We start from the raw sequence: 56406 nt of genomic DNA, 5'->3' as shown, positions 1-56406 counted from the left end.
CGTCCACGACGCGGTGGCCGCCGCCGGCCTCCGCAGCGAGTCCGAGGGGGAGGAACCCGACCGCTACGTGGTCGTCTACCCCGCCTGACCCCGAGAGGCCGCCTCCGGCCCCGACCCGATCACGCGAACGGCCCCGGCGCGGAACACCGCGCCGGGGCCGTCCGCATCCAGTGGAGCATCACTCGCCCGTTCGTCCGTCGATCAGTTCGCGGGCGATGTCGAGGTGGCCGGTGTGGCGTGCGTACTCCTGGAGCAGGTGGAAGAGGATCCGCCCGAGCGAGGGAGCGTCGGCGGGCTTCTGGAAACGGCCGCCGATGCCGGCCGTGTCGGTCATGGCGGCACCCGCCACCAGGTCCCGCGCCTTGTCGACTTCGTCCTGGTAGAAGGCCATGATCTGGGCGGTGGGCCGGTCATCGGGGGTGTCCCATTCGGTGTCGTCGCCCCCGGGTGGGTAGGCCACGACGTCTTCCGCGGCGAAACCCCAGCGCATCCAGCGGCGTTCTACCCAGCCGAGGTGCTGGATCAGGCCGAGCGGTGACCAGCCCAGAGGCTCGACCGGTGTGCGGAGCCGCTCGTCGGAGAGTCCGGAGATCTTCCGCATCAGCGCCTCGCGATACCACTCCAGGTAGCCGACGAGCAGCTCGCGGGTGTCCGAGACGCCGACGCCCGGCCCGTCCAGGAGCGCCGGGACCCGTTCCTGAGGTCTCTGCATCGGCCGAACTTAGCGCTGCGTCCTCAGATCGGGCATCTCGATCGAAGTGGAGGGCCCCGCGCCCTGGCCGGCGCGGGGCCCTCGGAACTCGGTGTGCAACGCCGCCCAAGCACACCGAGTGGGTTGCTATCGCCGCGCCGTCCTGCGCCATCTGCGGCGCTGCGGGATGTGGTCACCGGCGTCCACGACCGACGGGTTGTTCTCCTCGGCGGGGTCCTGTGCGTGAGCGGGATCCTGGGAGAACGCAGGGTCCTGCGCGATGTGTCCGTGCGCCACGCCCTCGTCCGCCGGGTGTTCGATCACACGTTCGACCCGCTCGCCAGGACGGTTGACGGGCGGCGGGTCCTCGATGATGTGCTCTTCCCGGACGATGGTCCCGGGTTCGTCCCCATAGGCCGGGTCCGCGCCGACCACCCTTCCGGCCTGGCGTCGCGGACGCGTGTACCTGAGGGTGAAGCCCATGCTGACCAGCCCCACCAGCATCAGAATCCAGCCGACCAAGTGGATGTCGATGCCGCTGAGGTCGACGCGGAGGGCGAAGGCGAGGATCGCGCCCAGGGCGATGAATGCGAGACTGACTCCGATTCCCATCTGTCGGAGCTCCTTCCGGGGGGCGGTGGGGCGACACTGCAGCCCCTACCCGACGCACCTCGAATATGCGGTGGGGTCATGTGGTTCTCGCCATAGCGCAAGGGTCACCCAACCTCCGCGCCCCTGACTTGTCCACAGGGACGTTTCGCGTGTACGACCCCGCCGGGTTTTGTGGAACGATTCGTCTGGTGGGGATCGCACGTGAGGTTTTCGGTGACGCGCTACCGGTCGCGGAGCGCTATGCGGCGTTCCTTGCGGAGGCCGGGGTCGAGCGCGGCCTCATCGGGCCTCGCGAGGCCGACCGGCTCTGGGAGCGCCATCTGATCAACTGCGCGGTGGTGTCCACGGCGATACCGGAGGACGCCCAGGTCGTCGACATCGGCTCGGGCGCGGGGCTGCCCGGCATCGTCCTCGCGATCGTCCGTCCCGACCTGCGGATCACCCTGCTGGAGCCGCTGCTGCGGCGCACCACGTTCCTGACCGAGTGCGTCGAGATGCTCGACCTGCGGAACGTCGAGGTGCGCCGTGCCCGGGCCGAAGAGGTGGCCAAGGAGTTCTCGGTCGACGTCGCCACGGCGCGGGCGGTCGCGCCCCTCGAACGCCTGGCGAAGTGGGCGCTTCCGCTGCTGCGTCCGGGCGGGGAACTGCTCGCGCTCAAGGGCGAACGGGCCGCGGCCGAGTTGGACGAGGCAGAGCCCGTGCTGAAACGGTTCGGGGTGCGCTCGACAGAACTGCTCCAAGTCGGGCGCGGTATGGTCGATCCGCCGACAACACTCGTCCGTGTGGTCGCCGGCCGAGAAGAGGTTGTCGGGCGACGACAGCGCGCCCCCCGGCGCCCCAAAGGGTCGAGGAAGAGGTCTTCATGAGCACGGGACCAGGACTGGGCCGGCCTGACCGCGCCGACGAAACCCCCGACGAACGGCCGTCCGGCCCGGGCGGTCCCGGCGAGGACGAGGGCGCGCAGGCGCCCGCCGCCGGCGGTGCGCAGTCGGACCCGGGAGCGACGCCGGGCACCGCGCCTTCCGGACACGCGATGTGGGGAAACACGACGTCCGGAACCGCGGAGAACGTCGGCTATGTTCCGACGAACGCCGGCGCCCAGCCGCCGAGTCCGCGCAAGGGACCAGATCAGGGGGAGTCGGAACTCGTGCGAGAGGCGCTCAGGGACGCCAAGGTTTCACATGAAACCACCGTCACCGCGCTCAAGGCCATGGCGGGCCGCAGGGAACGCGAGTGGCCGCGGCCGGACAAATGCCGGGTCATCACCATCGCCAACCAGAAGGGCGGCGTGGGCAAGACCACCAGTTCGGTGAACCTCGCCGCGTCCCTCGCCATGCACGGCGCCCAGGTGCTCGTGGTCGACCTCGACCCCCAGGGCAACGCGTCCACCGCCCTCGGCGTCGATCACCATGCGGAGGTTCCCTCCATCTACGACGTGCTCATCGAGGACATGGCGCTGGCCGACATCGTCGTCGCGGCGCCGGAGATCCCCAACCTGTACTGCGCGCCGGCGACGCTCAACCTCGCCGGCGCCGAGATCGAACTGGTCTCCAAGGTGGCCCGGGAGTCGCGCCTCCGGCGGGCACTGGACGACTACGAGACCGAGAAGTTCGACTATGTGCTGATCGACTGCCCGCCGTCTCTCGGTCTCCTCACGGTCAACGCCCTCGTCGGCGGGGACGAGCTGCTCATCCCGATCCAGTGCGAGTACTACGCGCTGGAGGGCCTCGGGCAGCTCATCCGGACCGTTGATCTCGTCAAGGCGCACCTCAACCAGAGGCTGAAGGTGTCGACGATCCTGCTCACGATGTACGACGCACGGACGCGGCTCGCCGCTCAGGTGGCCGAGGACGTCCGGAACCACTTCGGCGACGTCGTGCTCAACACAGTGATCCCCCGCAGTGTCCGGGTGTCGGAGGCGCCCAGCTATGGGCAGTCCGTCATGACCTACGACCCCGGTTCGAGCGGCGCCCTCGCCTACAGCGAGGCCGCCTCGGAGATGGCCCACGGAGGAGCTGTCCAGTGAGCCAGCAGCGACGCGGTCTGGGCAAGGGGCTCGGCGCCCTCATTCCCACCGCCCCGCCCCCGCCGACGCCCGCCGAACCGGGCAGCGCGGGGGAGCCCGGATTCCCCGGCGACCCCCTCCCGGGTGCTCGCAACGGCACGGCCGCGGAACCGGCTCTCGAACCGGTTGCCGGCGCCCACTTCGCGGAGCTGCCCGTCCGCTCCATCGCGGTCAACCCGCGTCAGCCGCGTGAGCATTTCGACGAGCAGGCCCTGGAGGAGCTCGCCGAGTCGATCGGCATCGTCGGGCTGCTGCAGCCGATCGTCGTCCGCAAGTCCAACTCGGATGAGCACGACTACGAGCTGATCATGGGCGAGCGCCGCTGGCGTGCGTCCCAGATGGCCGGACTGGACGTCATCCCGGCGATCGTCCGCGACACCGGCGACAACGAGCTGCTCCGTGACGCGCTCATGGAGAACCTGCACCGCCAGCAGCTCAACCCGCTGGAGGAGGCGGCCGCGTACCAGCAGCTGCTGGAGGATTTCGGCGCGACGCACGAGCAGCTCGCGGGACGGATCGGCCGGTCGCGTCCGCACATCACCAACACGCTCCGCCTGCTGAACCTGCCGCCCGCCGTCCAGCGCCGGGTGGCCGCTGGAGTGCTGTCCGCCGGTCATGCCCGTGCGCTGCTCTCTCTCGACAGCGTCGAGGCGCAGGAGCACATGGCGCAGCGGATCGTCCAGGAGGGCCTGTCCGTCCGCGCCCTGGAAGAGATGATCGCCCTTCGCGAGGTGGAGGACGAGCCGAAGGGCCCGCGGCAGGGCCGTAGGAAGAAGCCGGTCGCTCCCGGGCTCAAGGAACTCGCCGACCGGCTCTCGGATCGCTATGAGACGAAGGTCCGCGTCGACATGGGCCGGAACAAGGGCAAGATCGTGGTCGAGTTCGCCACGCTGGAGGACCTGGACCGCATCATCAAGTCGATGGCCCCAGAAGACGACGGCGTGGGCGAGCCCTGACGCCCCCTTGCGCCTGATGCGCCCCGGAAGCCGACCGGCTCCGGGGCGCTTCTCGTTGTAGCCGCTCCCCCGATGTTTCTCGTGAAACATCCGCTGTTGGGCTCGGGGCGCAGACCGCGCGGAGGGGCAGATCTCCTCGCGGGACACCGTGCCTTCGACTACGGACGTTGGGCCGCGGCCGCCCAACCACCGTCGGTCGGCCGACAGATCCAGAGGGTTCTCAAAGAGGCTCCGGATGGAGCGCGAGACGGCGTGCCCGCACACAGGTGAACGACGCCTGCCCGTCGCGAACCCAGTCCCCGAACTCGGCGCCGACGAGACGGAGCGGCCGTCGCTGTGCGAGCAGGCCCGCGACCCGCTCCCTGGTGTCGACCGACTCGGCGGCGCGCTCACCGGCGCCGGCGCCGTCCTGCTGACCAGCGCCTACCGGCGGTCGGCCACGTGGGCGTGGGTGCCGCCGGACGGCGTCGCCGCCACAGACGCGCGGGCGTTCGCGCTGCTGGGCCGCAAGCCGCCCACGTCCGCGGTGAAATGGCCCCATACCGGCGCCGTGATCAGCGTGCCCGCGGGCCGGAACGTTCGTAGTTGTGTCGCTCATGTCGGTTCGGGCCCGGAGATCAGCTGGGCCACGACAACTTCGCGAACTCGTTTGGGCGCCGGGGAGCTTCCATCGGTTCGTCCGTGAGACGGCGATCCACCCAGCCTCCCCCTCTACCGACGAACTCATCGTCATCCTCCACAGTGCCGCCGGCACACGACGCCTTGCTTCCGCGGCCCAGGCACCGCTCCTTCTCCTGGACGCCGTTGTGCACGCGCAGGACGTCTTCGTTCCCCTCGGCCCGCGGACTTCCCGGGCCAGAGCATCCGGTATGCGTTGCGGCTGACCGCATCGAGCAGGGCCTGCCAACCCTCGGGTCCGGCGCCAAAGCGCCTTCGCGGGCTCAATGTCGAGGCAACCGAAACAGGCTGGTCGCGTGGTGACGGGCCAGCCGTCAACAGTTCATTGGAGGCCATCGTCCTCAGCATCTCTGGATGAACCTCCGGCGCCCTTCCGTCCCTCCGGGGGAGCTTGGCGGTCTTGGCCACCCGAACCTCGACCCGGACTGGGGCTACAGAACCCGATGCCTGACCGTCCCATGGCTCGCCTGGCCGCGCTCCCGAGAGGACATGTATGTGTGGGCCGCCGCGGGCATGGGTCTCAGGCAGATCCGAGGCTCGCCCAGCCCATTTTCACCCTGGGAGCCAGGCCACTGGATGCTGCCGGACCGCACGTGTCATCGGACAGGACGCCGCACCGAACATCCCTCCAACCCCCCGCGCCAAGCGGGCGAGCCGCCGAACTTCATGCTCTTCGGGAACCCGCTTGCCCTCGCGCCGTGACGGCGATCAGCTTGGCAACCCCCACGTATGTCGGCGTCCCTGGGCACGGTTTCACGTGAAACACAGGACCAAGCTGGATGGCGCCGCGACCCCGGCTCTGCCCGTTCCGGCACCCGTTGTGCGGCGGGCCGTCCTGTGATTCACAGAGCGGGGGTTCCCAGGCTGGGTGGACACCGATCACCTACTCCGACTCCCACCACCAAGGCCTACTCAGCGCAATCGGCTACCAAGTTCGGCACTGGGTGGAAGCGTCCCAACGGCTTCGTTGTAAGAGCCAGTACCGGGCTCACAGCTCACAATCCGGTCCTCAACGGCTCCTAACATCTCCTCGGCGCAGCTCGACGTTCTCAGATCGGCCTCGTTTCACATGAAACAAGGGGCCGGACGTTGGGCCGCGGCCAGCCAACAAACGTCGGTCGGCCGGCAGATCCAGGGGGCTTTGAGAGGCTCCGGATGGAGCGCGAGGAGGCGTGGCGGCACATAGGCGAACGACGCCTGGCCGTCGCGAATCCACTTCCCGGATTCGCCGCCGACGAGACGGAGCGGCGTACCGGGTGCGCGGGGAGGAGCGTTGTGGAGCACGAAGCCGAGCGAATGCCGCCGGATGCGCCGAGACGAAGCCGGTCGTGCTGGGACGGGAGAACGAGTGCATCGTCATGGCGAGCGGTTCGAGTGCCCAACGGGCAGGTGTGGCGATCGCGGTTCCGCTGACTGCCCGTGCAGCACGTCTTCCGAATCCGATGGCCACCGCGATCCGCGGCTTGTGGTCGTCCCGGGACAATGTCGACCGCATCACACCACTCTCGCCCGAACCTTGGCGCCCTTTTCAACTCCCGGCGGGACCGGAGCCCAGGAGGCGCAATCAGTCGATTCCGGTGCACGCCTGCCTTCTCAAGAGCGACCCCGCGAGCCGTTCCTCTTGGCCGGATCCCCTGATCCGCGAGATCGGTCATGACGCCGCCGCACGCGATGGTCGCCGAGACGCTCTCTGTCCGGCGTGACTGGATGCCATGTCCTGATCGAGCGGGTATCGGTGCCTCGCCGCAGCCGGTCCGGTGGTCTGGCACGTGTTGTAGTGAGGGCGACTCGACGGACCTTCCAGTAGGGCCGTGACAGCTGCCCAAGTCTGCGGGAGCGCCGGAGTCCTAACCGCGAACTGTCACTGCTGCGGTTCGTCGGCGAAGAGCAGGGAGTCGAGCCCTCTGCGCACTCCGGCTTGTCCGCCTACGTGACGTACCGCCAGGATGGTCCCGGCCGCATAGGGGGTCGGATCGGAGCCGGCGTCGTGTCGCATGATCAGGCGTTCGCCGGAACCGCCGAACACGATCTCGGTGGAGACCACGAAGCTGGGTAGCCGCACCGAGTGGACACGGCTCCCGGCCACGTCGGCGCCGCGTGCCTCCGCCGGTCCGTGCAACTCGGTCAGAGGCACGCCCGGCTCGGGAGTTCCGACGGTTCCGAGCGTCTCGGCCAGTTCCCGGGCGGTGCCGCTGGGCACATCCGGCTTTGTGGCACTGGCGTAGTCGATGATCTCCCAGTGGCCCAGGTGCTCCGCGGCCATCGTGGCCGCCCGGCGCAGCATCGCCGCCATCACGGAGAAGTTGCCTGCCGCAATCACTCCGACATTGTTGTCGCGGGCCATCCGGTCGAGTTCTGCGTAGTCGTCGGCCGTCAGTCCGCTCGACCCGACAACCACGTTCACGCCGGCTCGCACCGCCGTCCATACGTTGTCCTTGACGATCGCGGCGCTGGTGTAGTCCACCAGCACGTCGACGGCCGCGGCATCCAGCGCCTCGGCGACCGATGCGTACACCATTCCGGTGCTAGCCGAACCGACGGCTTCCGTCAGACTCCTCCCAGCCGCCGTCCTGGACACCCCGGCGGTCAGCGCCAGATCGTCGGCTTCATCGAGCGCCGTAAGGATCGGCCCGGCAGTCCAGCCGGTAACCCCGGCAAAGCACACATTGATCATGCCGTCACTGTAGAAGACACCGACGACGGGCAGCCGCCGCGTAGCCGCTGCCGCTGAGCACTCTCCGAGGGACCTGTCGACGCCTGGCCGTCCTCGCAGTGTCGTCCCCCGTGGCGCTCTTCCCGTGAGACGGATCGTTGTGTTGGGCGGGTGTGGCCAGCGTGGACGCGACATCGGCTTTACGTGTCGAGGCGGTCAGCCGAGCAACGTGTGGCTCGTGCCCCCGTTGTGGTTGCGGATGGCGTCGGTCCGCCCGAGCGCGTCCGCCATGTAGTCGATCGGCCGGAGCTCGACCGTTCCAGGGCGGAGGCCTTCACAGGTTGCTCCAGGGCCTGTCCTGCTGCCAGTGTCGCGACGCGGCCGAGGCCACGCCGGCCCGGGGGCGCGCCGGAAGCGTGGACGCGCCGAGCGATGGGTGGCCTTCAGTGCTGCGCTGGACGAACGGTCGGGCGCCGCGCGGCACGAGCGGTCCTGGGCGTGGCGGCCGGCGCCCTGCTGAGCGCGAGGCCCCGCCCGCGCCCGCAGGCCGCCGCATCACGCCGTCCGGCAGGTCGCGCGCGGCGCGTTCGCGGTCACACGCCGTTCTGTTTCACGTGAAACACGTGATGCAGCCACTGGGTGGCACGCGGGCGCCTCGGATCACTCAGACCACAACCACTGCGACAAATCCAGCGAGATCGCGCCACCCTTGCTGGCGATGAGTTCCAGCTGGGGTGCAAGTCTGTTCTGGTGACCGTCGTGGGACGACGTACGACGCTGCCCGGCACGAGACACCACGGAGGACCCCATGACGAACACGCCGGACGACCCGACCAGCGCGCTGCCCGGCCGCCCGCCAGTGGTCGACATGGCCACCTGGCAGGCCGCCCGTGACGAACTCCTGGTCCGCGAGAAGGCCCACACCCGCGAGGGTGACGCTCTCGCCGCGGCTCGCCGCCGACTGCCGATGGTGGAGCTCGACGGGACGGTAGAGGTCGTCGGACCCGACGGCCCGGTGCCCTTCCTGGACCTGTTCCAGGGCCGTAACGAACTCGTGGTGTACAAGCACATGTGGTACGACGGCGCGCCGCACCAGGGGCAGTGCGAGGGCTGCACCACCACGGCCTGGCACATGAAGGACGCCGTCTACCTCAACGCCCGCGGCGTCTCGTTCGCCATCCTGACCACGGGCCGGTGGGACGAGGTGGCCTCCTACGTCGAGTTCATGGGCTACACCCAGCCTTGGTACTCGGTGCGCGACGTGGACGCGCCGGTCGGAGGCAGCATGGGTTACATCACCTGCTTCCTGCGCGACGGCGACCGCGTGTTCCTCACCTACTCCACGACGGGCCGGGGCAACGAGCCGGTCAATGGGTCCCTCAGCCTGCTCGACATGACGCCCTACGGCCGCCGCGAGGGATGGGAGGACGACCCCGAAGGCTGGCCCGAGGCCCCTCAGGTCGGCTCACCGGTCGGTGGACACGGCTCGCCGATCTGCTGGTACTGGCGCTCGGACGCCGACGGTGTCGCCGCCTGGGGCTCGACCAGCCGCCCCGTGCCGCAGTGGACCCGCCCCGGCGCTACCCCGGTGGACACCCTCGGCCGGCACGGCAACGACCACTGACGCGCCCTCACCGACGGCGTCGGGAATGGGGCTAGGTGCCGGGCAGAACATTCGGACGATGCGAACCGCCCTGCACGCGCCCGGTTGGTGAGCGGTTCGCCCGGAAAGGTGAAGCGCTGCTCCTGGCCGCAGAGGAGCTGTCCAGGCTCGCCAGTCCTGCCAGGTGTTCGAATGCCGGTACTCGTCAGGCCCGGCTGATGGCCGGGCGGTGATCGCCTTCTAGCCGGATTCGCCGATGACCGACGGCGGCGGGCCGGGACACACCGCTGCCACTCGGCCACGCGGCCCAGGGCCGAAGTCCAGGCCCGCCGACGCCGTGGGTCCCGATGACCGGGGACCACCGGGCGGGGCAGGGCCGGCCCGAGAAGCTGGACCGGCGCCCGGCTTTGGGCGCGATCTTCCACATGGTCCGCGGTGGGATCGCCTGACGGGCCCGGTCGGCCGATTTCCCACCGCACCAGAGCCCGTCTACGCCTTGTTCCACCGGTGGACCCTCTGCGCGCCGGCGTGATGCCGGGATCCACACAACCTGCGCGCACGTGCGGGTCTGGCCGACGGCGGCGGCCTGGTACCGACCGCAGCCGTGCTCGGTTCGCCGATGCGTCCCGACCGTCAGGCAGCGGGTATTTCGGCGGCAAGAGCCGCAAGCGGCACGGCGCGGTCGACACCGGTGGACTGCTGGCGGCCGCTGTCGTCACGACCGTTTCCCTTTGCAGGGGCCGCGATCAAGCGTTCCGCTCGCCGCCGCGCTGCGCAAGGCGTTCTCCACGATCACTCTGGGGTGGGCCGATGCCGGGTATACAGGCCCGCTCGCCAACGTCGCGCGCATCCCGGACACGGACCCAAATGGAAGGCACTTCGGGCGTGGCGAGCCGGCGCAGCGCGGCGGGGTAGGGGAATCGCCGCTGGTCCCCTTCCAGTGTGGGCGGTCTCTCCATCGTGGCGATTGACGGTTCGGGCGGTGCGGCCGTACGGGGCGATCTGCCGGATAGTGGTGCGTGCGTGTCATTTCCGGCAACGGTCTCGCGGGTGACGTCCAGAGGGCATCGTCGCCCTTGTCCCGGACGAGCTCAGCTGCTCCGGAAGTGATCGGCAGGAGAGTGATGGCCTGGGCCTTGATGCCGCCGGACTCTTCCTTCAACAGGTCGAAGCCGTCGCGGAAGGACGGGCTCGGACAGCCGAGGAGAGCCTGGACCTGCGTTCCCTCCAAGAGAGGCTCGTCATTGTCGACCACGAAGCCGTAGTGGATGAGTGTGCTCGGCTTGTGGATGATCGTTTGGGCCAAGGAGTCGGCAAAGTGCCGGGCGATGTAGCGTTGTTCCTCCCACAGGGTGCACACCAGTTCGACCGGAGCCAGGGCGGTGACGTCCTGGGAACGCAACCCGTCGGCGGCCACCGTGCTCAGTGGCGGGCTCTCCTTGTGGAATTCGAGCAGACCATAGCCGAGGTCCTGGACATCCTCCCGCCCCACACACTCGCCGAGGTGCCGCCTGAGGTGGCCGTGGTAGGCGTCGTCCGATCATGTGCGTGCCCGTCACCCGGGTCCGGCTGATGTTCGGTCAGGGGGTGGATTGTTCTGGGGGCAGGCTTCGCTGCACGAGTGCGTCGATGATCTTCTCGATGCCGTGGGGCTCCAGCAGCCCCGGGACCGTCAGGTCGTCCACGATGACGCCGAGCATCGCGGTGTAGAGGAGCAGCACGGTGTCCTGGTCGCCGGGTAGGCCGGCGTCCAGGTGCCAGGCGATGTTGGCGTCCAGCATCGCGGTGAAGGTGCGGGTGAGGTCCTCCTGCAGCTCCGGACGGCGGGTGGCCTCCAGGCGCAGTTCGAGCATGGCGAGGTGGCTGCTGCGGTCGGCTCGCATCCTCTCCAGCAGCTGGCGCAGCAGGGCGGCGGTCAGCTCGGTGGTGGGCTCGGCCTTCATGGTCTCGGCCAGCGCGTCCGGGTCCGGCGTGAGGCGCTCGTGGGTGCGGGCCATGATCTGGCGGAGCAACTCGGCCCGGTTTGCGAAGTAGTTGGTGGTGGTGCCGGTGGGGACACCGGCCTGCTTGTCGACCGCGCGCAGGGTGAGTCCACGCGACCCCTCCTCGGCGAGGACCTCGATGGCGGCGTCGAGTAGCGCGGTGCGGCGGGCGGTGTTCTGTCGCATCTCATCTCCTGGCGATCGTCAAGCTTGACACCACTGCATATGCAGTACTATGTTCTAACCACTGCAAACAGAGTACCTCAGATGAAGTCCGGTAGGAGGAATCCGAGATGCGAGTTCAGACCAAGCGCCGGCCCCGCCCGCAGTACCCCCCGATGCCGCGTTCCCTGCCCCGCCCTCGCCCGCTCCCCAAGCCCGGCACCCGTCGCTGACCGACGGCGGCCGGTCAGCGAGTCCCCACCGAAAGAGAGGCCCACATGCGCAAGCTCACCTACTACGTCGGCGTCACTCTCGACGGCTTCATCGCCGGACCCGGCGACGAATTCGACTTCCTCCCCATCGAGCCCGACGTGACCGCGGCCATGAACGCCGAGCAGCCCGAGACCGTCCCCGGAGCCTTCCGGGAGGCTGTCGGGGTGGCGGGGGCGCCCAACAAGCGTTTCGACACGGTGGTGATGGGCCGCGGCACCTACGAGCCGGCGCTGAAGGTCGGCATCACCGATCCGTACCCGCAGCTGAAGACGTACGTCTTCTCGCGCACCCTGCCCGCCACGGACGAGCGCGTGACCGTGGTCGCGCAAGACCCGGCCGCCCATGTCCGCGAGCTCAAGCACCAGGACGGGATGGACATCTGGCTGTGCGGCGGCGGCAGGCTCGCCGCCGTGCTGCGGGACGAGATCGACGAACTGGTCCTCAAGCGCTACCCGCTCATCATCGGCTCGGGCCGCCCGCTCTTCGACGGCCCGTTCCACCCGGACCGCTTCACGCAGGCGCAGACCCGCGTGTTCGAGTCGGGTGCGGTGATATCGAGGTACGTGAAGGCGGCCTAGCGCGCCTTTCGGACGTGCCGGCACGGCCACTGCCCGGCTCGATGGCTGCGACGAGCAGGACCCGACCGGGAATCCCGTTGACCACGGCGATCCCGCACGACGAGCTCGCCCCAGCCGCAGGGCATCTCAATCGAACTGATCAGCCGGCCCTCCTTCGACCCGCCTTGGCCACCCCCGAAGCGAGGCGTCGAGCCAGAAAGGCAGACTTGCTTCGATCGCCACATCAGAAGCAACGGAAGGACTGGCACATATGACCTTCACTCAAGCCGAACTCGACTACCTGGCCACCCAGCAACTCGGGCGGCTGGCCACCGTCTCTCCCGACGGGCAGGTGCAGAACAACCCGACCAACTTCTTCCTCGACGCCGATACCGGCACGATCGTCATCGGCGGGGGCGCGCTGGGCGGGACGAAGAAGTTCCGGAACGTCCAGCAGGGCAGCACGGTCGCGTTCGTCGTGGACGACCTGGCGACGGTCGATCCGTGGGCGCCGCGGGGCATCGAGATCCGGGGCGAGGCAGTGGCGCTCACCGACCAGGAGCCGCCCATACCCGGCATGTCGCGAGAGGTCATCAGGATCACCCCCACCAAGATCGTCTCGTGGAATCTGGACGGGCCGCGAGCGAGCCGCGCGGTATGAGGTAGGGCCGGGTACCCACGATCGACCGTCAAGTTCCGTACCGATCCTCCGTTGAGGTCCACCCCGCCCGGGCCGATGGGCCTCCTGGCCGCGATCATCTGATCGGGCCCGTCGAGACCGCCGTTCAGCGGTCGTCGCCGGAGCAGTGGACGAGGTGGTCCCCAGCCGGCCTTCGAAGGTCAGACGTGGGCCTGGAGCAGGGATTCGCAGACTTCGCCGAGGTCCAGGCCGGCGACGCTGATGGCGCGGGGGAGAAGGCTGGTCTCGGTCATTCCGGGGGCGACGTTGACCTCCAGGAACTGGACTTCGCCGTCCGAGGACACGATGAGGTCGGTCCGGGACAGGTCACGGAGGCCCAGGGCCCGGTGGGCGGTGACGGCGGCGGCGGTGGCCTGGGCGGTCGCCTCCGCGGAGAGACGAGCCGGGGTGACGAACTCGGTGTCACCGGCGTCGTAACGGGCCGTGTAGTCGTAGAGGCCGCCCGGAGCGACGATCTCGACCGCGGGGAGCGCGGTGGGGACGCCGTCGAGCTCGATGACGCTGACCGCCACCTCGGTGCCGGAGACGTAGCGTTCGACGAGCGCGGCATCGCCGTAGGCGAAGCAGCCCACCATGGCGGCGGACAGTTCCGACGGCTCGCGGACGACCGAAGCGCCGAGGGCCGAGCCGCCACGGGTGGGCTTCACGAAGAGCGGAAGGCCAAGGCTCCGGACGATCCTGTCCAGGACGGAGGCGGCGCCGAGGTCGTGGAAGACCTCCTTCGGCAGGGCGACGGAGTCGGGAGTCCGCAGGCCGGCGCGACGGACGACGGACTTGGCGGTCGGCTTGTCCCAAACGACGCGACACGCGTCGGGACGGGCGCCGACATAGGGAACGTCCAGGAGTTCGAGGACGTCGCGGATGGAGCCGTCCTCCCCCGCGGCGCCGTGCAGGACGGGCAGCACGACGTCCGGCGGGTCGTCGGTCAGGGCGTCCAGGAGCGTCGCGTCGGTGTCGCGGAGCTCCACCGGGATGTCGCGGGCGCGTAGGGCGTCCGCGACGCGCCGTCCGGACCGGAGCGACACCTCCCGCTCATAGGAGAGGCCCCCCGCGAGGACGACGACATGCCCGAGTTCCACTGCTGATGCCCCTTGTTTCACGTGAAACGGTCAGACGACGTCCGGGCCCGGCGTCTGGACGCCGGTGGTGGCACCGCCGATGTTTCCGCCGAAGGTGTCGCGGAGGCGGATCTCCTGTTCCACCACCCCGGCGAGCCGGCGGACGCCCTCGCGGATCCGGTGCGGCTCGGGGAAGCAGTAGGAGAGGCGCATGTGCCGGTGACCGGTGCCGTCCGCGTAGAAACCGGTGCCGGGGACGTACGCGACGCGCTCGGCGATCGCGCGCGGCGCCATCGCCTTGGCGTCGAGGCCTTCGGGCAGTGTGAGCCAGACGAAGAAGCCGCCCGCGGGACGCGTCCAGGTGCAGCCGTCCGGCATCAGCTGGTCGAGGGACTCCAGCATCGCGTCGCGGCGGGCCCGGTACAGCTCCCGGAAGTCCTTGATCTGCTCTCGCCACGGCTGCGTGGCGAGGTACTCGCGGACCGCGAGCTGGGAGAAGTTCGACGGGCACAGGATCGCCGACTCGGCGGCCAGCACGAGCTTGGCCCGCACCGCATGCGGTGCCAGCACCCAGCCGACGCGGAGACCGGACGCGATCGTCTTGGAGAACGAGCCGAGGTAGATGACGCGCTCCGCGTCGTCCGCGCGCAGGGCCCGCATGGGCTCGCCGTCGAAGCCGAGCAGCCCGTACGGGTTGTCCTCGACGACCAGCACGTCGTACTCGGCGCAGATTTCGAGGATCTGGGCGCGGCGGGCGGTGGTGAGCGTGACCCCCGCGGGGTTCTGGAACGTCGGGACGGTGTAGAGGAACTTGACCGAGCGTCCCTGAGCGCGGAGCCGGGCCAGCGTCTCGCGGAGCGCGGACGGGATGAGGCCGCCCTCGTCCAGCGGTACGTGAACGACGTCGGCCTGGTAGGCGGCGAACGTGCCGAGTGCACCGACGTAGGAGGGCGCCTCGGCGAGGACCACGTCGCCCGGGTCGACGAAGATCTTGGTGATGAGGTCGAGCGCCTGCTGCGCGCCCACGGTGACGACCACGTCCTCCGCGGACGCCTGGACGCCTTCGAGGGACATGACCTCGCAGATGTGCTCGCGGAGCAGCTCGTCGCCTTGGGCGGAGCCGTACTGGAGGACCTCGGCGCCCTTGCCGGCGACGAGGTCGCCGATCATCTGGCCGACGACGTCGAGGGGCAGCGCCGAGACGTACGGCGCGCCGCCCGCGAGCGAGACGATCTCGGGACGGGCGACCATCGCGAACAGAGCCCGGATCTCCGACGGCACCATGCCGGCGGCACGGGCGGCGTAACGATCGGCATAGGCATCCGTACGCGAGTGCTGTTCCACGAGGCACCTCCGAGGTGGAAATGGCTTCCCTGCAAACTACGCCATGGCCGCCGCGCTGGAACCGTTGGGTGTGGCGAGTCGCGGGGTTGGGGAAACTCCTGTCCGATACGATGCCCGCGGGTCCCGGATGGTTGCCGGGAACTTCCGCCGCCACGGATTCCAGGCCGGCGGGCGAGGATCGCAGCAGGGGGTGCCGACCCGGTGTCGCGTCGTCTCGTCAACATCACGCTGGACAATCTCGATGATCTGCCGCATCGCTGTCGCGGCTGCGTCTTCTGGGAGCTGGACCCGGTGAGCCGGGACCGCGCCCTGGAGAGCGGCGACGCGGGCCTGGAGAAGGAGGCGTGGATCTCCTCGACGCTGCTCGAATGGGGCAGTTGCGGCAAGATCGTGTACGTCGACAACGTCCCGGCCGGGTTCGTGATGTACGCGCCGCCGCTCTATGTGCCCCGTTCCGTGGCGTTCCCGACGAGCCCGGTGAGCGCGGACGCGGTGCTGCTGATGACGGCGCACATACTCCCCGAGTTCGCGGGCGGCGGCCTCGGCCGGATGCTCGTCCAGGGTGTCGCGAAGGACCTGACACGGCGCGCGGTGAAGGCGATCGAGGCGTTCGGCGACCTGAAGGGCGAGGAGGGCGGGTGCATGGTGCCCGCCGACTACCTGCTGTCGGTCGGGTTCAAGACCGTCCGGCCGCACCACCGGTATCCGCGGCTGCGGCTGGAGCTCAAGTCGGCGCTGTCCTGGCGTGAGGACGTCGAGGTGGCCCTCGAACGGCTCCTCGGGTCAATGACCCCCGAGGGTGCGCTGCGGCCCGTCTGAAGCGTCCTGAGGCGTTCTGAACGCCGTGTGGCCCGCACTCCGGGATGGAGTGCGGGCCACACGTTTTCGCGCTCGCCGCGGGAGACTGGAGGCGGGTCTTCGTGCTCCGCAGGGGTGCGGCTCCGTCAGATGAACTCGGCGAGATCCCTCAGCAGGGCGGCCTTCGGCTTGGCGCCCATGATCTGCTTGACGACCTCGCCGCCCTGGTAGACGTTCATTGTCGGGATCTGCATGACGCCGTACTTCTGCGGCACCTGCGGGTTCTCGTCGATGTTCAGCTTCACGATCTCGATCTTGTCGCCGTGCTCCTTGGAGATCTCCTCCAGGATCGGCGCCACCATCCGGCACGGGCCGCACCATTCCGCCCAGAAGTCGACGAGGACGGGCTTGTCGCTGTCCAGGACCTCGGACGCGAAGTCGGCGTCGGTCACGGCTTTCATGCTTCTCCTTGTGTTCTCACGCGGACACCTCCCCGCGGCCGCGGGGCTGCCACCGGGGGCCGTGCGGTGGCCGGAAGGCGGTCATTGCGGGTGGTTCACGCCGTTTCGGCGGCGTCCTGGTCCTGGAGCCAGCGTTCGGCGTCGATGGCCGCGGCGCAGCCGGTGCCGGCGGCGGTGATGGCCTGACGGTAGACGTGGTCGACCACGTCGCCGCAGGCGAACACGCCGGGAATCTTGGTCCTGGTCGTGGGGGCGTCCACCAGCAGGTATCCGTCGGTGTCGGTCTCCAGCTGGCCGGCGAACAGCTCGCTGCGCGGGTCGTGGCCGATCGCGATGAACAGCCCGGTGATCTCCAGCTTCGACTCCGCGCCGGTCTTGGTGTCGCGCACCGTCACGCCGGTCACCCGGTCGTCGCCGTGGATCGCGGTGACCTCGCCGTCCCAGCGGAAGCGGATCTTGTCGTTGGCGAACGCCCGGTCCTGCATGATCTTGGAGGCACGCAGCTCGTCGCGGCGGTGGATCACCGTGACCGAGCGGGCGAACTTGGTCAGGAAGATCGCCTCCTCCATCGCGGTGTCGCCGCCGCCGACCACCGCGATGTCCTGCTCGCGGAAGAAGAACCCGTCACAGGTCGCGCACCACGACACCCCGCGCCCGGACAGCCGCTTCTCGTCCGGCAGGCCCAGCTCGCGGTAGCCCGACCCGGTCGCCACGATCACGGTGCGGGCCAGGTAGGTCTCATCCCCCACCTTGACGACCTTGGGGTCGGCGGTCAGGTCGACCTCGGTGACGTCATCGGTGATCAGCTCGGCACCGAAGCGCTCGGCCTGCTTGCGCAGGTTGTCCATCAGGTCCGGGCCCATGATCCCGTCCGGGAAGCCGGGGAAGTTCTCCACGTCGGTGGTGTTCATCAGCGCACCGCCGGCCGTCACCGAACCCTCGAACACCAGCGGCTTCAGATCGCCGCGGGCCGCGTAGACGGCGGCCGTGTAGCCCGCGGGGCCCGAGCCGATGATGATGACGTTACGGACGTCGCTCACAGTTCTTGCCTCTCCTCGTTGGCCGTCGGTGCCGCACGACCCGGCCTGCCAGTGGCGTCAACCGATCCTAGGCCCCGGGGATTCCCGGCACGCCGCGACGGGCCGTCGGCGCTGCCAGGGGCGCTCTAGGGTGAGGGCATGGCACGGATCTTGCTGCTCCATTCGATGTACGGGCTGCGGCCCGCGGTGCACCAGGCGGCCGAGCGGCTTCGTGCCGCCGGGCACGAGGTGCACGCCCCCGACCTCTACGACGGGCGTGTCGTCGACGAGGCCGAGGCCGGTATCGAGATCAAGGACGAGATCGGGCGGGACGAGCTGCTGCGCCGCGCCGTCGCCGCCGCCGCGCCTCTGATCGGGGACGGCGGGCTCGTCTACGCGGGGTTCTCACTCGGCGGCTCCATCGCCCAGAATCTCGCGTTCGCCGACCAGAAGGCGGGCGGGTTGCTGCTGATGCACGGCACGTCCGACATGGCGGAGGACGCGTCCACCGACATCCCGGTGCAGCTGCACGTCGCCGACCCGGACACCTGGGAGCCCGTCGACTGGCTGAACGCCTGGTACCTGCAGATGCGCAAGGCGGGCGCGGACGTGGAGGTCTTCCGCTACCGGGGTGCGGGCCACCTGTTCACCGACCCGGACCTGCCCGACTACGACGCCGACGCCGCCGAACGTGCCTGGACGATCGCCCTCGACTCCCTCGCGTCCCTTTAGCGGGCGCCGCCGACCCGTCACCGGGCGGGAGACATCGCCTGACCGGCGTCCAGAAGCCGGGGCCGCCGGTCAGGCATCTATGTCAAACGTTCTCTAGCCTCTTCAGGACGTGCTGCTTCTGCGCGGAACAGTCCGGGGCCACCACCCAGATGTTCCGCTTGCCGGACTCACCACTGTCCACGGCGATGACGATCGCCGGCTTCCCTTCGTACTTCGCCTGGTCGACGAGGAGAGGGATCTTGTTGCCGGTGACGCGGTTGACGCATCCCCGGAGGTCCGCGTCGGGTGACGCGGCCTTGGCCCGTAGCTCCTGGTCGTCGGCCAGGACGCGGCCGATCTGGGCGCTCAGCGTCGCGGGCCGGTAGTCGGTGTCGCTGTGCGCGACCGTGAAGGACGCCGCCGGGGCGGCGTTCGGGGCGGCACCGCTTCCCGAGGCGGCGGAACGGGAGTTGTCCTGCGCAGGCGCCGCCGCCTTGCCGTGGTCGCCGCTCGCCCCCTCCAAAGCGATCTTGCCGACGGTCGCTCCGCCGCCGACCACGACCACCGCGGCCGCGGCCGCCGAGAGAATCCGCCAATGCCGCCTTCCGCGCCGCTGTTCCATGCTCGCCACGGTGGCGGTGTGCATCGACTCGGCCGCGATGGCAGTGTCGATGCGTTCCGCCAGTTCGGCGGGCATGGACGGCACGGGTGCCTCCGCCAGGATCCGGGAGACGTCCGCAAGATCGGCGGACAGCTCACGGCATTCGGCGCAGGTATCGAGGTGCGCGTTGACGGAGGCGGCTTGGTCGTCTTCGAGCAATCCTTCGGCCAGGTCGGCCAGGACGTCGTAGTCCAGATGTGCGGGGTTCACTTGGGCATGCCACCTCCTTCCACACCTCCGACGTTTTTGCTCTCCCGGCGGTTCCGGTGGTGGACGAGAAGGGGGGCGAGCCTGGCGCGACCCCGCGCGCACCGGCTCTTGATCGTTCCGGGTGGGACCTCCATCACCTGCGCGGCGTCGTCGACGGAGTAGCCCATCATGTCGACGAGGACGAGGGCGGCCCGCTGCTCGAACGGAAGCTGCTCCAGGGCGGTGTGGACGTCGAGGGAGACGCCGTGCGCGTCGGTCGGGTCCGGCATCTTGGGCGCGACGGCGTCGAACGTCGCGTCGTCGCCCATCGGCGTCGCCGGGCGGACGGACTTGCGCCTGATGCGGTCGAGGCAGGCGTTCACCACGATGCGGTGCAGCCAGGTCGTGACGGCGGCGTCCCCGCGGAAGCGTCCGGCCGCGCGGAACGCCGAAAGGCACGCGTCCTGCAGCGCGTCCGCCGCCTCCTCCGGGTCGCCGAGCGTGCGCAGCGCGACCGCCCACATGCGGTCCCGGTGCCGGTGGACGAGTTCCGCGAAGGCGTGCGGGTCCCCTTCGGCGTGCCGGGCGAGGAGCTCCTTGTCGGGCACTTCGTCGACGCGACGCATGCTCACCGACGTCATGAGCGACCGCTTTCTCGTTCGGTACGCCCGGCCGGCGCCGGGCGCCCGCTCCCGGCTGCTGAGGTAGGCACCACGGATTCCTGGGGGCGAGGGGACAATCTGCTCACAGGCACGATACAGACATGCGCCACTCCACGTCACAGCTCATGTCGGCCCCGCTGAACGGGATCAGCCGGCCGACCCGTAGACGGTGATCTCGCCGAGCCGTCCCTTGAACGGCCCGCCGGGAAGCTGGGTGAACCACACGAGGACGTACTGGGCGGTGGCCTGCGGGTTCGCGGTGATGGTGAGCTCGCCGCCGTTGGGGGCCTGCTCGCCGACGGCCTTCAGGTCGCCTGGGGACCGTGAGTCTCCGACCTTGACCTGCAGCGTCCCGCCGTTCACCGGTGAATGGATCTTGACGTTGGCGATCTTGACGGGTTTGCCCATGTCGAGCAGGACGCCGAGCCCCTTGGAGTAGTTGCCGAAGTCGGCGCCGTGGTAGCTCTGCGTCTCCCAGTTGCCGCCCGCCCGGCCGTCGATCAGTGTGTTGAGGCCCTTGCCGATCGCCGTGTCCTGGTGGTCGGGGCGCGACTGCTGGGCGGGGTCGATGCCCTGCACGTTCAGCTTCGCCACGGACGGCGTGGACGGCGCGCTCGTCTGGCCCTTGTCGGTGGCTCCGCCGCCCTTGGAATCGTCCTTCTTGTCGGGGAACAGCGCCCAGGCGCCGAGGCCGACGATGACGGTGAGCGCCGCGGCCGCGACGCCGAGCAGGGCCCGGTTGGCCGGACGTTTCGGGGCCGCGTGCCCGTGGGCGGCCGCCGTCCGGGTCGATGTGGACGGCGGCGCGGGCGGGGCGGCATGACGCTGGGCGCGCGCCCGCGGCGGCGGGACGTGCGACGCCGCCGGCGGTTCGGGCGCGGGCGGCTGATGCGGCTGCGTGGTCGCCGAGGTCGACGGCGTGGCGGGACGGCGGGGAGCGGCCGGCCGCGGCGGCGCGGGCGAGGTGTGGCCGAGCCCGGCGAACAGCGGCAGCGGGGTGCGCGGGACGCCGCGCAGGGCCTTGGCCAGGTCGGCCGGGGTCGCCAGGGGCTCGGCCTGGCCGATGCCGAGGCAGCGGCACACGATCGCGTCGATGGCGTGCGAGATGCCGGCCTGGACCTGGCGGGGCGCGTGCGGGACGCCGTCGGCCGCCGGCGCGGCGGGCAGCTCGGAGCCGTCCTCGTCGCCGGGCCAGTGCGCGGTGAGCGCCGCGTACAGCATCCGGCCGAGGCCGCGGACGTCGTCCGCGGCGGCGTCCTCGGAGTGCCGGTCGGTGAGCACGGCGTCGGTGGCGACGCCGAGCAGCTTGACGGTGCCGCCGGTCGTCCAGACCAGGTCGCGGGGGGTGAGGCAGAGGTGCGAGAGCCCGGCGGCGTGCGCGGCGGCGATGGCCTCGGACGCCTCGTACAGCAGGGTCGCGGCGCGTCCCGGCTCCAGCGGGGCCTTGCCGAGCATGCCCTCCAGGGTCTCGCCGGCGACCCATTCGCTGACCACGTAGGCGCTCTCGCCCGAGTCGTCGGCGTCGAACACCTGGGTGACGCGGGGGTCGGTCAGCCGGCTGGCCGACCGTGCGGACGTGACGGCCTCCGCGATCCTGGGGAACTCGGGGTCGAAGGTGCGGACGGCGACCGCCCGCGCGAGGATCTCGTCGATGGCCTTCCAGAGCGACGAGCCGCCCGAGTCGCTGAAGCGCTCCTCAAGCCTGTAGCGGCCGGCGAGACGGGTGCCGGGCTCGATGACTGACGTGCTCACGGCAACGTCCTGCACAGGTGGTCAGATCCCATGTTCGTGGCGTGGCAGCTTACGCCTCCGACCCTCCTCTTTGCGTTCCCCAGGGTGTCGCCCCGCAAGCCGTAATCCCCCACATGGTAGTGGTTACTCGCACGAGTGGCCGCCTTATCGCCGCGCGTCCTTTTTTACTTTGCCCGTCGTCGTCGCCTTCACCTCGCCCGGCCCGGCAGCCGGCGCGCGAACGTGGCGATGGTCGTCTGGATCTCCTCGACCCGCATCAGCTTGGCGAACAGCAGATACAGCAGCCCGCCGCCCACGGATCCGGCGACGAGGGTGACGAGCGCGGGGAGCAGCGTGTCGGTGCCGCCCAGGGCGTCGGCGACGGTGTGCGCCGCGTAGGCGAACCCGACCAGCGGCCAGATCGCGACGAGCAGCTTCAGGTGACCGCCGACGATCCGCCGGCCGTCGATGCCGCCGAGCTTGCGGCGCAGCACCAGCCAGCAGGTGACCGTGCCGACCAGGTTGGTGATCGCGAAGCCGCCCGCGATGCCGACGACGATCCACTTGACGTCGAGGACGTTGTAGGCGGTGAACGCCATCGCGATGTTGGACGTCGTGACGACGAGGCCGACCAGCGCGGGCGTCCGGGTGTCGCCGTGGGCGTAGAAGACCCGCAGCATCAGCTGGTAGGTGGAGAACGGCACGAGCGCGATGGCGAACATCTGCATGACCCGCGCGATCACCAGCGCGTCGTCGGCGGTGGTGTTGCCGTGCGCGAACAGCACCGTGGTGATCTCCGGGCCGAGCACCAGCATCAGCGCCGCCGCCGGCATGATGATCACCGAGGAGAGGCGGAGGCCGCTGGAGAACGCCGCGCGCACGTCGGCGGTCTTGCCCTCCGCGGCGAACCGGCTCATCCGCGGCAGCAGCGCGGTGATCACCGACACCCCGACGATCGCGTAGGGGAGCTGGAAGAGCTGGTAGGCGTTGAAGTACGGGGTGTAGCCGTAGCCTTCGCCGAGCCCCTGGTGGTCGGCGATGTTCCCGGCCCGGTTCGTCAGCGCGGTGACCACGGCGAGCGCGGCCTGGGTGGCGACGACGTACAGCAGCGTCCATCCGGCCATCCGGCCGACCTCGCCGATCTCGCCGCGCTTGAAGTCCAGCCGGGGCCGCCACCGGAACCCGACCCGGCGCAGCGACGGCCACAGCGCGACCGTCTGCAGGACGATCCCGCCGGTCGTGCCGATCGACAGCAGCATGAGCTGCTGGTCGGAGATCGTGGACGGGTCGACCTTCCCGGTGGTGATCGCAAGGAACGCCCCGCCGATCGCGATCACCACGATGTTGTTCAGCACCGGCGCCCACATCGGCGCGCCGAAGCTGCCGCGGGTGTTGAGGATGGCCCCGGCGAACGCGCCGACGCCGTAGAAGAACAGCTGCGGCAGGAAGAACCGCGCGAACAGGACGGCGACCTCCCGCTGGTCGCCGGTGTAGCTGCTCGCCAGGACGTCGATGAACAGCGGCGCCAGCAATACCGAGACAGCGGTGAGGACGCCGAGGCCGATCACCGCGAGGGTGAACACCCGCTGCTCGTACTGCTCGCCCTGGGTGCGGTCGCGCTGCTTGGCCCGCACCAGCAGCGGGACGATCACGCTGGTCAGGATGCCGCCGAGCAGCAGGTCGTAGATCTGGTTGGGGATGGTGTTGGCGGTGTTGTAGGAGTTGGCGAGCAGCCCGGTGCCGAGCGCGGCGACGATGACGGCGGTGCGCAGGAAGCCGGTGATGCGGGACGCGAGGGTGCCCACGGCCATGATCGCACCCGACTTCAGGACGCCGGACGAGCCCTTCCCGCTCTCGCCGGGGGGCGTGTCCACGATCGTCGTCTCGGTGCCGGGCGCGCTTCCGCCGGGGAGAGGGATGTCAACTACCGTCTCGGCGGCGGTGCTCGCCGTCCCTGGGGGCCTCCCCCTCGGCGGCTGACCCGGGTACCCCGGCGGGGTCGCCGGGTTCTGCGGGCCCGGCTGCCGGGTCTGGGGCGGCCTGCCCTGGGGCGGGGGTCCCTGGGGCGGCGGGCCCTGAGGTGGCGGGCCCTGAGGCGGGGGCCCCTGAGGCGGGGGCCCCTGAGGCGGGGGCCCCTGAGGACGGCCCGGTCCCTGGGGGGTGCCCTGTGCCGGGTAGCCCTGCCCCGGATATCCCTGGGAACTCGGCGGCGGGTAGCCCGGGCCCTGAGAGCCCGGGGCCGGGGAGCCCGCCCCCCGGTTCTCCCGTCCCTGCCGATCCCATTCCGGTCGACCCGTCACCGGCTGCCTCCGCTTTCCGGCGGCGCCTCGCTCTGCTGGCCCGCACTCCGACGCCCACGAAGAGTACGGCAAGTCCGCCGCCCGTGATGAGCAGCGCAAGACGCCCGTACCCGGTCACGGTGACGGTGATGGTCTCGCCGTCACCGTAGGCCCGTCCGCGCGAGTCCGGGATCAGCAGCTCCGTGTGGATCTGGAAGTTGCCGTTTCCCGCCGCCTGCGCCGGGATCCACCGCTGGGCACGTTCCCCGGGCCGCAGCTCCAGCACCGCGTCCTCGGGATCCAGCGGGCTGAGCTGCAGCTTCGCGGTGTTCTCCGACCTCACGACGAGCCGTACCTTGACGGACTGGTCCCGTAACGTGTTCTCGACCAGCACCGGCAGCCGGCCCGAGCTGCCGCCCATCAGCACGCGCCCGTTCTTCGGGGGGACGACGCGGACCCTGTGCATGTCCCACTTGAGCTCGTCCTGCAGTTCCCGGCGGGCACGCTTGGCGCGAGCCTGCGACGTCCGCCACGCGACCGACTCCAGCCGCAGCACGGCGCGCTCATAGGAGATCTTGACCGGGCCGGTCATCACCGCACGGAACGCCGCCGCCTGCTTCGCGATCGACCGCGTCTGGTCGAGGTGCGCGTCGCCGAGCTCGTACTTCTCGTAGTCGTCGGAGTAGCCGTGGAACGTGCGGGCCTGCGGCTGGGCGGCCTCGATCGTGCTCAGCGGGACCTCGTGCGTCCAGTCCGCGCCCTTGGTGAAGGTCAGCAGGTTCTTGGCGAGCCCGTCGGCCGGGTTCCAGAGCCGGTCGGGGGCGACGACGAGGCTGCGCTGGACGCTCGGCGCCTCCGCCGTGATCATCGCGGTCTCGGCGAGGAAGCGCTGCTCGGTCAGCAGCGCCCCGGAGGCGGAGCCCGACCCCCCGCTGACGATCTGGTTGATCGTGTCGTCGTAGAGCAGCGTCTTCTTGCTGCCCAGGTGCGTCTGCAGCGTGGTGGTCGCGTTCGGCTGCGCCCCCGTCGCCGGTTCCTCGAACTGCGAGCTGCTCATCAGGAACGACCCGCTGTCCTTGATGGCGTACTTGGCGAGCTGGTCGAGCGTGCCGGGCCCGCCGACGCCCGACGCCGGCCAGGCGATGTGCGCGTCCGGCGGCCGGCCGAGGATCTGCGTCGCGACGCCGGTGTTCCGCGCGTCGAAGGCGACGCCGATGTCGCGGGTCGTCTTGCGCCGGACCAGGGCCGTGATGTCGGGGTCCCCGTACGGGAGGACGAAGTAGCGGTCGCCCTTGGACGCGTTCTTCAGCGCCGTCAGCCACGCGGCCGCGACCTTGCTCTTCTCCTTCTTGACGCCCTTCTTCGCCCCCGGCGCCTTGACGTAGTAGTCGCCGGACGCCATCTGCTGGACGTCGTCCAGCAGGGCCGGGTCGATCGCCCAGGTGACCGGTGTGTCGGTGGCGGCGCCCGCGTCCACCAGCCTGCTGAGCCTGCCGCCGGGCGACATCTCCTCGGTGAGCTCGTCGTCCATGAACGTCCGGTCGTTCGTGCGGTGCATCCTGTCGATCAGCGGCAGGACCCAGCCGACCGCCACCGGCTTGTAGCGCGGCTGTTTCGGAAGCAACGTCAGGAACGTCGTCAGGCCGCCGACGACCTGCTGCGCGGAGTTCAGCACCTCGACCCGCATCGGGTAGACGCCCGGCGTCCCGACCGGGGCGCGCAGGCCGAGTTGCCTGGCGCTCGTCCGGAAGCTCCAGTTCTGTTTCACGCCGGGGGCGGCCGCCTGCGCGAGCGGCTGCGGCCGGGTGACGTTGGGCAGCGTGTTCTGCTGGGCGTTGGAGATCTGGTCGAGCTGGCTCCGGCTGGTGACGGGCTGCGCGCTGTAGCGCAGCCGCACGGTGAGGCCGGGGAGTTGGCGGCCGGTGCGGTTCTTCGCCGCGCCCGAGATCTCGATCTTGGAGTTCGCGGTGCCGCTCTTGGGGGTGATCTTGGTGAGCGCCATCGCGACCTGCGCGCGTGCCCGCGCCTGGGACGGGGCCTTGGCGGGGGCCGCCAAGGCCGCGGGGGCCGCCATCGCGAAACAGGGCAGCAGTGCGGCCAGCGCCATCGCGCGCTTGACCGTCGTCACGCCGCGTCCGCTCTCACGCCGTGCACGCCCAGGGGCCGTCCGGCCCCGTGAGGACAGGCAAAGGACGGCGGGCAGAGATTTCCCGCACCACGGCCCCGATGTTAGTCCGTCGGTGTTCATGGCGTTGCCGTGCTCGGCCCTCCGGGCGGCTCCCGCGCTCGCTTCGGCGGCTCAGGTGCGCACCCGGCGCATACCGGTGGCCGGGGTGGACGGCGGGGCGGGCAGGTCGACGGGCTTCGCGTGGCAGAGGGCGTACAGGGAGGCGGCCCTGATGCCGAGCGCGGTGGACGCCTCACCGGTCGCGGTGTAGACGACGTCGTCGGCGGGGAGCCCATCCACGAGGGAATGGTCGATCAGCAGCGGCATGGAGTCCGGCAGCAGCAGCGGGCAGACCAGGCCCGCGGCGTACTCGGTGACGGCGTTGACCACGTCCGCGGGCGCCGGGCGGACGGTACGGGCGCCGACGGCGAGCCGCACCGCCTCCGCCTGCGGCGGCCGCCCCGCCGGGACGATCACCCCGGTCAGGAACCGCTGGCCGCGGCGGACGCTCTCGCAGGAGTAGACGCGCGTCACCAGGCACCGTTCCGCCGGAAGGCCGAGCGCCTTGGGCAGTTCGTCCGCGTCGGCCATCGCGACGGGCAGCCGCACGATCTCGTGCACGGTCTCCCATTCGAGCAGCGCGCGGTGGATGGCGAGAGCGTCCTTCATGTTCGGCTCCATCCCGCGGGGGTGTGTCCCCGCTCACCCCCGGACCTGGTCTTCCCGTTGTCCCCGTGCTTCGCACTCTGCGGGGAATATCCCCACATACCCGGAACGACTGGCCTAACCCATGTCATACGTCACGTAAAACCCTCGCGATGCGCCTCTGCCGCACGTGCGGCGGACCGTGGCCCTTATGGATCCCGCTACCGTTGTCGTGCGGGAGGCTCACCGGGTCGCGCATGGCGTCATCGGGGTGTCCAGAACGTAACCCGGGGATCGCGGCCTGAGAAGGGGCCCGTCCTCCTTCGGCCCCGAAAGGACTCCCGCGCGGACCCGGGGCCATCGCCAGAAAGTCCTTTGTCAGCTCTTCAATCAAGGAAATACGCTCGATGGCCGTGCCCAACCAGAACGTGACCCCAGAGCCCTCGCGGCCCACCGCGATCGCCGAGCTGCTGCGCGGGATCGCCCCCGTCGCCGACGACCTCGGCGCCCGGTTCGCGGCGGCCGGTCACGAGCTGGCGCTGGTCGGCGGGCCCGTCCGGGACGCGCTGCTGCGCCGTCCGACCAAGGACGTGGACCTGACCACCGACGCGCCGCCCCAGCGCACCCTGGAGATCATCCGCGGCTGGGCCGACGCGCACTGGACGATCGGCATCGAGTTCGGCACGATCGGCCTCCGCAAGGACGGCGTCGAGCTGGAGATCACCACCTACCGCAGCGAGTCCTACGACCCGAAGTCCCGCAAGCCGGACGTCTCCTACGGGACGTCCCTCGTCGAGGACCTGCGCCGCCGCGACTTCGCGGTCAACGCGATGGCGGCGCGGCTGCCCGGGCACGAGTTCGTCGACCCGTTCGGCGGCCTCACCGACCTGCAGCGCAAGGTCCTGCGGACGCCGGGCAGGCCCGAGGACTCCTTCAGCGACGACCCGCTCCGGATGATGCGGGCCGCCCGGTTCGCCTCGCAGCTCGGTTTCACCGTCGCGCCGGACGTCGTCCGCGCGATGAAGGACATGGCGCCCCGCATCGAGATCGTCTCCGCCGAGCGCGTCCGGGACGAGCTGTCCAAGCTGATCTGCGGCCGCCACCCCCGCGAGGGCCTGGCGCTCCTCGTCGAGACGGGGCTCGCCGCGCACGTCCTGCCCGAGCTGCCGAAGCTGCGGCTGGAGATCGACGAGCACCACCGGCACAAGGACGTCTACGAGCACTCGCTGATCGTCTTGGAGCAGGCGATCGCGCAGGAGCAGGAGGGGCCTGACCTCGTCCTGCGGCTCGCGGCGCTGCTGCACGACATCGGCAAGCCGAGGACCCGCCGGTTCGAGGCGGGCGGCCGGGTGTCGTTCCACCACCACGAGGTCGTCGGCGCGAAGATGACCCGCAAGCGGCTGACCGCGCTCCGCTACCCGAAGGACGTCATCTCGGACGTGTCCCGCCTGGTCGAGCTGCACCTGCGGTTCCACGGCTACGGCACCGGCGAGTGGACGGACTCGGCCGTCCGCCGGTACGTCCGCGACGCCGGCCCGCTGCTCACCCGCCTGCACAAGCTGACCCGCGCCGACTGCACGACCCGCAACCGGCGCAAGGCCGACCGGCTCCGCCGCACCTACGACGACCTGGAGGTGCGGATCGAGCGGCTGGCCGAGGAGGAGGAGCTCGCCGCGATCCGCCCGGAGATCGACGGCAACGAGATCCAGGAGATCCTCGGCATCACCCCCGGTCCTCTCGTCGGCCGCGCCTACCGGTTCCTCCTCGACGTCCGCCTGGACCGCGGCATCATCGGCAAGGAAGCCGCCGCCGACGCCCTCCGCACCTGGGCCGCCGCCGAGGGCATCACACCCTCCGGCGAAGCGCCCGGCCGCGAGAACACCGGCCGCCAAGAACAGAAGCCCGACGAGCCGGACGGCTCGGCCCCCACCGCCAACGCGACCGACGGCGATCCGACCGACGGCGATCCGACCGACGGCGACTCGACCGGCGATGGCGCGTGAACGGCCGCAGTGAGGTGAAGGGCCTGATGAACGCCGGTGCGGCCATGGCCGCGACCGGCGGCGACACGAACGGCAGCGGCGCGTGAACGAGCGCAGTGAGATGGCGGGCGTGGTGGATGTCGGTGCGGCCGTGGCCGCTGCCGACGGCGCAGCGACTGACGGCGACTCGACCGGTAGTGGCGCGAACGGGTGTGGTGAGGTGGCGGGGCTGGTGGATGCCGAGGCGGCCGGGGCCGTGCTCCGGGGCGAGGAGGGGGACGCGTGATTCCGTTGCAGTTGGGGCGGATGAGTCCCGGGGCGGCCGAGCGGATGCTGGAGTTCGACCGCGAGCACATCTGGCATCCGTATGCGCCGATGCCCGCGTCCTCGCCCGTTCTGCCGGTCGTGTCGGCGGACGGGGTGCGGCTGACGCTCGCCGACGGCACCGAGCTGATCGACGGGATGTCGTCGTGGTGGGCGGCCGTGCACGGCTACAACCACCCGAAGCTGAACGCGGCCGTCACGGGCCAGCTCGGCAAGATGGCGCACGTGATGTTCGGCGGGCTGACGCATCCGTCCGCGGTCGGTCTCGCCGAGCGGCTCGTGGAGATCACGCCGGAGCCGCTGACCAAGGTGTTCTTCGCCGACTCCGGGTCCGTGGCGGTCGAGGTCGCGATCAAGATGGCGCTGCAGTACTGGCGGTCGCAGGGGCGCCCCGAGCGGCACCGGCTCCTGACGATCCGGGGCGGGTACCACGGTGACACGTTCGGGGACATGGCCGTCTGCGATCCGGTGAACGGGATGCACCACCTGTTCAACGACGTCCTGGCCAGGCACGTGTTCGCGCCCCCGCCGCCGATCGGGTACTCGGCCGACCCGGACCAGGCGTTCCTGGACGAGCTGTCCCGGCTGGCGGCCGAGCACGCCGGCGAACTCGCCGGGGTCATCGCGGAACCGATCGTCCAGGGCGCCGGCGGCATGCGCTTCTACGCCCCCGAGTACCTGCGCGCCCTCCGCGACATCGCCGACGAGCACGGCCTGCTGCTGATCCTGGACGAGATCGCCACCGGGTTCGGCCGGACGGGCGAGATGTGGGGCTGCGACCACGCCGAGGTCGTTCCGGACATCATGTGCCTCGGCAAGGCCCTGACCGGCGGATACATGACCATGGCCGCCACCCTGTGCAGCGACCGCGTGGCCCATGGCATCGCGTCCGGGGAGGCGGGCGTCCTCAGGCACGGCCCGACGTACATGGCCAATCCGCTGGCCGCCGCCGTCGCGTCCGCCTCCATCGACCTGCTGCTGTCCCGCGACTGGCGGGACGAGGTGGACACCATCGAGGCGATCCTGACCAGCGAACTCCAGGACACCGCGGCCCTGCCCGGGGTGGCGGACGTCCGCGTCCTCGGCGCGATCGCGGTGGTGGAGGCGCGGGAGCCGGTGGACGTCGAGGCCGTCCAGGAGATCGCCATGGCGCACGGCGTATGGCTCCGCCCCTTCGGCACGCTGATCTACACGATGCCCCCGTATGTCTGCACGGAGGACGAGGTCCTCCACATCGCCGCCGCGCTCCACGCCATAGCCGAGTCCCTGTAGCGCCCGACGCAAGGCGTCGGCGGCCGGGGCCGATCAGCGCAGGGCGTGGGCCGGGCGCCGCACGCGGGACGCGGCGGTGCGGTAGGCGACGGCGCCCGCGGCGTAGGCGGCGATCACGGCGAGGAGGGTGAAGGCGGCGCGGCCGTCCGCGGGGAGCCAGGTGGCGGCAGCGGCGGCGGCAGCGGCGAACGTCGCGTTGAACAGCATGTCGTAGACGGCGAACACCCGCCCCCGGTAGGCGTCGTCGATCGTCTCCTGCAGTGTCGTGTCGACGCACAGCTTCACGCCCTGCGACACGACGCCGAGCAGGAACGCGCCCACCGCCCAGGGACGTTCCGCGAACGGCATCCCGAAGACGAGCAGGCTCAGCGCCGCCCCGCCGAGCTGCAACGCCACCCACGCCTGCTTGCTGATGCGCCGCACCACCGGCGGTGTGATCAGCGCGGCCGCGAAGTACCCGGCGCCGGACACGCCGAGCATGAGCGCGAACGTCCGCAGCCCCCGGTCGGGGTCGCCGGCGAAATGGTTCCGGCACAGCAGCAGCGTCATGATCAGGACGATGCCGTACAGGAACCGGTGGAACGAGATCGCGCCGAGCGCCAGCGCCGCCTGCGGGCGGCGCGCCATGTGCCGCGCCCCGTCCACCAGCCCGTTCAGGACGCCGCCGAGCGCCTCGACGATCCTCGGCGCGTCCGCCCTGGGCGCCCCGGGCGGCGCGTCCTCGGGCGGGTGCGGGCCGAGCAGCCGCTTCGGCAGCATCGTCGCGATCAGGCCCGCCAGCAGGAACAGCGCCGCCGCCGACACGAGGATCAGCGCCGTCCCGTCGTGCCCGGCGCCGAAGAGCCGCCGCAGCAGGAAGCCGGCGCCCGCACCGGCGAACGCGATGACCGTCCCGGACGTGACCGAGAACGCGTTCGCCGTGACCAGATGGTCGCGCCGCACCACGTGCGGCAGCGCCGCCGACAGCGCGGCGAGGAAGAACCGGTTGACGCCGAGGACCAGGAGCACGCCGAGGAAGAAGCCGAGGCCGTCCTGCCCCGCGGCGACGAGCGCCGCGACCAGCAGCACCAGCACGGCGCGCAGGACCGGCGTCCAGACGAGGATCTGCCGCCGCTGCCACCGGTCGATGAACACCCCGGCGAACGGACCGAGCGCCGAGTACGGCAGCAGCGTCACCGCGAACGCGGCGGCGGCCTTGGCGGCCGTCGCCTGCCGTTCGGGCGAGAAGAACACGTAACCGGCCAGCGCCACCTGGAAGACGCCGTCGGTCAGCTGCGAGGTCAGCCGCGTCCCGTAGAGCCGCCGGAAATCCCGCCCGCGCAGGATCTCCCGCAACTCGCCCGCTCGCATCCGACCAGCGTATGCGCCGCCCTGGGTCAACTGAGCCAGAGGTGGGTGTAGTCGTAGCCTGCGGTGGTCGGGAGGAACAGGGTGCCGTGCACGCGGGACGAGCGGAAGAGCGTCTGGGCGCGGTCGAGCAGCGGGACGATCGCGGCGTCCTCCATGATCTTCTGGTCGGCCTGCTGCCAGTAGCCCGCCGCGTGGCCGGCGTCGGACGCGGTGAGGGCCGCGTCGATGAGGGCGTTCACCTGCGGGTTGTCGTAGCCGCCGTAGTTGTTGCTGTTCTGCCCGTAGGTGCGGCCGTCGAAGAGCGGCTGGATGATCGAACGGCCGTTGTTGCCGTACCAGTCGGGCACCCAGCCGGGGGCGGCGATGTCCCATTCGCCCGCGCGGGCGCGTGCGGGCGTGCCGAGGGTGCCGGCGTAGAAGGAGCCTCCGGAGTCGGCGGTCAGTTCCGTCTCGACCCCGCAGGCGTCGAGGTTCTCCGCGATGGACTGGGCGAGCAGCTTGTGGACGCTGTTCGTGCGGTACGGGAACTTCAGCTTGAGGCCGGCGTGGCCCGTCTTGCCGAGCAGTTCGCGGCACTTGGCCGGATCGCCGGACTCGTCGGGCGTCGGGTAGTGGTTCAGGGCCGAGTATCCGGAGTTGCCGGGCGGGATCACCGTGTGCAGCGGCTCGGCCACCGACGGCCCGCCGACGATCTTGATGAGGGCGCTGCGGTCGACGGCGTATTCCAGCGCCTGCCGGACCGCCCGGTCGCCGAGCGCGCCCCCGTTGTTGGGGCTGCGCGCGTTGAACACCAGGTACGGGCTGTTGTTCGGGATCTCCCTGATGGCGAAGCGCGGGTCGTTCCGCAGCCGGGGAATCGCCGATGTCGGGACGGGCTGGTCCCACGCGAGGTCGGCGGTGCCCTGCTCGATCTGCTGCTGGACGGCCTCCGGCGAGTCCTGCCCGAGCGTGATCTCGATCTTCGCCACGTGCCGCTCGCGCAGCGGGTCGGCGCCGGGCTGCCAGGCCGGATTGTGGGCGAGCAGGTAGGAGATGCCCGGCCGGTAGTCGGTGATCTGGTACGGGCCGTCCGAGATCGTGTGCTGCCGGAACTCCGCGCTGTCCGGAACGTACCGGTCGTACTCCTGCGGTGCCGCGGCGGTGAACGGCAGCGACAGCAGGTTGAGGAAGTCGCTGGCCGGGCGCTTCAGCTTGAAGACGAGGGTCCTGTCGTCCTTGGCGTGAACACCCGCGATCTCGTGGGCGCGCTGGTAGGCGGCGATCGCCTTGGCGTCCTTCGCGTCGACATAGCCGAAGCCGCGGCAGAAGTCGTCCATGCCGGTGAGCGTGGAAACGAAGTAGCTCTTGCCGGCGGACGGTGCCGACGGGTTGCAGAGCCGCTCGAAGCCGCGGACGAAGTCGTGCGCCGTCACCGGGCGCGGCGGGCTCGTGTTCCACCGGACGCCCTCGCGCAGGCGCACCGTGTAGGTGCGGCGGTTCTTGCCGACGTCGCCGTTCTCGCGCGTCGGGATCCGGGCCGCCACGTCGGGCCGGACGGGGACCGTCTCCTGGAAGTCGTTGGACGCGCGCGTTCCGAACAGCGTCCGGGCGAACGTGCGGACGAGCCCGTACGCGCCGACGCTGGACACGGACGCGGGATCGAGGTGTTCGACGTCGGACGAGCCGACGACCCGCAGCGTGCCGCCCTGGCGGGAGGCGCCCGCCGCCGACGCGTCGTCACCCCCGCCGGCGCATCCGGCGAGCCCCATCACCAGGCCCGTCAGCCCTGCCGTCACCTTGATCATCTCGCGTGCCGTCACGTTCTCACCTCTGAAGACTCGGAACCTGGCGCGCAGTCACCGGCGGTGTCACAGTAGGGCCAGAGAGTGACAAAGGGCCGGTACATCACCGTTTTCTTCTACAGAAAGTAAGGACGCCCTGACAGTGGTATGTCCACTGCCAGGGCGTCCCTTGGGAACTTTGTGATCAGACTCTCAGCGAGAGCCGCGGACCGTTCCGCTCAGCGATCGACCTCGCCGCGAATGAACTTCTCCACCGCGTCGTGGGCCTGGTCGTCGTTGTACTGCTCGGGCGGCGACTTCATGAAGTAGGAGCTGGCCGACAGGATCGGGCCGCCGATGCCGCGGTCCTTGGCGATCTTGGCGGCGCGGACGGCGTCGATGATGACGCCGGCGGAGTTCGGGGAGTCCCAGACCTCCAGCTTGTACTCCAGGTTGAGCGGCGTGTCGCCGAACGACCTGCCCTCCAGCCGCACGTAGGCCCACTTGCGGTCGTCGAGCCACGGCACGTGGTCGGACGGGCCGATGTGCACGTCCGCCTTCGCCATCTCGTGCGGGATCTGCGAGGTGACCGACTGCGTCTTGGAGATCTTCTTGGACTGGAGGCGCTTGCGCTCCAGCATGTTCATGAAGTCCATGTTGCCGCCGAAGTTGAGCTGGTAGGTGCGCAGCAGCTCAACGCCGCGGTCCTCGAACAGGCGGGCCATGACGCGGTGCGTGATGGTGGCGCCGACCTGCGACTTGATGTCGTCGCCGACGATCGGGACGCCCGCGTCGGTGAACTTCTGCGCCCACTCGGGGTCGCTCGCGATGAACACCGGCAGCGCGTTCACGAACGCGACCTTGGCGTCGATGGCGCACTGGGCGTAGAAGCGGTCGGCCTCCTCCGAGCCCACCGGCAGGTACGACACCAGGACGTCCACCTGGGCGTCCTTCAGCGCCTGCACGACGTCGACCGGCTTGGCGTCGGACTCCTCGACCATGTCCAGGTAGTACTCGCCGAGCCCGTCGAAGGTGTGCCCGCGCTGGACGGTCACGCCGGTCGGCGGCACGTCGGCGAACTTGATGGTGTTGTTCTCGCTGGCGTGGATGGCCTCGGACAGGTCCATCCCGACCTTCTTGGCGTCCACGTCGAACGCCGCCACGAACTCCACGTCGCCCACGTGGTAGTCGCCGAACTGGACGTGCATCAGGCCGGGGACTCGCGTGTCGGGGGCCGCGTCCTTGTAGAACTCGACACCCTGGACGAGTGAAGAGGCGCAGTTGCCCACACCCACGATGGCTACGCGCACCGAACCCATCCGGTTGCTCCTTCTCTCTTGCGGAACATGTGGTGTGTTTCACCCGTCCTCGAAGGCACCGGGCCGCTCAGCGGCCCTCGTCCCGAGGCATGTCCTGATCAATTCGCTTATCTGACAGTGCTTGCTGCGCTTGCTGTTCCTGCTCGGCCCGCTCGCGCCCGATCAGCTCGTTGAGCCACCGGACCTCGCGTTCGACGGACTCCAGCCCGTGGTTCTGCAGCTCCAGGGTGTAGGAGTCGACCCGCTCGCGGGTTCGCGCCAGGGCGGCGCGGACGCTCTCCAGGCGCTCCTCCAGCCGGCTGCGCCGGCCTTCGAGGATCCGCAGCCGGACGTCGGCGCGGGTGTGGGAGAAGAAGGCGAAGTGCACGCCGAACCCCTCGTCCTCCCACGACGCCGGACCGGCCTCGGTCAGAAGCTGCTGGAGGCGCTCCTTGCCGTCGGCGGTGAGCTTGTAAACGATCTTCGACCGGCGGCTCTGCAGCGCCAGGGGGGCGTTCGGCTCCTCCGGACGGTCCTCCATGATCAGCCCATTGGCCAGGAGCTGCTTGAGGCACGGGTAGAGCGAGCCGTACGAGAACGCGCGGAACATGCCCAGCAGGGCGTTGAGCCGCTTGCGCAGCTCGTAGCCGTGCATCGGGGACTCGTGCAGCAGTCCGAGCACGGCGAGCTCCAGCACGCCCGCGCCCTTCTTGGCCGCCATCCCGATCCCTCTCCCGCGGAGCCGATGTCTCGAACCGATGTATCGAGTGAATGTATCGACTCGATACATCGACAAGATACGTAGCTCAGGCCGTCCTTGGCAAGTGGCGATCTACCTGGGGCTACCTGAGGCGCGTCCGCGCGGGTCCGCGCGGCATATCGCAAATGCGGAGAATTCAGGGTGTATGTGGCGGAAGTGTGTCAAAGTTGCGCATGGAACCACCTGGCCACGCCGGACGTTCTCGGCCACGGGGAGCAGACCCCGAGCGGTAGCCGAGCAGGGAGGATCCGCCGATCTTCGGGGGCGTTGACGGGCCGGGGCGTTCTTCGCCGTGCAATGCGTTCCCCCCGCTCACCAGCCCGCACAGTACTCTTCGGACGGCGCACGAGCCGCAACAAGGCCGGGGGACCGCCCCCTGGCCCTCGGCAACACCCGTTGTCCCCTGTTGATGAGGTCGCGTGAGTAATCCAAGCCAGCCCCGACCGGAATCCGGGTCGCAGAGGCCGGGCGGGCAGCAGAATCCCCGTCCCGGCGACTCCGGCGATTCCGGCCTTCCGGGTGCCCAGGGCGAGTCCGCCGGGACGAGCCCGGGGAGCGTATCCGGCACCCCGCAGAACCCCGGCCCGCCGGGGACTCCCGCGGACGGCCCCGGCTTCATGGGCGGTCCCTCGGCCCCCGCCCCCGGCGGTGTGCCGGGTTCTCCCAGCGAGGCCACACCGATCACGCCGACGCCCGCGATCCAGTCGCCTCGGTCATCGGGCCGCCACGCCGCGCCGCCGGCCCAGTCACCACCGGCTCAGTCACCACCGGCCCAGTCACCACCGGGCGCCCCGGCCCCGTCCGGCGGCCCGCTCGGCCAGGACGCGCCGTCCGGCCCGAGCGCACCGGGCGGTCCCGGTGCCCCCGCCGGCCCTGCTGCGCCAGGTGGCCCTGCCGCGCCCGCCGGCCCTGCCTCGCCTGGTGGCTCTCATGCGCTTGGTGCCTCCGGCACGCCCGCCGGACCTGGCGTGGCCGGTCCGGGGATGAGCGGTGGCCCGGCTCCGGCCGGACCGGGAATGCCAGGTGCGTCCAACACGCCCGGTGGACTCGTGCCGTCGAGCGGGCCGGGCGCCGGCGGCATGCCCGCGGGCCCGTCCGGGCCCGCCCTGCCCGTCCCGCGCGGTGGCGCGTCGGGTGGCTCTGGGATACCGGGCACTCCCGGTGGGCCCGGTGCGATGGCCGGGCCTGGTCCGGCAGGCGGGCCCGGGGCATTCGGCGGGCCCGGTGCCCCCGGGGGACCGGGAGCGCCTGGTGGGTTCGGCATGGGTGGAGTACCTGGCGGGCCCGGGGTGGTCGGCGGGCCTCCTGCCTTGAACGCGCCCGGAGCCGCCGGCCCGGCAGGGTTCGGCGCGGCCGGCGCGGCACCGAAACCGGGCGTGCGCGACAAGCTCGGCGAGTTCGGGAAGATGGGACAGGACCTCGGCTCGAAGGTGACCGCGAAGTTCCGCAGCAAGGGAACGCGCGCGGCAAACGGGTCCGTGGGAGCCGGCGGTCCTGCCGGTCCCGGCGGCCCTGGAGGCCCGGGCGGCCCCGGTGGCCCCGGCGGGCCGAATCGGCCGGGCGGGCCCGGACGGCCGGTGCCGCCGCAGAAGAAGGGCTTCTTCGGCCATCTGCGGTCCAGGAACACGGGCTGGCGGCGGTTCATCCCGTCCTGGAAGTTCGTGGCCGGAGTCTCCCTGCTCGGCTTCGCGGCGTTCATCACGCTGATCTGGGTCGCGTACGCGAACACGCCGACGCCCGCCGAGCCGACCGTCGCGGGCGTCGAGGACCAGGCGTCGATCTTCTACTACACCGACGGCACGGAGATCGGCCGGATCGGCAAGAAGCGGCAGAGCGTCGAGCTGAACAAGGTCCCGCCGCACGTCCAGAACGCGGTGCTCGCGGCGGAGAACCGCAGCTTCCGCACGGACCCCGGGTTCTCGGTCAAGGGCACGACGCGGGCGGTGTGGGACAACCTGACCGGCGGGTCGGGCGGTGGCTCCACGATCACCCAGCAGCTCGCGAAGAACTACTACTCCGACCCGAACAACCGGACGGTCAGCCGGAAGTTCCAGGAGCTGTTCATCTCGCTGAAGCTGGAGGACGAGCACTCCAAGAACGAGATCCTCAAGCTCTACCTGAACACGATCTACTTCGGCCGCGACACCTACGGCATCCAGGCGGCGTCCCGCGAGTACTTCGGGACGGACGTGTGGAACCTCAAGCCGGACCAGGCCGCGCTCCTCGGCGGCCTCATCCAGAACCCGAACCGCGACCCGGCGGACAAGGCGAACAAGGACTGGGTGACCGCGAGGTACCAGTACACGCTCAAGGGCATGGTCTCGATGGGCAAGCTGAGCCAGGCCGAGGCCGACAAGTACATGCAGCGGCTTCCCAAGATGCGGAAGGCGGGCACGAGCGACCAGCTCTACGGCGGCCAGCGCGGCTACATGCTGATGCGCGCCAAGGAGGAGCTCCGCCGGCTGAAGATCGACAACAAGGAGCTGACCACCAAGGGCCTGCGGGTCTACACGACGTTCGACCGCAAGAAGATGGCGATGGCCAGGCAGGCGGCCGAGCACACCGTCCCGCAGGTGAACCCGAAGAAGCTCGCGAAGAAGAAGATCCGTGTCGGCCTCGTGTCGGTGAACTCCGCGAACGGCGAGGTCGTCGCGTTCTACGGCGGTCCGAACTACCTGGACCAGTCCTTCGACAACGTGTGGCAGGGCTCGGCGCAGGCCGGGTCGGCGATGAAGCCGTACGTCCTTGCGACGGCGCTGAAGCAGAACTACAGCCTGAAGAGCCTCGTCGAGGGACGGTCGAAGATCCCGATCGACCCGCAGGGCAACGTCGTGTCGAAGGACGACCCCAACGCGGTGATGGTTCCGAACAGCCATAACGTGGGCCCGGCGATCAACCTGATTACGGCGACCAAGGATTCGGTGAACACCGCGTTCATCCAACTGATGGGCAAGGTCGGCATCGAAGAGGCGATCAAGACCGAGACGGACGCCGGCATCGCGTCCGACCTGCTGACGCCGCACAAGTGCTGCCTCAACCTCGCGCTGGGCGTCAACAACATCCGTCCGATCGAGCAGGCGGCGGGCTACTCGGTGTTCGCCAACGGAGGCGTGTACCACCAGCCGCACGTCATCCGCACGGTCAAGGAGTCCGACAACAAGACGGTGCGGCTGAAGCCGAACTACGAGAAGCACCGCGTGTTCAGCCCGAAGGTCGCGGCGGACGCCACGTACGCGATGCAGCAGGTCATCAAGAGCGGCACCGCGACGGCGGCGGCGCTGCCGGACGGTCGCCAGGCCGCGGGCAAGACCGGTACGACCGACCGGAACGTCTCGTCGTGGTTCATCGGTTACGTCCCGCAGATGTCGACCGCGGTGACGATCTACAACGACGCGGTGGGGCCGGACGGGAAGAAGAAGTCGGTGATCCTCCCGGGGATCGGCGAGGTGGAGGGCGGCACGATCCCCGCCCGCATCTGGCGGTCCTACATGGCGGAGGCCGTGCAGGGCATGGATGCCCAGGCGTTCCCGCCGCCCGCGTGGGGCGGAATCGTACAGAAGTGGGCCAAGCCGCCGGAGAAGAAGAAAAAGGACGGCAAGCCGCCGTGGTGCAACTCTCCGATCGGCAAGTTCGACCCGCGCTGCCAGGACGACGGCGGGAAGCCGGGCAAGCTGCCGCCGTGCCAGTCGCCGTTCCAGAACACCAACTGCGACCCGAACAAGCCGCCGAGCAACCCGCCGCCGCGCTGGTGGTGCCAGATCCACCAAGGTGACAGGGCCTGCCGGGACGGGCGGGGCGGCCGCCCCAACACCCAGAGCCTCAGCCCTCTGCTGCCGTTGACAAGGCCGCCGGAATGAACCGGCGGACCCTCGCGAACCGAACCGTCCTGTAGAGATCGGTGGTGTGACATGAAGCATCCTCGCGAATTGCCGCACGCCAGCGGCCATGACCGTGTGCGTCCGTCCGTCCCGAGGAAGGCGAGCCTCGCCTCATCGACCCCCGCGGCGCCGGGGAAACAGTACGCTCGGACGACGCACAGCCGTACCCCAGTTGATGAGGCCGCGTGAGTAACCCAAGCCGATACGGACCGGACTACGGAGAGAGCTCAGGCCGGAGGGGCTCCCCCCGCCCCGGCTCGTCTGGCACGCCCTCAGGCGGGCAGCGCGGCGGGCCGTCGGGCTCGCCGACACCCGGCCGGACACCGCGCTCCGGAGGCAGGCCCGGCGGACGGGTCGGCGGGCCCTCACGCGGGGGAGCACCCGGCGGCACCCGGCGCCGCGGCGCGCCCGCGGCCATGCGTTCGGGCGGCGCCGTCCGTCCCGGCAGGCGAGGCCCCGGCGGGCCTGGCGGCCCCGGTGGACCGGGCGGCCCTGGCGGGCCGGGTGGTCCCGGCGGGCCCGGTGGCCCGGGCGGCCGCGGCGGTTCCGGTGGCGGGGACGACGGTTTCTGGGGCGACGAGGGTCGCGGCCGGCGCGAGAAGAAGCGCACGGACGACCCGAAGAAGACCGGATGGCGGCGCTACGTCCCGTCCTGGAAGATCATGGTCGCCGTCGTCAGCGTGATGATCCTCGGCTTGGCCACGCTCGTCGTCGTCGCCTACGTCAACACCCCGATTCCGACCGCGAAGCAGCAGGCCGCGCTCCGCCAGGAGTCGACGATCACCTACTCGGACGGGTCGACGCTCGCGCGGATCGGCACGCACCGCGAGGACATCGCGCTGAACAAGGTGCCGAAGCACGTCCAGAACGCGGTGCTCGCCGCGGAGGACCGCAACTTCTGGAGCGAGCCGGGCGTTTCGCCCGCCGGCATCGCCGGCGCGATGTACCGGGCCGCGACCGGCGGCGAGGTCGCGGGCGCCTCGACGATCACCCAGCAGTTGGCCCGGAACTACTGGGCGAACCTCAGCCAGGACCGCACGGTCAGCCGTAAGTTCAAGGAAATCCTCATCTCCATCCGGATGGGCAAGGAGATGGAGAAGTCCAAGGTCCTTGAGCTCTACCTCAACACCGTCCCCTTCGGACGCCACGCGTACGGCATCCAGGCGGCGTCCCGCGCCTACTTCCACAAGCCCGTGACCGAGATCGACGAGTCGCAGGCCGCGATGCTCGCCGCGATGATCCAGCGGCCGGGCTACTTCGCCACCTACGGCCCGGCGTCCAACCCCGCCAAGCAGGCGCTGATCAACCGCTGGAACTACGTCCTCGACGGGATGGTCGAGAAGGGCTGGCTCGACCAGGGCAAGCGCGCGCAGGCGAAGTTCCCGCAGACGCAGAAGAACTGGAGCGACGCCCCGGACGACCCGAACGCCGGCTACCTGCAGGACCGGGTGATCAACGAGCTGAAGACGCTCGGCATCGACGAGACGATGCTGGAGACCGGCGGCCTGAAGATCACGACCACCTTCGACAAGAACCTGCAGGACTACACCAACAAGGCCGTCAACCAGATCCGGAAGCAGAACGGGCTCCGCAGCGACATCCAGTTCGGGCTCGCCGCGGTCGACCCGAGGACCGGCGGGGTGGTGGCCGCCTACGGCGGCCCGAGCTACAAGAAGCAGCAGTTCGACAACTCCTTCCAGGGCAAGGTGCAGCCCGGTTCGTCGTTCAAGCCGATCGTCCTCGCCACCGCGCTCGACCAGGGCATCAGCCTGCAGACCACGATGGACGGCAGCTACAAGCGCAACATCGGCGGCGCGACCTTCACCAACGACAGCCGCTCCGAGAACGGGGTCTACAACCTCAAGCAGATGACGGCGATGTCGATCAACACCGCGTACGTGGACCTGGGCCAGAAGGTTCAGCTGGGCAACGTCGTGGACATGGCCGAGAAGATGGGCATCCCGAAGGGCACCCAGGACCTCAAGGACGACATCACCTCGCTCCCCCTGGGCGTCATCGACGCGAGCGCCGTGACCATGGCGTCGGTCTACTCGACCTTCGCCGCGGGGGGCAAGCACCGGCAGGCCCACGTGATCGCCAAGATCACCGACAACAAGGGCCGCGATGTCGTGAACAACCAGAACAAGGCGCTGGAGAAGCTGCCCTACGAGAAGCCCACGACGGCGTTCTCCGAGGGCGTCGCGGCGGACGCCACCGCCGCGATGCGGGCGGTCGTCACCTCCGGTACCGGTACCCGCGCCAGCCTCGGCGCCCGTCCCGTCGCCGGTAAGACCGGTACCACGGACGAGAACAAGTCCGCCTGGTTCGTCGGCTACACGCCGGAGCTCGCGACGTCGGCGGCGATGTGGCGGCAGGACAAGAACGGCAACCGCAAGTCGCTGATCGGCGTCGGCAACTACAGCCAGGTCTACGGTGGTACGGTCCCGGCCGAGCTCTTCAAGACCTTCATGCTGAAGGCGCTGGAGAAAAAGGAGATCTCGCAGTTCCCGCCGGCGGTCAACGGCGGCCAGGTCGCCCCGTGGGCGAAGCCCAAGCCGGCGCCCAGCACGTCCGCGTCACCGAAGCCGAGCACCACGCCGACCTGCCAGCCGGGCCAGAACCAGAACCAGAACCAGCAGCAGCCGTGCCAGCAGCAGTCGCCGAACCCGACGGACACGCCGACGATCACGCCGCCGAACCAGGGCGTGCCCTGCGACCAGTACAACATGCCGCTCGGCTGCAACCCCGACATTCCACCCGAAGGCGACAAGAGCTGGTGGTGTGCGAAGCCCGAGCACAGGAACGACCCTGCCTGCCGAAAGGGAGACCAGGACAACCCGACCACCCAGTAGCGGCCTCTCCGTGACGGGACGGCCCGGAGCCTGCGGCGGCTCCGGGCCGTCCCTTCTTGATCAGAGTGCCGTTCGGGCGAATAGTCTTGCTGTCCATGTCGTCCACTGAGAGGCTCGCGATGTCCGCCGACCGCCCCCCGGCGGACGGACCAGGCCGGCTGATGCGGCTCGCGCCGGTACTGACGGGCCTCACCGCCCTGGTGTGCCTGCTCGGCTGGCTGCAGAAACAGCCGTGCGCGTCGGTCCGGTTCGACTTCCTCAAGACGACGTCGAGCGCCTGCTACACCGACATCTATCCGCTCTACTACGTGCGCGGGCTGAGCGACGGGAAGCTCCCGTACTTCGACTCGTTCACCGGCACCGACATCCACTACGTCGAGTACCCGGTGCTGAGCGGCGGCTTCATGCAGCTGGTCGCGTGGCTGGTCAAGCCGTTCGGGGTGGACGGGCGCGGGCTCGCCTTCTACAACGTCACCGTGCTGCTCCTCGCCGTCCTCGCGGTCGTGGCCGTCCTCGCCACGGCCTACGCGGCCGGACGGCGGTCGCTGCGCACCGGCCTGATGGTGGGGCTGTCCCCCGCGCTGCTCCTCACCGCCTACATCAACTGGGATCTGCTCGCGGTGGCACTGTCGGCGCTGGCGCTGGCCGCCTGGTCGGCGCGGCGCCCGGCGCTCGCGGGCGGGCTGCTCGGCCTGGCGATCGCGGCGAAGTTCTATCCGCTGCTGTTCCTCGGCCCGCTCGTCCTGCTGTGCGTCCGCGCGGGGCAGTGGCGCGCCATGGGACGGATGCTCGCGGCCACCGCCGCCGGCTGGCTGCTCGTCAACCTCCCCGTGATGGCCTTCGCGTGGGACGGCTGGAAGGAGTTCTACACCTTCAGCCAGAAACGCGGCATCGACTGGGGTTCCATCTTCTTCGTCCTGCAGGACCACGGGTTGGAGAAGCCCTCGTCCGACACCGATCTGCTGAACCTCATCGGCACGGGGACGTTCCTCGTCCTCGCCGCAGGGATCGCCGTCCTCGCGCTCACCGCGCCGCGCCGGCCGCGCCTTCCGCAGCTGATGTTCCTGGTGATGGTCGCGTTCATGCTGCCGAACAAGGTCTGGTCGCCGCAGTACGTGCTGTGGCTGCTGCCGCTCGCGGTGCTGGCGCGCCCGAAACTGCCCGCGTTCGTCGTCTGGCAGCTCGGCGAGATCGCCTATTTCTTCGGCATCTGGTGGTTCCTGCTGTCGGTGTCGGGCCAGACGCCGGGTGCCGACCTGTCCGGGACGATGTCGGCGGTGCTGAACCTGGACGCTCCGGAAGGCGGGATCAGCCAGGACGTCTACACCCTGGCGCTGCTCGCCCGGTTCGTGACCGTCCTCATGCTGGCCGCGCTGGTGGTGCTGGACATCCTGCGCCCGTCCATGGACCTCGTCCGGTCGGACGGGGTCGACGACCCGGCGGGCGGCGTCCTCGACGGGGCGGCCGACGTGGTGTCGCTGCGCCGCTGGCGCGGCGCCCACCACGTCGGCGTCCCCTTGGCGTCCTAGTCGCGCAGTGCCTCGATGAACCATTCGAACGACGGAGTCATCGTGGGCCAGACAGGCCAGCCGTTGATGATGGCGATCAGCTGCCAGTACCGTTCCGCGCGCCGGTCGGTACCGATCTCCGTCCGCCTCCGCAGCTCACGCCGGAACTCGGCGTCGTCCGTGGCGCCGAACGCCTCCGCGTAGGCGGCCACCAGCTCGTCGACGATGGGGCGGGCCGCGTCCGAACGGGGCTCGATCCCGTCCGCGATCGCGGCCGCGACCTTCTCGCCCGTCAACCGGCCGAGTCGCGCCGGGTCCTCGGGGTAGGTGCCCTTCTCGATGTCGGCGGCCTGGTACTCGGCCATCCGCCGTACCGCCGCCCGGAAGTCCGGCTCGCCGACCAGCTCGGCCAGCTCGACCCAGGCGTCGACCTGCTCGGGTTCGGGGTCGTCGGGCAGTCGCGGCAGCGCGGACCGCATCTTCGCCTCGAAGTCGGGGTTCAGGTCGAGTCCGGCGAACGACTCGTCGATGAAGTCGGTGATGATGCGGCGCCGCTCCTCGTCGGACAGCCGGGCGAGCTTGTTCATGATTTCGATCTCCTCGGGACTGGATCCACGTTTCGCCACCGCCCGAAGCACGGCCCGGCGCAGCCGGAGCGTGCGGATCTGCACGTCCAGCGCCTCCGCGTGCGCCGCCGCGACGTCCCCGACGCCGACCTCCCGGTCCAGCACCCGCTGGACGGTGCCGAGGTCGACGCCGAGGTCCCGCAGCGTCCGCACCAGATCGAGGCGCGCGACTGCGTCCGCGTCGTACAGCCGGTAACCGGCCTCGGTACGGCAGGTGGGCGGCACGACACCCTCGTCGGAGTAGAACCGGATCGTCCGGACCGAGAGCCCGGTGCGCTGCGCCAGTTCGCCGATCGTGTACAAGGTGTCGCCGTCCATGTCCCCCACCCTGCGGCCTCCAGCCACTGGAGACTCAACCCCGGATCCGCACACCGGGACCAGGTAAGCATGGCGGAGGCCCGTCCCGGCGGGACGGGCCTCCGGCGCGGGAGGGGTCAGCCCTCGTGGGCGGGGTCGGCGACGCTGGGGGTCGTGCCCTCGCGGCGGGCGCGGCGGACGTCCTGCACGAACTCGCGGGAGAACATCGCGGACAGGGTGGCGACGCCGCCGCGGTGGACGCGGATCTCCCCGTGCCGGATCTCGCCGGTGATCCGGACCCGGCGGCCGCCGCCGTTCTCACCCGTCCAGTCCTTGACGCGGCCGCGGCCGGTGTAGCGCAGGTCCCAGTGCTCGATCTCGGCGTCCTGCGGGACGAGCAGCTTCACCATCGAGTGGTCGAGGTCGACCGCGATCTCGATGTCGCCGTCGGGGATCCGCGGCGAGCGCAGGTCCAGGACGACCATGCCGCGGCGGGCGCGCACCTCGAAGAGGCGGCCGGTCGTCCAGTGGCCGAGCTTCTTGGTGTTCTCGTAGTGGGCGTGCACGCGGGTCGTGGTCTCGGCGGTGGTGGGCGTGGTGTCCATCTCTGTGTTCCTTTCGGAATCGGGCAACTACCTCGCTCCGAGAGTTGCTCTTCTTGTGAGCATCTCTCTAAACGAGAGAATAGGGAACGGCGAGAGACGTTGTCAAGACCCTTCGGGTGCGGCGCGGATCGGCGCTGGTCAGCGCGTCGATGGCGGGACGGGCCGGGCCGCTGTGCGACGATCGCGGACGCGGCGTCGCAGGCCCTGGCCAGAATCTGCCGATATCAGGGGATTTCGCGGTGAGTGCCGGGGAAATGCTCGCGGCGGACGGGGCCGGTCGCCCCGGGACCCCGCGGACCGCGGGGACGCAGGAACTGCGGGGAGATGACGTGGACGCGAACCAAGCACTGACCGAGCTGCTCGCAGGACGGCTGGAGCCGGGCGTCTACCAGTGGCGGACGCCGCCCGTGCCGGGCGCGGTCGGCGACACGAGCTGGACGGAGCGCGCCGAGGAGGCCGGCTGGCGCGGGTTCCATCTCGACGGCCGCCGGGCCCGGGACAGCCGTTCGCTCCTGCGGTTGTGCGCCGGCGTCTTCGAGCTGCCCGACGGGGCGGGCGCGGACTGGGACGATCTCGGCGAGTGCCTGAAGGACCTGTCGTGGACGCCCGCGAAGAACGGCTACGTGGTGCTCTACGAGTCGTGGGCGGAACTCGCCGACGCGGACCCGGGGTCGCTGCGCGCCGTCCTGGACGTGTTCGCCGGCGCGGTGAAGGCCTGGCGGGACACCCCCACCCCCATGACGGTGCTGATGTCGAGCGTGGGCGTGGAGGTGGCGGGCGTCCCCCGGCTCGCCTGAAGGGGCGGCCCGGCCGGTAGGGGGCGGCCTGGCCGGCCCTGGATCAGTAGGTGCTGGAGCCGCTGCTCGCGGCGAACATCGCGATGCCCAGGATGTAGAAGAGCAGGATGAGCAGCCAGCCGGCGGAGATCAGGTAACCGAGGATCAGCCCGGTGACGGCCATCCCGTGACCGCCCTCGCCCGTCCGCTTGATCTGGCCCAGCGACACATGCCCGAAGATGACCGCCAGAATGGACGTGATACCGCAGGCGAAGAAGCCGATCAGCCCGCACACCAGCGACGCCGTGGCCATGCCGTTGGTCGGCCGGGCGACCGGCATCGAGGGCCCGCCGTAGTAGTGGTGCTGGACCGCCGGGGGCTGGGAGTACTGCTGGGCGTAGGGGTCCTGCGAGCCGTAGCCGTAGGGGTCGTAAGGGGGCTGTGCCATGTGCTTCCCGATCGGTTCGCGCGCCCGCCGCCGGAGAGAACACGCGTGCGCTGAGGGCTGGGTTCCGGATTATGCCAGTGTGACGTGACCTTCGGATTTTGTCGTCAGGCCAGGGCTACGCGGTTTCTAAATCCACGCCCGGTTAGATGCCGGACCGCTCGCCGGGGTTCCCGGACACCGGCGATGATCGCCGACTCCGCATCGTCAGAGTTTCGAACGCAACCACGAGATGTCGCCGGCCTGTCCGGCGGCGGGAGTCTCCACCACGACCGGGGCGCCCGCCGCCCGGACCACGGCCAGAATCAGCTCCGGGTCGATGCTGCCGCCGCCCAGGTTGGCGTGCCGGTCGGCGCCCGATCCGAACGCGTCCCGGCTGTCGTTGCAGTGCACCAGGTCGACGCGGCCCGTGACGGCCTTGATCCGGTCGACGGCGTCGACGAGCTCCTCCCCCGCCGCGTGCGCGTGGCAGGTGTCGAGGCAGAAACCGAGCTTGGAGTCCAGCCCCGGGACACCGGACAGCACCTCCCACAGCCGGGCGATCCGGTCGAACCTGCGTGCCATGGCGTTCCCGCCGCCCGCGGTGTTCTCGATGTAGACCGGAATCGGACACTCGATGCGTTCGAACACCTTGCGCCAGTTCTCGAAGCCGGTCTCCGGGTCGTCGTCCTTCAGCACGTGCCCGCCGTGGACGATCAGCGCCTTCGCACCGATGGACGCGGCCGCCTCCAACTGCTGGGTGAGGTTCTTGCGGCTCGGGATCCGGATGCGGTTGTTCGACGTCGCCACGTTGATCGTGTACGGGGCGTGCACATAGACGTCCACGCCGGAACCCTCCAGCGCCTCGACGCCCTCCGGCAGCACGGGCTTCTTCCAGCCCTGCGGATCGCCCAGGAAGAACTGGACGACGTCGGCGCCGATCGCGCGGGCGTTGTCGAGCGGGTTGTTCTGATCGACATGGGCTCCGATGCGCATGCCCACGAGCCTAGCCGCGCCCTACGACACCCGCGCGCACGTCCGGAGTCCGCCCGGACGCCGGGAAGCACATGACCCCGGCCGCCCTGGCCGGACGGCGCGGCGAGGTCAGAGCGAGAAGCCGCCGTTGCTCAGCGCGAAGCCGCCGCCGACGAACGCGGCGATCATGCCGATCACGTTCAGCCAGCGCTCGTTCGTCGTCGCGGAGATCATCTGGGAGTACAGCGCGAGCGGCAGGCCGACCGCGCCGAGGACCGCCCCGACGAAGTGGGTCGACGGAATCCAGCCCAGGATCAGCGCGGCGATCCCGATCGTGACCGCGGCCACAGCGAGCACGTCCTGAAACCGGTGCGGCTCGGCCTCGGCTTGGGTGCGGGTGGCGGGCTGACGCGCGCCGGTCGCCTCCTGCGGCATCGGGCTCCTCCTCCAGGTCGTGGCTCCCGCGCCTGGGGCACACGGTGAACGCGGGACCGGACGGACCATGCGGGTAAAGGAATGCCCAGCCGAGGCGAAGATCAACCGGCGCGGGGGTGCGGAAATGTCGGCGGCACCCGGTACTGTCGAACATGGATTCGAGAACACCGGCTCGGGTCCGAGGAGGTGCACCACCGTGACGAAAGCGGAGTTGGGGCTCATCGGTGACGCGGAGCTCGTCGAGGAGCTCACGCTGCTGACGACCCAGACCGCCCGCATGCGCGCCCGCATGGTCGACATCATGGCCGAGCTGGAACGCCGGCGCTGTTCCCGTCCCGCCCAGCAACGCGCGAGACGCTGACCCCGGTCGGCCGCCGCAGGCGCGGTACGGGCGGGCCTCCCTGCGGGAATGGGCCTGTGCGCTGCCGAGTGTTGGTAGCCTGTACCGGTCTCGCGGCAGGCGCGCCCGGCGATCCGGGGTCCGGCGCCGCCGCGGGAGACGCAAGAGCCCTCCTGTCACGGAGAGACCGTGACCGCATCAGTCCAGAGGAGGTAGGGACACAGCATGCGTCGTTACGAACTCATGGCCATTCTCGACCCCGCCGTCGACGAGCGCACCGCGAACGCCGCGCTCGACCCGTTCCTGAAGGTCGTCAAGGACGACGGCGGCAGCGTGGAGAAGGTCGACGTCTGGGGCCGCCGGCGCCTGGCGTACGACATCCAGAAGAAGTCCGAAGGCATCTACGCGGTGGTCGACCTGTCGGCTGAGCCTGCCACGGTCAAGGAGCTCGACCGGCAGCTCAACCTGAGCGAGTCGATCCTCCGTACCAAGGTCATCCGCCCCGAGGTCCACTGAGCCTGGCTCAGCCCTCTCAGCAGCCGGAGCGAGCCCCATGGCAGGCGACACCGTAATCACGATCGTCGGGAACCTCGTCGAGGACCCGAATCTGCGCTTCACGCCGAGCGGCCAGGCGGTCGCGTCCTTCCGCATCGCCTCGACCCCGCGGTTCTTCGACCGCCAGGCGGGCGACTGGAAGGACGGCGAGGCGCTGTTCCTCACCTGCAACGTCTGGCGGCAGGCCGCCGAGAACGTGGCCGAGACCCTGCAGCGCGGCATGCGGGTGATCGTGCAGGGACGCCTCAAGCAGCGCTCCTACGAGACCCGCGAGGGTGAGAAGCGCACCGTCTTCGAGGTCGAGGTCGACGAGGTCGGCCCGTCGCTGCGCAACGCCACCGCCAAGGTCAACAAGACCCAGCGGCAGGGCGGCAGTGGCGGCGGCTTCGGCGGCGGTGGCGGCCAAGGCGGTGGCGGCTTCGGCGGCGGCGGTGGTCAGGGCGGCGGTTTCGGCGGCGGCAACCAGCAGGGCGGCGGCTTCGGCGGCGGCCAGCAGGGCGGCGCCCCGGCCGACGACCCCTGGGCCACCGGGGGCGGTGGCGGCGGCGGAGGCTTCTCCGACGACCCGCCGTTCTAGACCCGTCGCCCCGGCGCGACCCGAGCAAGATCCAGTACACGTCCATTCCCGCGTGAGCGGGGCTCTCCCAAAGGAGCACCACGATGGCGAAGCCACCTCCCCGCAAGCCGAAGAAGAAGGTTTGCGTTTTCTGCCAGGAGAAGATCTCCTACGTCGACTACAAGGACACGGGCCTGCTGCGGAAGTTCATCTCCGACCGCGGCAAGATCCGTGCCCGGCGGGTGACCGGCAACTGCACCCAGCACCAGCGGGACGTCGCCACGGCGATCAAGAACGCCCGCGAGATGGCGCTGCTGCCGTACACCAGCACCGCGCGCTGAGGCAGGGGGAAAGATCATGAAGCTCATCCTGACCCAGCAGGTCTCCGGGCTCGGCGAGCCCGGCGACGTCATCGAGGTCCGCGACGGCTACGGCCGCAACTACCTCGTCCCCCGCGGATTCGCGATCAAGTGGACCCGGGGCGCCGAGAAGGAGATCGACTCCATCAAGAAGGCGCGTTCGGCCCGCGAGATCGCGACCGTCGAGCACGCCAAGGAGGTCGCCGACCGGCTCGGTGGCCTGCGCGTCACGCTGCGCACCCGCACCGGCAGCAACGGCCGCCTCTTCGGCGCCGTGACGGCCGCCGACATCGCCGAGGCGGTCAAGGCCGCCGACGGCCCCGACCTGGACCGCCGCCGCATCGAGATCGGCAACCCGATCAAGACCGTCGGCACCCACCGGGTCAGCGTGCGCCTGCACAGCGACGTCAACGCGACGATCGACGTCAACGTCCTCGAAGCCTGACACACCGCTCCACCCGACGACCCCCGCACCCACCAGGGTGCGGGGGTCGTTGGTGTGTTTATTGCTTTTCTCTCCCCTTGGGGCCACGAGCCGACGGGAGGCGCCCCACAGAGGTGCGAACGGTGCTCGACCACCACCGCGACCACGCAGCGACCTGGGCCGTCGCGATCGCGTCCGAAGGCAGTTTCGAGCGGAGCGAGAAACTGATCGCGCAGTGAGCCGCCAGGCGAGCCGGAGCGATGCAGCGATCGCACGCAGTGCACGACGATGGAGGGCCTCCAAGGCCCGAAGGAGGAGTGCGCTGCAATCAGCACAGCGGTGGTCGTGACGGTTGTTGGGGACTGAGCCGGGGGTGTTGCGGTCGTTTGGGCGTGTGTTGGGTGTTCTGCCAGCGGCTGTTTTGGCATTGATTACGGCCTCCTGTGGTGCGGAGGGGGCGGGTTCGGTGGTGTTTCTTGTGAAACGTCCGTGAATCGCCGTGTGTTTGAGAGATCAACTTTGCGGCGATTACGTTCCGTGATCACAGTGTCGCGGGACGAAGGGGGACGGTGGTGATGGCGCATTCGGGGGAGGGCGCGGACGACCGGGAACGGACGGGCAGGCTCGTGACACGCCGGTCGGTCATCGGCGGTGTGGTGGGGGCCGGGATGCTGGAGATGCTGTCCTGGGGGGCGTTCCACCAGAATGAGGCCATGGCGGACGAGTTTCCCGCCGGGCCGCATTACGGGGCCGGCGACCGCGTCATGTTCACGGCCGAGGCCCCGCACGTCTACACGCGGGCGCAGTGGAACGCCAGAGCGCCCAAGCGCCCGGCCAAGGTCCGCAATCGGGCACCGGACCACATCATCGTGCATCACACGGCCACGGCGAACTCCAATGACCGTTCGCTGGCCCACGCGTTCGCCCTCTCCCGGGCGATCCAGAACATCCACATGAGAAAGAACCACTGGGACGACACCGGCCAGCAGTTGACCATCAGCCGGGGCGGCATCGTGATGGAGGGCCGCAACCGGAGCCTGAGGGCCATCCGCGCCGGCGACCTGGTGGTGGGAGCGCAGGTCCTGCACCACAACCAGCACACGATCGGCATCGAGAACGAGGGCACCTACACGTCCAGGGCGGTGCCGGGCAGCCTGTGGAGGTCGCTGACGGAGGTGTGTGTCTGGCTCTGCCGGGTGTACAACCTCGACCCGGCCAGCGCCATCGTCGGGCACCGCGACTACAACAACACCTCGTGCCCCGGCGACGCCCTCTATGCGCGGCTGCCCGCGCTCCGAAGGTCGGTCGCCGACCGCATGGAGAGTGCCCCGAGTCCGCAGCCGAGCCCGAGCACCGGCGACAACGGCGACACTGGCGACGATTCGTGGCTGCCGCTGTTCCCGTCGCTGGGCAACCTGGGCTGACCCGTCCGGCGGGGGCGCCCCCGGTTCAGGTCTCGGGGGTGGTGTAGCGGGTGCGGCGGCGGGCTATCTCGGGGTCGATGCCCTCGACCAGAGACCAGATGCCCGCCACCCGTTCCACCAGCGTCTCCGGGGGCAGCCCGGCGAGGCCCTCCGCCGCCAGGTCGTCGATCGCCTGCGTCAGCAGGGCCATCCGCTCGCCGTGTGTGGAACACATGTTCGAATCGTAGCGGGTGTGGCCGGCGTTGCGGGTGCGTTTCGGGACGCTCAACGAGAAGGCACGCGGGCGGGGCCGGACCAGCGTGTCAGGGCCTCGTCGAGCGGGACCGGGTCGTCGGACGTCCACGCGACGAAACCGTCCGGCCGCACGAGGATCGACGCGCCCGGAGCCAGGTCGCATGAACCGATGACGGTGTCGAGGCGGCCTTCCCATCCGCCGGCCGACCTGTCGCGGGTGGCGATGAGCAGGGCGCGCCCTGAGCGCTGGAGTGCGGCGAGCCGTTGCTCCTCTCCGGTGGGAAGCCGGACGGTCAGATCCGGTGGGTAGCAGCGTCCGACGAGGTCCTGCGCGGAGCCGAGGTCGTACCGGATGTCCGCGCCCGAGATCATCCCGGTCAGGTGGCGGTTCGCGTCATCGTGGTGGAGCAGGAGGGAGAACATCTCGCGGAGCGCGTCCACGTGGGGGCCGGGGCGCATCAGCGCGACCTGCGCGCGGGTGTTGTCCAGGACGCGCTCGGCGACCGGGTGCCGCTCCCGGGTGTAGGTGTCGAGCAGCTCGTCGGGTGCTTCTCCCCGCGCCACCAGCGCGAGCTTCCAGCCGAGGTTGACCGCGTCGCCGAGGCCGAGGAGCAGCCCCTGCCCGCCGAACGGCGAGTGGACGTGCGCGGCGTCGCCGGCGAGCAGAACGCGTCCCGAGCGGTAGGTGTCGGCGATGCGCGCGTTGTCGGTGAAGCGGGTCATGGACGAGGCGGACTTCAGCGTGACCTGTGTCCCGGTGATGCGCCGCGCGGCGGCCTGGATCTCGTCGAGCGTGACGGGAGCGTCGCGGTCGGCGGGCGGGCCGTCGAACTCGACCATGAGGAGCCGCCCGGGGACCGGCCCGTTCACCATGAGCCCGGACGGGAAGCGCGTCCAGCCGCGGGGCGCGAAGCCGGGATCGTCCGGTTCGGCGATCGCCTGGTAGCCGGTGATGATCCCGTCGGTGCCGGGGAAGGTGAAGCCGCCGAGTTTGCGGACCGGGCTGCGGCCGCCGTCGGCCCCGACGAGGTGCCCGGCGCGCAGTTCGTACCGTCCGTCCGGGCCGTCGGCCGTGACGGTGACGCCGGTGGCGTCCTGTTCGTACCGGACGAGCTCGTGCCCGCGCCGGATGTCGGCGCCCAGTTCGGCGGCGTGCGCGGCGAGGATCTCTTCGAGGCGGTCCTGCGGGATCATCATCACGTCCGCGGTGGGGTGCGAGGTCTCGCGCAGCACCCAGATGCCCGCGAAGTGGCCGCGCGGCTGCGGCCCGCCCACGCCGCCGCGATGCGCCGGCGTGGGCCTTCCGGCGAGGAGCGCCTCCTGAACCTCGGCGATGCGGCCGGTGAGGCCGCGCCGGTCGAGCATCTCGGCGGCGCGGCCGTGGACGGCGCCGGCCTTGGTGCGCCGGTCGACCTCGGCGAGCCGTTCGAGCACGACCGTCTCGACGCCGTGCAGCCGCAGTTCGACGGCCAGGGCGAGGCCGACCGGCCCGCCCCCGGCGATGACCACGTCCGTCATGCGAATCTCCTTAACGCCGTTAAATTTAACAGCGTTAAGGATGCTTTAACGCTGTTAAGCTGTCAACCCCCGTGAGAGGAGCCGCATGAAGCTGGAGCGTCAGGAGGTTGTTCGCACGGCGATCCGCCTGCTGGACGAGGTCGGCTTGGCCGGGCTCAGCCTGCGCCGGCTCGCCAGGGAACTGGACGTCCAGGCACCGGCGCTCTACTGGCACTTCGCGAACAAGCAGGAACTCCTCGACGAAATGGTCACCATGATGGCGGTCGAGGGATATGGGCCGGACGTCCCCGAACCGGGACAGTCGTGGGACGACTGGCTCGCGGGCAGGGCGCGAGGCATGCGCGACGGACTCCGGGCCCACCGAGACGCAGTGCTCCTGACAGCCGGGTCTCGTCCCACCGCGGACCGGGCGTCCGCCATAGAGGGAATGCTGCAGGCCCTATGCGACGCGGGATTCACCCCAGGCGAGGCCCTGCTCAACATCCTTGTCGTCACCGACTATGTCAGCGGGACCGTCCTCGAAGAACAGGCCGGACACGTCCGCGAGGACGACGCTGTCGAGCGGCTGGAGGGCGGCCCCGGCGGTGAAGGCGTCTTCGCGGCGGCGATCGCCGAGGTCCAGGGGCGCGAGGACGCCTTCGAGTACGGGCTGGGACTCCTCATCGACGGAATGCGCGCCCGCCTGGCCGCCCGGTCCTAGCGGACGGCGCCGGTGACCATCCAGCGGTCGCCGCGGGCGCGAAGGCTCAGGGTGAGCATGCGCGTCAGCATCCACAGCCCGATCGCGACCCAGAGCCCGATCAGGCCCGCGTCCGTCCGGAAGAGCACGATGGCCGCGGGCAGGAAGACAGCCGTCGCGACAAGCGTCGTCGCGGCGAGATAGGGGCCGTCCCCTGCGCCGATCAGGATGCCGTCCAGGACGAACACGACGCCTGCCACAGGCTGGAGCACCGCGACCAGAAAGAGCGAGGCGAGCAGCATGTGCCGCACGTCGACATCCTGCGTGAACAGCCCCGGCAACCATGGACGGGCCACAAGGATCATCAGCCCGAAGACCACACCGCAGCCGATCCCCCACCACACCATCCGCCGGGTGACGGCCCGCGTGCCCGTGACGTCGGACGCGCCCAGATACCGGCCGGTGATCGCCTGCCCGGCGATCGCGATGGCGTCGAGCGCGAAGGCGAGCAGCGTCCAGATCTGGAAGCCGACCTGGTACGCGGCGATCTCCGCGTCCCCCATCCGCGCCGCGATCGACGTCCCGACGATCAGGACGACCCGCAGCGCCGCCGTCCGGATGATCAGCCCGACGCCGGCCGTCGCGGACGCCCTCAAGCCGTCCAGGTCGGGGCGCACCGGGGCCCCGTGCCGCCGGGCCGCCCGGAGCACGACGGCCACGTAGACGACCGCGCTGCCCGTCTGCGCGAGCACGGTGCCCCACGCCGACCCGGCGATCCCCCACCCGAGGCCGATCACGAACAGCACGTTGAGCAGCAGGTTCAGCGAGAAACCGCCGATCGAGACGACGAGCGGCGTCCGCGTGTCCTGCAGGCCGCGGAGCACACCCGTCCCGGCCAGGACGACCAGCATCGACGGGATCCCGAGCAGGCTGATCCTGAGGTACGTCTCGGCGTACGGCGCCACGACCGCGGATGCGCCGAACGCGTCCACGATCCAGGGGACCAGCGGCAGGCCGGCCACGATCAGCGCGGCCCCGATGGCGACCGCGAGCCATATGCCGTCGATGCCCTGCCTGATCGCCCCCCGGAGATCGCCCGCACCGACCTGCCGGGCCACCCCGGCCGTCGTCCCGTATGCGAGGAAGACGCACAGGTAGACGAGCGTGGTCAGGGCCTGGCCGGCGACCCCGAGGCCGCCCAGCGGCGCGGTGCCGAGGTGCCCGACGATGGCCGAGTCCGACAGCAGGAAGAGGGGTTCGGCGACGAGCGCGCCGAAGGCCGGCACGGCGAGGCGCAGGATCTCGCGGTCGTGCGCGGTCGCGAGCCGCCGGGGAGTGGTCACCGCGCAGAGGCTACCAGCCTGTAACCCACGTAAGAAAATCAAGCATTACATGGCCCCGGACGGCCGAGTTTCTTTTCCGCACACCCGGTGGACGACGTTCGCCCAGTTCAGCGCGCCCGCCCGGGAGTCGTCCACGGAGAATCCACAAAGTTGTCCACAGGTCGTGCACAACCGATCCGGCGTGTCTGCACAGGGCTTCCACAGGGTTGTCCACAGGCCGCTTTGCCCATGGCGGCGCGGCCTCGCGAGAATGTCGGAGGCGGGAGATAGACGTGGGATGAACGGTCGGCGATGGGGCGGGCGACGACCAGGATGAAGGGGTGCGCCGGTGAGCGTGGCGGATATCGGGCCGCAGGATCACGAGTTCGAGCGCACCCCGCCGCACGACATCTCGGCGGAGCAGGGCGTCCTCGGCGGCATGCTCCTCTCCCAGGACGCCATCGCCGAGGTCGTCGAGCTGCTGCGCACGCCCGACTTCTACCGTCCCGCACACCAGATCGTCTACGACGTCATCCTGGACCTCTACGGTCGCGGTGACCCGGCCGACGCCGTCACCGTGGCCGGCGAGCTCACCAAGAACGGCGAGATCGGCCGCATCGGCGGCGCCCCCTATCTGCACACCCTGATCTCCCTGGTGCCCACGGCGGCCAATGCTGGGTACTACGCCAAGATCGTCCATGAGCGGGCGATCCTGCGCCGCCTGGTCGAGACCGGCACCCGCATCGTCCAGATGGGCTACGCCGCCGACGGCGCCGACGCCGACGAGGTCCTGGACCGCGCCCAGGCCGAGGTCTTCGCCATCGCCGAGAAACGCGCCGGCGAGGACTACGTCGCCCTGAGCGAGATCATGCCCGGCGCCCTCGACGAGATCGAGGCGATCGGCAGCCGCGGCGGCCAGATGGTCGGCTGCCCCACCGGCTTCGCCGACCTCGACGCCCTCACCAACGGCCTACACCCCGGCCAGATGGTGGTAGTGGCCGCAAGACCTGCGATGGGCAAAGCGCTCGAATTGGGCACTCCGCTAGTAACCCCCACAGGTTGGACGACGATGGGGGAAGTCAAGGTCGGTGACCATCTGATCGGAGCCGACGGCAGACCGACGCGCGTCGTCGCCGCGACGGAGGTCATGCACGGCCGCCCGTGCTACGAGATCGAGTTCTCCGACGGAGAGGTCATCATCGCCGACGCCGAGCAC

At 70.3% G+C, this 56406-nt stretch carries 52 protein-coding genes and 1 pseudogene (2 of these 53 only partly in view); 26 read left to right on the top strand and 27 right to left on the bottom strand.

Annotated elements, in window-relative coordinates; all coding sequences use genetic code 11:
* On the top strand, nt 1-88 hold the end of the coding sequence (locus ACQPXG_RS46200; RefSeq protein ID WP_433465485.1) for a protein jag. The gene continues 398 nt to the left of window position 1, outside the view; only the last 88 of its 486 coding nucleotides appear in the window; the start codon falls outside the window, past its left edge; its stop codon occupies nt 86-88.
* A gap of 90 nt (nt 89-178) precedes the next feature.
* Here ACQPXG_RS46200 and ACQPXG_RS46195 read toward each other — a convergent pair whose 3' ends face one another.
* Nucleotides 179-712: a DinB family protein gene (locus tag ACQPXG_RS46195; RefSeq protein WP_433465484.1), complete on the bottom strand. Its 534-nt coding sequence runs from the start codon at nt 710-712 to the stop codon at nt 179-181.
* Nucleotides 713-838: 126 nt separating this feature from the next.
* Complete coding sequence (locus ACQPXG_RS46190) at nt 839-1303, bottom strand: DUF6458 family protein (protein WP_433465483.1); 465 nt, start codon at nt 1301-1303, stop codon at nt 839-841.
* A 188-nt stretch (nt 1304-1491) separates the two neighbouring features.
* On the opposite strand from ACQPXG_RS46190, the gene rsmG reads away from it, so the two are divergent.
* From rsmG to ACQPXG_RS46170, 4 genes are all read left to right on the top strand, one after another.
* Complete coding sequence (rsmG, locus tag ACQPXG_RS46185) at nt 1492-2169, top strand: 16S rRNA (guanine(527)-N(7))-methyltransferase RsmG (RefSeq protein ID WP_433465482.1); 678 nt, start codon at nt 1492-1494, stop codon at nt 2167-2169.
* 344 nt (nt 2170-2513) lie between these two features.
* Entirely contained in the window at nt 2514-3329 is an 816-nt protein-coding gene (locus tag ACQPXG_RS46180; protein ID WP_433470175.1) for a ParA family protein, read from the top strand.
* Complete coding sequence (locus tag ACQPXG_RS46175; RefSeq protein ID WP_433465481.1) at nt 3326-4324, top strand: ParB/RepB/Spo0J family partition protein; 999 nt, start codon at nt 3326-3328, stop codon at nt 4322-4324. The genes ACQPXG_RS46180 and ACQPXG_RS46175 overlap by 4 nt, the downstream gene beginning before the upstream one ends.
* Nucleotides 4325-4559: 235 nt before the next feature.
* A complete protein-coding gene (locus tag ACQPXG_RS46170; RefSeq protein WP_433465480.1) occupies nt 4560-5009 on the top strand; it encodes a hypothetical protein in 450 nt (149 codons plus the stop codon).
* A gap of 1854 nt (nt 5010-6863) precedes the next feature.
* On the opposite strand, the gene dapB is transcribed toward ACQPXG_RS46170, so the two are convergent.
* The gene (gene dapB / locus ACQPXG_RS46165; protein ID WP_433465479.1) at nt 6864-7676 is read right to left on the bottom strand and encodes a 4-hydroxy-tetrahydrodipicolinate reductase; all 813 of its coding nucleotides are present in this window, start codon (nt 7674-7676) and stop codon (nt 6864-6866) included.
* 787 nt (nt 7677-8463) lie between these two features.
* On the opposite strand from dapB, the gene ACQPXG_RS46160 reads away from it, so the two are divergent.
* Entirely contained in the window at nt 8464-9279 is an 816-nt protein-coding gene (locus ACQPXG_RS46160) for a DUF899 domain-containing protein (RefSeq protein ID WP_433465478.1), read from the top strand.
* A 694-nt stretch (nt 9280-9973) separates the two neighbouring features.
* On the opposite strand, the gene ACQPXG_RS46155 is transcribed toward ACQPXG_RS46160, so the two are convergent.
* Both ACQPXG_RS46155 and ACQPXG_RS46150 read right to left on the bottom strand, forming a co-directional pair.
* The gene (locus ACQPXG_RS46155) at nt 9974-10750 is read right to left on the bottom strand and encodes a hypothetical protein (RefSeq protein ID WP_433465477.1); all 777 of its coding nucleotides are present in this window, start codon (nt 10748-10750) and stop codon (nt 9974-9976) included.
* 88 nt (nt 10751-10838) lie between these two features.
* Nucleotides 10839-11426: a TetR/AcrR family transcriptional regulator gene (locus tag ACQPXG_RS46150; RefSeq protein ID WP_433465476.1), complete on the bottom strand. Its 588-nt coding sequence runs from the start codon at nt 11424-11426 to the stop codon at nt 10839-10841.
* Between the two features lie 254 nt (nt 11427-11680).
* Between ACQPXG_RS46150 and ACQPXG_RS46145 the strand changes: the two genes are divergently transcribed.
* Both ACQPXG_RS46145 and ACQPXG_RS46140 read left to right on the top strand, forming a co-directional pair.
* Complete coding sequence (locus ACQPXG_RS46145; protein WP_433465475.1) at nt 11681-12253, top strand: dihydrofolate reductase family protein; 573 nt, start codon at nt 11681-11683, stop codon at nt 12251-12253.
* 250 nt (nt 12254-12503) lie between these two features.
* Nucleotides 12504-12893, top strand: coding sequence for a PPOX class F420-dependent oxidoreductase (locus ACQPXG_RS46140; RefSeq protein ID WP_433465474.1), 390 nt, complete (start codon nt 12504-12506; stop codon nt 12891-12893).
* Nucleotides 12894-13072: 179 nt separating this feature from the next.
* Here the strand turns inward: ACQPXG_RS46140 and ACQPXG_RS46135 are convergent, their stop codons facing one another.
* Nucleotides 13073-14011 carry a D-alanine--D-alanine ligase family protein gene (locus ACQPXG_RS46135; RefSeq protein ID WP_433465473.1) on the bottom strand — a complete coding sequence of 313 codons (939 nt, stop codon included), beginning with the start codon at nt 14009-14011 and terminating at the stop codon, nt 13073-13075.
* A 30-nt stretch (nt 14012-14041) separates the two neighbouring features.
* Entirely contained in the window at nt 14042-15274 is a 1233-nt protein-coding gene (locus ACQPXG_RS46130) for a PLP-dependent aminotransferase family protein (RefSeq protein ID WP_433470174.1), read from the bottom strand.
* 261 nt (nt 15275-15535) lie between these two features.
* On the opposite strand from ACQPXG_RS46130, the gene ACQPXG_RS46125 reads away from it, so the two are divergent.
* Entirely contained in the window at nt 15536-16153 is a 618-nt protein-coding gene (locus ACQPXG_RS46125; protein WP_433465472.1) for a GNAT family N-acetyltransferase, read from the top strand.
* A 125-nt stretch (nt 16154-16278) separates the two neighbouring features.
* Here ACQPXG_RS46125 and trxA read toward each other — a convergent pair whose 3' ends face one another.
* Nucleotides 16279-16593 (bottom strand): thioredoxin, encoded by a 315-nt coding sequence (gene trxA, locus ACQPXG_RS46120; RefSeq protein WP_433465471.1) that lies wholly within the window; start codon nt 16591-16593, stop codon nt 16279-16281.
* Nucleotides 16594-16688: 95 nt separating this feature from the next.
* Nucleotides 16689-17633 (bottom strand): thioredoxin-disulfide reductase, encoded by a 945-nt coding sequence (gene trxB / locus ACQPXG_RS46115; protein WP_433465470.1) that lies wholly within the window; start codon nt 17631-17633, stop codon nt 16689-16691.
* A 138-nt stretch (nt 17634-17771) separates the two neighbouring features.
* On the opposite strand from trxB, the gene ACQPXG_RS46110 reads away from it, so the two are divergent.
* Entirely contained in the window at nt 17772-18344 is a 573-nt protein-coding gene (locus ACQPXG_RS46110; RefSeq protein WP_433465469.1) for a dienelactone hydrolase family protein, read from the top strand.
* Nucleotides 18345-18426: 82 nt separating this feature from the next.
* Here ACQPXG_RS46110 and ACQPXG_RS46105 read toward each other — a convergent pair whose 3' ends face one another.
* The 6 genes from ACQPXG_RS46105 to ACQPXG_RS46080 all read right to left on the bottom strand — a co-directional run bounded on the left by ACQPXG_RS46105 (nt 18427) and on the right by ACQPXG_RS46080 (nt 26681).
* Nucleotides 18427-19194: an anti-sigma factor family protein gene (locus ACQPXG_RS46105; RefSeq protein WP_433465468.1), complete on the bottom strand. Its 768-nt coding sequence runs from the start codon at nt 19192-19194 to the stop codon at nt 18427-18429.
* A complete protein-coding gene (sigM, locus tag ACQPXG_RS46100; protein WP_433465467.1) occupies nt 19191-19814 on the bottom strand; it encodes an RNA polymerase sigma factor SigM in 624 nt (207 codons plus the stop codon). Before sigM ends, ACQPXG_RS46105 begins: the two co-directional genes overlap by 4 nt.
* Before the next feature lie 168 nt (nt 19815-19982).
* Nucleotides 19983-21587, bottom strand: coding sequence for a protein kinase family protein (locus tag ACQPXG_RS46095; protein ID WP_433465466.1), 1605 nt, complete (start codon nt 21585-21587; stop codon nt 19983-19985).
* 188 nt (nt 21588-21775) lie between these two features.
* Nucleotides 21776-23440, bottom strand: coding sequence for a murein biosynthesis integral membrane protein MurJ (gene murJ, locus ACQPXG_RS46090; RefSeq protein ID WP_433465465.1), 1665 nt, complete (start codon nt 23438-23440; stop codon nt 21776-21778).
* Nucleotides 23441-23486: 46 nt separating this feature from the next.
* On the bottom strand, nt 23487-25973 hold the full coding sequence (locus ACQPXG_RS46085; RefSeq protein ID WP_433465464.1) for a DUF6049 family protein: 2487 nt from the start codon (nt 25971-25973) through the stop codon (nt 23487-23489).
* Nucleotides 25974-26144: 171 nt separating this feature from the next.
* The gene (locus ACQPXG_RS46080) at nt 26145-26681 is read right to left on the bottom strand and encodes an aminoacyl-tRNA deacylase (RefSeq protein WP_433465463.1); all 537 of its coding nucleotides are present in this window, start codon (nt 26679-26681) and stop codon (nt 26145-26147) included.
* A 383-nt stretch (nt 26682-27064) separates the two neighbouring features.
* Here ACQPXG_RS46080 and ACQPXG_RS46075 point away from each other — a divergent pair, with 383 nt between their 5' ends.
* From ACQPXG_RS46075 to ACQPXG_RS46065, 3 genes are all read left to right on the top strand, one after another.
* A complete protein-coding gene (locus ACQPXG_RS46075; RefSeq protein ID WP_433465462.1) occupies nt 27065-28660 on the top strand; it encodes a CCA tRNA nucleotidyltransferase in 1596 nt (531 codons plus the stop codon).
* An 82-nt stretch (nt 28661-28742) separates the two neighbouring features.
* Entirely contained in the window at nt 28743-28925 is a 183-nt protein-coding gene (locus ACQPXG_RS46070; RefSeq protein WP_433465461.1) for a hypothetical protein, read from the top strand.
* Nucleotides 28922-30235, top strand: coding sequence for an adenosylmethionine--8-amino-7-oxononanoate transaminase (locus tag ACQPXG_RS46065; protein ID WP_433465460.1), 1314 nt, complete (start codon nt 28922-28924; stop codon nt 30233-30235). Before ACQPXG_RS46070 ends, ACQPXG_RS46065 begins: the two co-directional genes overlap by 4 nt.
* Nucleotides 30236-30268: 33 nt before the next feature.
* On the opposite strand, the gene ACQPXG_RS46060 is transcribed toward ACQPXG_RS46065, so the two are convergent.
* From ACQPXG_RS46060 to ACQPXG_RS46045, 4 genes are all read right to left on the bottom strand, one after another.
* Nucleotides 30269-31585, bottom strand: a complete 1317-nt coding sequence (locus ACQPXG_RS46060; RefSeq protein WP_433465459.1) for an MFS transporter — start codon at nt 31583-31585, stop codon at nt 30269-30271.
* A gap of 26 nt (nt 31586-31611) precedes the next feature.
* A complete protein-coding gene (locus tag ACQPXG_RS46055; RefSeq protein ID WP_433465458.1) occupies nt 31612-33384 on the bottom strand; it encodes an ABC transporter substrate-binding protein in 1773 nt (590 codons plus the stop codon).
* Nucleotides 33385-33584: 200 nt separating this feature from the next.
* Nucleotides 33585-34664, bottom strand: a complete 1080-nt coding sequence (locus tag ACQPXG_RS46050) for an inositol-3-phosphate synthase (protein WP_433465457.1) — start codon at nt 34662-34664, stop codon at nt 33585-33587.
* Nucleotides 34665-34731: 67 nt separating this feature from the next.
* A complete protein-coding gene (locus ACQPXG_RS46045) occupies nt 34732-35364 on the bottom strand; it encodes a helix-turn-helix transcriptional regulator (protein WP_433465456.1) in 633 nt (210 codons plus the stop codon).
* A gap of 174 nt (nt 35365-35538) precedes the next feature.
* Between ACQPXG_RS46045 and ACQPXG_RS46040 the strand changes: the two are divergent.
* The 4 genes and pseudogenes from ACQPXG_RS46040 to ACQPXG_RS46025 all read left to right on the top strand — a co-directional run.
* Nucleotides 35539-35826 (top strand): annotated as a pseudogene (locus ACQPXG_RS46040) (hypothetical protein); the annotation flags it as partial.
* An 839-nt stretch (nt 35827-36665) separates the two neighbouring features.
* Complete coding sequence (locus ACQPXG_RS46035) at nt 36666-39260, top strand: transglycosylase domain-containing protein (RefSeq protein ID WP_433465455.1); 2595 nt, start codon at nt 36666-36668, stop codon at nt 39258-39260.
* A 437-nt stretch (nt 39261-39697) separates the two neighbouring features.
* Nucleotides 39698-42133 (top strand): transglycosylase domain-containing protein, encoded by a 2436-nt coding sequence (locus ACQPXG_RS46030; RefSeq protein WP_433465454.1) that lies wholly within the window; start codon nt 39698-39700, stop codon nt 42131-42133.
* 95 nt (nt 42134-42228) lie between these two features.
* Nucleotides 42229-43662 (top strand): glycosyltransferase family 87 protein, encoded by a 1434-nt coding sequence (locus tag ACQPXG_RS46025; RefSeq protein ID WP_433465453.1) that lies wholly within the window; start codon nt 42229-42231, stop codon nt 43660-43662.
* On the opposite strand, the gene ACQPXG_RS46020 is transcribed toward ACQPXG_RS46025, so the two are convergent.
* Nucleotides 43659-44585 (bottom strand): MerR family transcriptional regulator, encoded by a 927-nt coding sequence (locus ACQPXG_RS46020; protein WP_433465452.1) that lies wholly within the window; start codon nt 44583-44585, stop codon nt 43659-43661. The two genes, ACQPXG_RS46025 and ACQPXG_RS46020, sit on opposite strands and share 4 nt — an antisense overlap.
* Before the next feature lie 116 nt (nt 44586-44701).
* Entirely contained in the window at nt 44702-45169 is a 468-nt protein-coding gene (locus ACQPXG_RS46015) for a hypothetical protein (RefSeq protein ID WP_433465451.1), read from the bottom strand.
* 239 nt (nt 45170-45408) lie between these two features.
* On the opposite strand from ACQPXG_RS46015, the gene ACQPXG_RS46010 reads away from it, so the two are divergent.
* Entirely contained in the window at nt 45409-45966 is a 558-nt protein-coding gene (locus ACQPXG_RS46010) for a barstar family protein (RefSeq protein ID WP_433465450.1), read from the top strand.
* A gap of 43 nt (nt 45967-46009) precedes the next feature.
* Here ACQPXG_RS46010 and ACQPXG_RS46005 read toward each other — a convergent pair whose 3' ends face one another.
* The 3 genes from ACQPXG_RS46005 to ACQPXG_RS45995 form a co-directional block, all read right to left on the bottom strand.
* On the bottom strand, nt 46010-46393 hold the full coding sequence (locus tag ACQPXG_RS46005; RefSeq protein ID WP_433465449.1) for a DUF4190 domain-containing protein: 384 nt from the start codon (nt 46391-46393) through the stop codon (nt 46010-46012).
* 204 nt (nt 46394-46597) lie between these two features.
* Nucleotides 46598-47365 carry a deoxyribonuclease IV gene (locus ACQPXG_RS46000; protein WP_433465448.1) on the bottom strand — a complete coding sequence of 256 codons (768 nt, stop codon included), beginning with the start codon at nt 47363-47365 and terminating at the stop codon, nt 46598-46600.
* Between the two features lie 108 nt (nt 47366-47473).
* A complete protein-coding gene (locus ACQPXG_RS45995) occupies nt 47474-47779 on the bottom strand; it encodes a hypothetical protein (RefSeq protein ID WP_433465447.1) in 306 nt (101 codons plus the stop codon).
* Between the two features lie 196 nt (nt 47780-47975).
* On the opposite strand from ACQPXG_RS45995, the gene ACQPXG_RS45990 reads away from it, so the two are divergent.
* The 6 genes from ACQPXG_RS45990 to ACQPXG_RS45965 all read left to right on the top strand — a co-directional run bounded on the left by ACQPXG_RS45990 (nt 47976) and on the right by ACQPXG_RS45965 (nt 51437).
* On the top strand, nt 47976-48140 hold the full coding sequence (locus ACQPXG_RS45990; RefSeq protein WP_433465446.1) for a hypothetical protein: 165 nt from the start codon (nt 47976-47978) through the stop codon (nt 48138-48140).
* Between the two features lie 204 nt (nt 48141-48344).
* Nucleotides 48345-48635, top strand: a complete 291-nt coding sequence (gene rpsF / locus ACQPXG_RS45985; protein ID WP_433465445.1) for a 30S ribosomal protein S6 — start codon at nt 48345-48347, stop codon at nt 48633-48635.
* A 37-nt stretch (nt 48636-48672) separates the two neighbouring features.
* On the top strand, nt 48673-49251 hold the full coding sequence (locus ACQPXG_RS45980; RefSeq protein WP_433465444.1) for a single-stranded DNA-binding protein: 579 nt from the start codon (nt 48673-48675) through the stop codon (nt 49249-49251).
* 83 nt (nt 49252-49334) lie between these two features.
* Nucleotides 49335-49571, top strand: coding sequence for a 30S ribosomal protein S18 (gene rpsR, locus ACQPXG_RS45975; protein WP_019631633.1), 237 nt, complete (start codon nt 49335-49337; stop codon nt 49569-49571).
* Nucleotides 49572-49587: 16 nt separating this feature from the next.
* The gene (gene rplI / locus ACQPXG_RS45970; RefSeq protein ID WP_433465443.1) at nt 49588-50034 is read left to right on the top strand and encodes a 50S ribosomal protein L9; all 447 of its coding nucleotides are present in this window, start codon (nt 49588-49590) and stop codon (nt 50032-50034) included.
* 743 nt (nt 50035-50777) lie between these two features.
* Complete coding sequence (locus ACQPXG_RS45965) at nt 50778-51437, top strand: peptidoglycan recognition protein family protein (protein ID WP_433470173.1); 660 nt, start codon at nt 50778-50780, stop codon at nt 51435-51437.
* A gap of 25 nt (nt 51438-51462) precedes the next feature.
* Here ACQPXG_RS45965 and ACQPXG_RS45960 read toward each other — a convergent pair whose 3' ends face one another.
* Together ACQPXG_RS45960 and ACQPXG_RS45955 are read right to left on the bottom strand one after the other, a co-directional pair.
* Complete coding sequence (locus tag ACQPXG_RS45960; protein WP_433465442.1) at nt 51463-51651, bottom strand: hypothetical protein; 189 nt, start codon at nt 51649-51651, stop codon at nt 51463-51465.
* A 50-nt stretch (nt 51652-51701) separates the two neighbouring features.
* The gene (locus ACQPXG_RS45955) at nt 51702-53189 is read right to left on the bottom strand and encodes an FAD-dependent monooxygenase (protein WP_433465441.1); all 1488 of its coding nucleotides are present in this window, start codon (nt 53187-53189) and stop codon (nt 51702-51704) included.
* Nucleotides 53190-53274: 85 nt separating this feature from the next.
* On the opposite strand from ACQPXG_RS45955, the gene ACQPXG_RS45950 reads away from it, so the two are divergent.
* On the top strand, nt 53275-53889 hold the full coding sequence (locus tag ACQPXG_RS45950; protein WP_433465440.1) for a TetR/AcrR family transcriptional regulator C-terminal domain-containing protein: 615 nt from the start codon (nt 53275-53277) through the stop codon (nt 53887-53889).
* On the opposite strand, the gene ACQPXG_RS45945 is transcribed toward ACQPXG_RS45950, so the two are convergent.
* Complete coding sequence (locus tag ACQPXG_RS45945; protein ID WP_433465439.1) at nt 53886-55211, bottom strand: MATE family efflux transporter; 1326 nt, start codon at nt 55209-55211, stop codon at nt 53886-53888. The genes ACQPXG_RS45950 and ACQPXG_RS45945 overlap by 4 nt on opposite strands.
* A gap of 328 nt (nt 55212-55539) precedes the next feature.
* Here ACQPXG_RS45945 and dnaB point away from each other — a divergent pair, with 328 nt between their 5' ends.
* Nucleotides 55540-56406, top strand: the 5' end (the start) of a protein-coding gene (gene dnaB, locus ACQPXG_RS45940) for a replicative DNA helicase (RefSeq protein WP_433465438.1). It continues 1758 nt past the right edge of the window; only the first 867 of its 2625 coding nucleotides appear in the window; it begins with the start codon at nt 55540-55542; the stop codon falls past the right edge of the window.

This window comes from Spirillospora sp. CA-128828 (assembly GCF_050945415.1).
Taxonomy (GTDB): Bacteria; Actinomycetota; Actinomycetes; order Streptosporangiales; family Streptosporangiaceae; genus Spirillospora.
This window is presented reverse-complemented; position numbering and strand designations above follow the sequence as displayed.

Coding starts and splice junctions, on each gene's coding strand:
- ACQPXG_RS46005 (WP_433465449.1), bottom strand. CDS start 46,393: ATGGCACAGCCCCCTTACGACCCCTACGGCTACGGCTCGCAGGACCCC.
- ACQPXG_RS46170 (WP_433465480.1), top strand. CDS start 4,560: ATGGAGCGCGAGACGGCGTGCCCGCACACAGGTGAACGACGCCTGCCC.
- ACQPXG_RS46000 (WP_433465448.1), bottom strand. CDS start 47,365: ATGCGCATCGGAGCCCATGTCGATCAGAACAACCCGCTCGACAACGCC.
- ACQPXG_RS46035 (WP_433465455.1), top strand. CDS start 36,666: ATGGGTGGAGTACCTGGCGGGCCCGGGGTGGTCGGCGGGCCTCCTGCC.
- dapB (WP_433465479.1), bottom strand. CDS start 7,676: ATGATCAATGTGTGCTTTGCCGGGGTTACCGGCTGGACTGCCGGGCCG.
- ACQPXG_RS46150 (WP_433465476.1), bottom strand. CDS start 11,426: ATGCGACAGAACACCGCCCGCCGCACCGCGCTACTCGACGCCGCCATC.
- ACQPXG_RS46110 (WP_433465469.1), top strand. CDS start 17,772: ATGGCACGGATCTTGCTGCTCCATTCGATGTACGGGCTGCGGCCCGCG.
- ACQPXG_RS46145 (WP_433465475.1), top strand. CDS start 11,681: ATGCGCAAGCTCACCTACTACGTCGGCGTCACTCTCGACGGCTTCATC.
- ACQPXG_RS46015 (WP_433465451.1), bottom strand. CDS start 45,169: ATGGACACCACGCCCACCACCGCCGAGACCACGACCCGCGTGCACGCC.
- ACQPXG_RS46080 (WP_433465463.1), bottom strand. CDS start 26,681: ATGAAGGACGCTCTCGCCATCCACCGCGCGCTGCTCGAATGGGAGACC.
- ACQPXG_RS46030 (WP_433465454.1), top strand. CDS start 39,698: ATGCGTTCGGGCGGCGCCGTCCGTCCCGGCAGGCGAGGCCCCGGCGGG.
- ACQPXG_RS45965 (WP_433470173.1), top strand. CDS start 50,778: ATGTTCACGGCCGAGGCCCCGCACGTCTACACGCGGGCGCAGTGGAAC.
- ACQPXG_RS46190 (WP_433465483.1), bottom strand. CDS start 1,303: ATGGGAATCGGAGTCAGTCTCGCATTCATCGCCCTGGGCGCGATCCTC.
- rpsR (WP_019631633.1), top strand. CDS start 49,335: ATGGCGAAGCCACCTCCCCGCAAGCCGAAGAAGAAGGTTTGCGTTTTC.
- ACQPXG_RS45955 (WP_433465441.1), bottom strand. CDS start 53,189: ATGACGGACGTGGTCATCGCCGGGGGCGGGCCGGTCGGCCTCGCCCTG.
- ACQPXG_RS45995 (WP_433465447.1), bottom strand. CDS start 47,779: ATGCCGCAGGAGGCGACCGGCGCGCGTCAGCCCGCCACCCGCACCCAA.
- rplI (WP_433465443.1), top strand. CDS start 49,588: ATGAAGCTCATCCTGACCCAGCAGGTCTCCGGGCTCGGCGAGCCCGGC.
- trxA (WP_433465471.1), bottom strand. CDS start 16,593: ATGAAAGCCGTGACCGACGCCGACTTCGCGTCCGAGGTCCTGGACAGC.
- ACQPXG_RS46130 (WP_433470174.1), bottom strand. CDS start 15,274: ATGGTGCCGTCGGAGATCCGGGCTCTGTTCGCGATGGTCGCCCGTCCC.
- ACQPXG_RS46045 (WP_433465456.1), bottom strand. CDS start 35,364: ATGGCGGCCAAGAAGGGCGCGGGCGTGCTGGAGCTCGCCGTGCTCGGA.
- ACQPXG_RS46075 (WP_433465462.1), top strand. CDS start 27,065: ATGGCCGTGCCCAACCAGAACGTGACCCCAGAGCCCTCGCGGCCCACC.
- rpsF (WP_433465445.1), top strand. CDS start 48,345: ATGCGTCGTTACGAACTCATGGCCATTCTCGACCCCGCCGTCGACGAG.
- ACQPXG_RS46050 (WP_433465457.1), bottom strand. CDS start 34,664: ATGGGTTCGGTGCGCGTAGCCATCGTGGGTGTGGGCAACTGCGCCTCT.
- ACQPXG_RS45960 (WP_433465442.1), bottom strand. CDS start 51,651: ATGTGTTCCACACACGGCGAGCGGATGGCCCTGCTGACGCAGGCGATC.
- ACQPXG_RS46140 (WP_433465474.1), top strand. CDS start 12,504: ATGACCTTCACTCAAGCCGAACTCGACTACCTGGCCACCCAGCAACTC.
- ACQPXG_RS45950 (WP_433465440.1), top strand. CDS start 53,275: ATGAAGCTGGAGCGTCAGGAGGTTGTTCGCACGGCGATCCGCCTGCTG.
- ACQPXG_RS46160 (WP_433465478.1), top strand. CDS start 8,464: ATGACGAACACGCCGGACGACCCGACCAGCGCGCTGCCCGGCCGCCCG.
- ACQPXG_RS45980 (WP_433465444.1), top strand. CDS start 48,673: ATGGCAGGCGACACCGTAATCACGATCGTCGGGAACCTCGTCGAGGAC.
- ACQPXG_RS46180 (WP_433470175.1), top strand. CDS start 2,514: ATGGCGGGCCGCAGGGAACGCGAGTGGCCGCGGCCGGACAAATGCCGG.
- ACQPXG_RS46195 (WP_433465484.1), bottom strand. CDS start 712: ATGCAGAGACCTCAGGAACGGGTCCCGGCGCTCCTGGACGGGCCGGGC.
- ACQPXG_RS46025 (WP_433465453.1), top strand. CDS start 42,229: ATGTCGTCCACTGAGAGGCTCGCGATGTCCGCCGACCGCCCCCCGGCG.
- sigM (WP_433465467.1), bottom strand. CDS start 19,814: ATGACGTCGGTGAGCATGCGTCGCGTCGACGAAGTGCCCGACAAGGAG.
- ACQPXG_RS46060 (WP_433465459.1), bottom strand. CDS start 31,585: ATGCGAGCGGGCGAGTTGCGGGAGATCCTGCGCGGGCGGGATTTCCGG.
- ACQPXG_RS46020 (WP_433465452.1), bottom strand. CDS start 44,585: ATGGACGGCGACACCTTGTACACGATCGGCGAACTGGCGCAGCGCACC.